At 45.0% G+C, this 57,671-nt stretch carries 56 protein-coding genes and 3 pseudogenes (1 of these 59 running past the window's edge); 32 read left to right on the forward strand and 27 right to left on the reverse strand.

The features are described from left to right. Positions 1-171: 171 nt before the first annotated feature. The 4 genes and pseudogenes from Xbed_RS06395 to Xbed_RS06410 form a co-directional block, all read right to left on the reverse strand. Entirely contained in the window at positions 172-1,509 is a 1,338-nt protein-coding gene (locus tag Xbed_RS06395) for an NCS2 family permease (protein ID WP_086112090.1), read from the reverse strand. 276 nt (positions 1,510-1,785) lie between these two features. Continuing rightward, positions 1,786-1,974 (reverse strand): annotated as a pseudogene (locus tag Xbed_RS20130) (DUF6402 family protein); the annotation flags it as partial. A 284-nt stretch (positions 1,975-2,258) separates the two neighbouring features. Next, positions 2,259-3,008: an FCD domain-containing protein gene (locus tag Xbed_RS06405; RefSeq protein ID WP_086112091.1), complete on the reverse strand. Its 750-nt coding sequence runs from the start codon at positions 3,006-3,008 to the stop codon at positions 2,259-2,261. Between the two features lie 120 nt (positions 3,009-3,128). Continuing rightward, the gene (locus Xbed_RS06410) at positions 3,129-4,112 is read right to left on the reverse strand and encodes a TRAP transporter substrate-binding protein (RefSeq protein ID WP_086112092.1); all 984 of its coding nucleotides are present in this window, start codon (positions 4,110-4,112) and stop codon (positions 3,129-3,131) included. Positions 4,113-4,377: 265 nt separating this feature from the next. Here Xbed_RS06410 and Xbed_RS06415 point away from each other — a divergent pair, with 265 nt between their 5' ends. The 7 genes from Xbed_RS06415 to Xbed_RS06445 all read left to right on the forward strand — a co-directional run bounded on the left by Xbed_RS06415 (position 4,378) and on the right by Xbed_RS06445 (position 12,059). Beyond that, positions 4,378-4,884, forward strand: coding sequence for a TRAP transporter small permease (locus tag Xbed_RS06415; protein WP_086112093.1), 507 nt, complete (start codon positions 4,378-4,380; stop codon positions 4,882-4,884). A gap of 17 nt (positions 4,885-4,901) precedes the next feature. Further along, entirely contained in the window at positions 4,902-6,200 is a 1,299-nt protein-coding gene (locus Xbed_RS06420) for a TRAP transporter large permease (protein WP_086112094.1), read from the forward strand. A 58-nt stretch (positions 6,201-6,258) separates the two neighbouring features. Next, complete coding sequence (gene uxuA, locus Xbed_RS06425) at positions 6,259-7,458, forward strand: mannonate dehydratase (RefSeq protein ID WP_086112095.1); 1,200 nt, start codon at positions 6,259-6,261, stop codon at positions 7,456-7,458. 62 nt (positions 7,459-7,520) lie between these two features. Beyond that, positions 7,521-8,996 (forward strand): fructuronate reductase, encoded by a 1,476-nt coding sequence (locus tag Xbed_RS06430; protein ID WP_086112096.1) that lies wholly within the window; start codon positions 7,521-7,523, stop codon positions 8,994-8,996. A 13-nt stretch (positions 8,997-9,009) separates the two neighbouring features. Continuing rightward, positions 9,010-10,449, forward strand: coding sequence for a glucuronate isomerase (gene uxaC / locus Xbed_RS06435; RefSeq protein ID WP_086112097.1), 1,440 nt, complete (start codon positions 9,010-9,012; stop codon positions 10,447-10,449). A gap of 3 nt (positions 10,450-10,452) precedes the next feature. Next, positions 10,453-11,427, forward strand: a complete 975-nt coding sequence (locus Xbed_RS06440) for a sugar kinase (protein ID WP_208612203.1) — start codon at positions 10,453-10,455, stop codon at positions 11,425-11,427. 2 nt (positions 11,428-11,429) lie between these two features. Beyond that, positions 11,430-12,059, forward strand: coding sequence for a bifunctional 4-hydroxy-2-oxoglutarate aldolase/2-dehydro-3-deoxy-phosphogluconate aldolase (locus Xbed_RS06445; RefSeq protein WP_086112098.1), 630 nt, complete (start codon positions 11,430-11,432; stop codon positions 12,057-12,059). 180 nt (positions 12,060-12,239) lie between these two features. On the opposite strand, the gene Xbed_RS06450 is transcribed toward Xbed_RS06445, so the two are convergent. From Xbed_RS06450 to greB, 16 genes are all read right to left on the reverse strand, one after another. Then, positions 12,240-12,929 carry a hypothetical protein gene (locus Xbed_RS06450; RefSeq protein ID WP_086112099.1) on the reverse strand — a complete coding sequence of 230 codons (690 nt, stop codon included), beginning with the start codon at positions 12,927-12,929 and terminating at the stop codon, positions 12,240-12,242. A gap of 49 nt (positions 12,930-12,978) precedes the next feature. Continuing rightward, positions 12,979-13,989 carry an Ssp4 family T6SS effector gene (gene ssp4 / locus Xbed_RS06455; protein ID WP_086112100.1) on the reverse strand — a complete coding sequence of 337 codons (1,011 nt, stop codon included), beginning with the start codon at positions 13,987-13,989 and terminating at the stop codon, positions 12,979-12,981. A 56-nt stretch (positions 13,990-14,045) separates the two neighbouring features. Next, the gene (locus Xbed_RS06460; RefSeq protein WP_086112101.1) at positions 14,046-14,525 is read right to left on the reverse strand and encodes an Hcp family type VI secretion system effector; all 480 of its coding nucleotides are present in this window, start codon (positions 14,523-14,525) and stop codon (positions 14,046-14,048) included. A gap of 121 nt (positions 14,526-14,646) precedes the next feature. After that, positions 14,647-15,363, reverse strand: coding sequence for a hypothetical protein (locus Xbed_RS06465; protein ID WP_244182419.1), 717 nt, complete (start codon positions 15,361-15,363; stop codon positions 14,647-14,649). Then, complete coding sequence (gene tssD, locus Xbed_RS20490; protein WP_139837463.1) at positions 15,353-15,598, reverse strand: type VI secretion system tube protein TssD; 246 nt, start codon at positions 15,596-15,598, stop codon at positions 15,353-15,355. The genes Xbed_RS06465 and tssD overlap by 11 nt, the downstream gene beginning before the upstream one ends. Positions 15,599-15,771: 173 nt before the next feature. Further along, positions 15,772-16,515: an amino acid ABC transporter permease gene (locus Xbed_RS06475; RefSeq protein WP_086112102.1), complete on the reverse strand. Its 744-nt coding sequence runs from the start codon at positions 16,513-16,515 to the stop codon at positions 15,772-15,774. A 1-nt stretch (position 16,516) separates the two neighbouring features. Then, entirely contained in the window at positions 16,517-17,254 is a 738-nt protein-coding gene (locus Xbed_RS06480) for an amino acid ABC transporter permease (protein ID WP_086112103.1), read from the reverse strand. Between the two features lie 128 nt (positions 17,255-17,382). Then, on the reverse strand, positions 17,383-18,231 hold the full coding sequence (locus tag Xbed_RS06485) for an ABC transporter substrate-binding protein (protein WP_086112104.1): 849 nt from the start codon (positions 18,229-18,231) through the stop codon (positions 17,383-17,385). Positions 18,232-18,402: 171 nt separating this feature from the next. Next, positions 18,403-19,119 (reverse strand): phosphate signaling complex protein PhoU, encoded by a 717-nt coding sequence (gene phoU, locus Xbed_RS06490; protein WP_086112105.1) that lies wholly within the window; start codon positions 19,117-19,119, stop codon positions 18,403-18,405. A gap of 18 nt (positions 19,120-19,137) precedes the next feature. After that, complete coding sequence (gene pstB / locus Xbed_RS06495) at positions 19,138-19,911, reverse strand: phosphate ABC transporter ATP-binding protein PstB (protein WP_086112207.1); 774 nt, start codon at positions 19,909-19,911, stop codon at positions 19,138-19,140. A gap of 109 nt (positions 19,912-20,020) precedes the next feature. Beyond that, positions 20,021-20,929 (reverse strand): phosphate ABC transporter permease PstA, encoded by a 909-nt coding sequence (pstA, locus tag Xbed_RS06500; protein ID WP_422641380.1) that lies wholly within the window; start codon positions 20,927-20,929, stop codon positions 20,021-20,023. Between the two features lies 1 nt (position 20,930). Then, entirely contained in the window at positions 20,931-21,905 is a 975-nt protein-coding gene (gene pstC / locus Xbed_RS06505) for a phosphate ABC transporter permease PstC (protein WP_086112106.1), read from the reverse strand. A gap of 52 nt (positions 21,906-21,957) precedes the next feature. Beyond that, positions 21,958-22,998: a phosphate ABC transporter substrate-binding protein PstS gene (gene pstS / locus Xbed_RS06510; RefSeq protein WP_086112107.1), complete on the reverse strand. Its 1,041-nt coding sequence runs from the start codon at positions 22,996-22,998 to the stop codon at positions 21,958-21,960. 182 nt (positions 22,999-23,180) lie between these two features. Then, positions 23,181-24,218 (reverse strand): ATP-binding protein, encoded by a 1,038-nt coding sequence (locus Xbed_RS06515; RefSeq protein ID WP_086112108.1) that lies wholly within the window; start codon positions 24,216-24,218, stop codon positions 23,181-23,183. Further along, positions 24,215-24,934 (reverse strand): osmolarity response regulator transcription factor OmpR, encoded by a 720-nt coding sequence (ompR, locus tag Xbed_RS06520; protein ID WP_086112109.1) that lies wholly within the window; start codon positions 24,932-24,934, stop codon positions 24,215-24,217. Before ompR ends, Xbed_RS06515 begins: the two co-directional genes overlap by 4 nt. 252 nt (positions 24,935-25,186) lie before the next feature. Further along, positions 25,187-25,669, reverse strand: a complete 483-nt coding sequence (gene greB, locus Xbed_RS06525) for a transcription elongation factor GreB (RefSeq protein ID WP_086112110.1) — start codon at positions 25,667-25,669, stop codon at positions 25,187-25,189. A gap of 250 nt (positions 25,670-25,919) precedes the next feature. Here greB and Xbed_RS06530 point away from each other — a divergent pair, with 250 nt between their 5' ends. From Xbed_RS06530 to Xbed_RS06550, 4 genes are all read left to right on the forward strand, one after another. Beyond that, positions 25,920-28,271: a Tex family protein gene (locus Xbed_RS06530; protein WP_086112111.1), complete on the forward strand. Its 2,352-nt coding sequence runs from the start codon at positions 25,920-25,922 to the stop codon at positions 28,269-28,271. A 483-nt stretch (positions 28,272-28,754) separates the two neighbouring features. Continuing rightward, positions 28,755-28,982, forward strand: coding sequence for a ferrous iron transporter A (feoA, locus tag Xbed_RS06540; protein WP_086112113.1), 228 nt, complete (start codon positions 28,755-28,757; stop codon positions 28,980-28,982). 134 nt (positions 28,983-29,116) lie between these two features. Further along, entirely contained in the window at positions 29,117-31,441 is a 2,325-nt protein-coding gene (gene feoB / locus Xbed_RS06545) for a Fe(2+) transporter permease subunit FeoB (RefSeq protein ID WP_086112209.1), read from the forward strand. A gap of 13 nt (positions 31,442-31,454) precedes the next feature. Next, a complete protein-coding gene (locus Xbed_RS06550; protein ID WP_086112114.1) occupies positions 31,455-31,694 on the forward strand; it encodes a FeoC-like transcriptional regulator in 240 nt (79 codons plus the stop codon). Between the two features lie 89 nt (positions 31,695-31,783). Here the strand turns inward: Xbed_RS06550 and Xbed_RS06555 are convergent, their stop codons facing one another. The 3 genes and pseudogenes from Xbed_RS06555 to Xbed_RS06565 form a co-directional block, all read right to left on the reverse strand. Continuing rightward, positions 31,784-32,962, reverse strand: coding sequence for an MFS transporter (locus tag Xbed_RS06555; protein WP_208612204.1), 1,179 nt, complete (start codon positions 32,960-32,962; stop codon positions 31,784-31,786). Between the two features lie 361 nt (positions 32,963-33,323). After that, positions 33,324-33,830: a hypothetical protein gene (locus tag Xbed_RS06560; protein ID WP_086112115.1), complete on the reverse strand. Its 507-nt coding sequence runs from the start codon at positions 33,828-33,830 to the stop codon at positions 33,324-33,326. 199 nt (positions 33,831-34,029) lie between these two features. Then, positions 34,030-35,017: pseudogene (locus Xbed_RS06565) on the reverse strand (ISAs1 family transposase). A 383-nt stretch (positions 35,018-35,400) separates the two neighbouring features. On the opposite strand from Xbed_RS06565, the gene Xbed_RS06570 reads away from it, so the two are divergent. From Xbed_RS06570 to Xbed_RS06590, 6 genes and pseudogenes are all read left to right on the forward strand, one after another. After that, positions 35,401-35,583 carry a hypothetical protein gene (locus tag Xbed_RS06570; protein WP_086112116.1) on the forward strand — a complete coding sequence of 61 codons (183 nt, stop codon included), beginning with the start codon at positions 35,401-35,403 and terminating at the stop codon, positions 35,581-35,583. Between the two features lie 40 nt (positions 35,584-35,623). Continuing rightward, complete coding sequence (locus Xbed_RS06575; RefSeq protein ID WP_086112117.1) at positions 35,624-36,526, forward strand: hypothetical protein; 903 nt, start codon at positions 35,624-35,626, stop codon at positions 36,524-36,526. Positions 36,527-36,570: 44 nt separating this feature from the next. Beyond that, a complete protein-coding gene (locus Xbed_RS06580; RefSeq protein WP_086112118.1) occupies positions 36,571-36,972 on the forward strand; it encodes a DUF1240 domain-containing protein in 402 nt (133 codons plus the stop codon). A 92-nt stretch (positions 36,973-37,064) separates the two neighbouring features. Beyond that, positions 37,065-37,196 (forward strand): annotated as a pseudogene (locus Xbed_RS20665) (IS1/IS1595 family N-terminal zinc-binding domain-containing protein); the annotation flags it as partial. A 267-nt stretch (positions 37,197-37,463) separates the two neighbouring features. Beyond that, entirely contained in the window at positions 37,464-38,651 is a 1,188-nt protein-coding gene (gene emrA / locus Xbed_RS06585) for a multidrug efflux MFS transporter periplasmic adaptor subunit EmrA (protein ID WP_086112119.1), read from the forward strand. Beyond that, entirely contained in the window at positions 38,641-40,173 is a 1,533-nt protein-coding gene (locus Xbed_RS06590; RefSeq protein ID WP_422641381.1) for a DHA2 family efflux MFS transporter permease subunit, read from the forward strand. The genes emrA and Xbed_RS06590 overlap by 11 nt, the downstream gene beginning before the upstream one ends. Here the strand turns inward: Xbed_RS06590 and Xbed_RS06595 are convergent. Then, on the reverse strand, positions 40,148-41,050 hold the full coding sequence (locus Xbed_RS06595) for a helix-turn-helix transcriptional regulator (protein ID WP_086112120.1): 903 nt from the start codon (positions 41,048-41,050) through the stop codon (positions 40,148-40,150). The two genes, Xbed_RS06590 and Xbed_RS06595, sit on opposite strands and share 26 nt — an antisense overlap. Positions 41,051-41,267: 217 nt before the next feature. On the opposite strand from Xbed_RS06595, the gene Xbed_RS06600 reads away from it, so the two are divergent. Beyond that, entirely contained in the window at positions 41,268-41,711 is a 444-nt protein-coding gene (locus Xbed_RS06600; protein WP_086112121.1) for an OsmC family protein, read from the forward strand. 51 nt (positions 41,712-41,762) lie between these two features. Here Xbed_RS06600 and bioH read toward each other — a convergent pair whose 3' ends face one another. Continuing rightward, entirely contained in the window at positions 41,763-42,539 is a 777-nt protein-coding gene (gene bioH, locus Xbed_RS06605) for a pimeloyl-ACP methyl ester esterase BioH (RefSeq protein ID WP_086112122.1), read from the reverse strand. 38 nt (positions 42,540-42,577) lie between these two features. Here bioH and gntX point away from each other — a divergent pair, with 38 nt between their 5' ends. The 7 genes from gntX (at position 42,578) to Xbed_RS06640 (ending at position 48,864) form a co-directional block, all read left to right on the forward strand. After that, entirely contained in the window at positions 42,578-43,261 is a 684-nt protein-coding gene (gene gntX / locus Xbed_RS06610) for a DNA utilization protein GntX (RefSeq protein ID WP_086112123.1), read from the forward strand. A 59-nt stretch (positions 43,262-43,320) separates the two neighbouring features. Then, on the forward strand, positions 43,321-43,896 hold the full coding sequence (gene nfuA / locus Xbed_RS06615) for a Fe-S biogenesis protein NfuA (protein WP_086112124.1): 576 nt from the start codon (positions 43,321-43,323) through the stop codon (positions 43,894-43,896). Between the two features lie 142 nt (positions 43,897-44,038). Then, positions 44,039-44,362, forward strand: a complete 324-nt coding sequence (gene glpE, locus Xbed_RS06620) for a thiosulfate sulfurtransferase GlpE (protein ID WP_086112125.1) — start codon at positions 44,039-44,041, stop codon at positions 44,360-44,362. A gap of 76 nt (positions 44,363-44,438) precedes the next feature. Continuing rightward, on the forward strand, positions 44,439-45,275 hold the full coding sequence (gene glpG, locus Xbed_RS06625; protein WP_086112126.1) for a rhomboid family intramembrane serine protease GlpG: 837 nt from the start codon (positions 44,439-44,441) through the stop codon (positions 45,273-45,275). A 251-nt stretch (positions 45,276-45,526) separates the two neighbouring features. Next, positions 45,527-46,285, forward strand: coding sequence for a DeoR/GlpR family transcriptional regulator (locus Xbed_RS06630; RefSeq protein ID WP_086112127.1), 759 nt, complete (start codon positions 45,527-45,529; stop codon positions 46,283-46,285). 270 nt (positions 46,286-46,555) lie between these two features. Beyond that, complete coding sequence (glpD, locus tag Xbed_RS06635; RefSeq protein ID WP_086112128.1) at positions 46,556-48,049, forward strand: glycerol-3-phosphate dehydrogenase; 1,494 nt, start codon at positions 46,556-46,558, stop codon at positions 48,047-48,049. 260 nt (positions 48,050-48,309) lie between these two features. Continuing rightward, positions 48,310-48,864, forward strand: coding sequence for a GNAT family N-acetyltransferase (locus Xbed_RS06640; protein ID WP_086112129.1), 555 nt, complete (start codon positions 48,310-48,312; stop codon positions 48,862-48,864). Positions 48,865-48,987: 123 nt separating this feature from the next. Here Xbed_RS06640 and Xbed_RS06645 read toward each other — a convergent pair whose 3' ends face one another. Continuing rightward, on the reverse strand, positions 48,988-50,007 hold the full coding sequence (locus Xbed_RS06645) for a hypothetical protein (protein WP_086112130.1): 1,020 nt from the start codon (positions 50,005-50,007) through the stop codon (positions 48,988-48,990). Positions 50,008-50,125: 118 nt separating this feature from the next. Next, positions 50,126-51,013 carry an alpha/beta fold hydrolase gene (locus Xbed_RS06650; RefSeq protein WP_086112131.1) on the reverse strand — a complete coding sequence of 296 codons (888 nt, stop codon included), beginning with the start codon at positions 51,011-51,013 and terminating at the stop codon, positions 50,126-50,128. Positions 51,014-51,497: 484 nt separating this feature from the next. On the opposite strand from Xbed_RS06650, the gene yhfZ reads away from it, so the two are divergent. The 7 genes from yhfZ to Xbed_RS06685 all read left to right on the forward strand — a co-directional run. Next, a complete protein-coding gene (yhfZ, locus tag Xbed_RS06655) occupies positions 51,498-52,406 on the forward strand; it encodes a GntR family transcriptional regulator YhfZ (protein ID WP_086112132.1) in 909 nt (302 codons plus the stop codon). Between the two features lie 54 nt (positions 52,407-52,460). Next, a complete protein-coding gene (locus Xbed_RS06660) occupies positions 52,461-52,823 on the forward strand; it encodes a PRD domain-containing protein (protein ID WP_086112133.1) in 363 nt (120 codons plus the stop codon). A 107-nt stretch (positions 52,824-52,930) separates the two neighbouring features. After that, the gene (locus tag Xbed_RS06665; protein ID WP_086112134.1) at positions 52,931-54,145 is read left to right on the forward strand and encodes a YhfX family PLP-dependent enzyme; all 1,215 of its coding nucleotides are present in this window, start codon (positions 52,931-52,933) and stop codon (positions 54,143-54,145) included. A 209-nt stretch (positions 54,146-54,354) separates the two neighbouring features. After that, entirely contained in the window at positions 54,355-55,263 is a 909-nt protein-coding gene (locus Xbed_RS06670) for a phosphotriesterase-related protein (RefSeq protein ID WP_422641382.1), read from the forward strand. Between the two features lie 135 nt (positions 55,264-55,398). Next, positions 55,399-55,761 (forward strand): DUF2620 domain-containing protein, encoded by a 363-nt coding sequence (locus tag Xbed_RS06675; RefSeq protein ID WP_086112136.1) that lies wholly within the window; start codon positions 55,399-55,401, stop codon positions 55,759-55,761. A 10-nt stretch (positions 55,762-55,771) separates the two neighbouring features. After that, positions 55,772-57,139, forward strand: a complete 1,368-nt coding sequence (locus Xbed_RS06680) for a YhfT family protein (protein WP_086112137.1) — start codon at positions 55,772-55,774, stop codon at positions 57,137-57,139. 4 nt (positions 57,140-57,143) lie between these two features. Then, positions 57,144-57,671, forward strand: partial view of an aminotransferase class V-fold PLP-dependent enzyme gene (locus Xbed_RS06685; RefSeq protein ID WP_086112138.1) — the 5' portion only. 558 nt of this gene lie beyond the right edge of the window; the window shows 528 of its 1,086 coding nt (coding positions 1-528); its start codon is at positions 57,144-57,146; its stop codon lies off the right edge, out of view.

Here is a 57,671-nt window from a genome sequence, read left to right on the forward strand (position 1 = left end):
TTAAAAGCCAATGAATAATCACGCTGAGTGCGTTTACTTTCTGATTTCATAACACTCTCCTAAAGAGATGAAGGAAAGTGTCAACTTTATTTAGGACGGGACAAAATAAAACAAAAAGCCTGGCACGAATATCGGTCAGGCTTTTTTCCACTTATCCCGTCTCAATCGTGTTTAATGAGCATCCACAAACACCATTTTCAAGACAAACAGTAGCGTCACAACAAAAACGCACGGGCCAATCTCACGCCATTTACCGGTGCCCAGTTTCATCGCACAGTAGGCGATAAAACCCAGCGCAATGCCTTCGGTAATGGAAAAACTAAAGGGCATCATCACGGCGGTGATAAATGCGGGGACGGATTCAGTCAGATCATGCCATTTAACCCGCGTCAGGCTGGAAGTCATCAAAACCCCCACGTAAACCAACGCACCCGCTGTCGCATAGGCTGGCACCATACTCGCCAAGGGAGAGATAAACATCACCAGCAGGAATAAAATGCCGACCACCACCGCCATCAAACCAGTACGGCCACCCACAGAGACACCTGAGGAGCTTTCGATATAGGCCGTCACCGAGGAAGTCCCGATGTAAGAACCGGCGACCGAACTGATGCTGTCTACATATAATGCCTGTTTCATGCGGGGAAACGTCCCGTTACTGTCTGCAATCCCGGCTTTATCCGTCACACCGATCAAGGTGCCGGAAGAGTCAAACAGGCTCACCAACATAAACGAGAAAATCACGCCTGCCAAAGCGATATCCAAAGCCCCTTTCACATCGACATTACCCACCACGCTCATCACGCTGGGAGGCAGGTCAAAAATACCGTGATATTCGACATACCCCATCATAAAGCCGATGCCGGTTGTCGCTACGATAGAAACCAACACCGCAGCATGAAAATGGCGGGCGGCTAAAATGGCAATGATGAAAAAGCCCAGAGCACCCAATAGGACGTTATGAGAAGCAAAGTTGCCAATTGAGACGATCGTGTCAGGATTTGGCACGATAATGCCCGCGTTTTTCAGCCCCATCATCGCGATGAAAAGGCCGATCCCACTAGTAATGCCCACTCGCAGGCTTAACGGGATATTGGCAATCATCCAGTAACGGATGCGAAAGAGCGTTAAAATCAACAATCCTACCGCGCCCCAGAAAATCGCCCCCATGGCAACCTGCCACGAAATGCCCATCGCACCGACGACGACAAAGGCAAAAAACGCATTCAGCCCCATAGCGGGAGCAACAGCGACCGGTAAGTTAGCCACCAACCCCATCATAATGCTGCCCACTGCGGCAATTAAGCAGGTAGTGACAAATACCGCCTTAATATCCATGCCCGCCACCGCCAAAATCTGTGGGTTAACAAAGACGATATAAACCATGGTCAAAAAGGTTGTCAGCCCGGCGATCATTTCAGTTCGAACCGTCGTGCCATGTTCCTCTAATTTAAACACGCGCTGGAGCAAGCCCTGACGGTTCACAGAGCCAGAAGTTATTGTGTTCATGTCATTTGATTTCCTAAAAAGCGAAGTTTTCGATTTATCCTACAGGAAACCCATACAAATCGTTACCCTGAAATACCGAAAAAAGAAAACGTTTGCGGAGCGCTTAATCAAGAGGTTAATCAGCTTGGGTATCACGGGGAATAAGGCAGGAAGCCTTTCGCTTTTTTGCTGGCATAATTCGAGCCGTTTTTTCATGTGTTTTTCAGAATAGTTTTTTTCTTTAAAGCACCACTTAATACTTTGAAAAATAATAAAAAAGACTCTGAAACTTAGAGACTAAACAGAGATAAACATGAAAAAAACATCTTTACTGTTTAATTTATCCACATATCCCTTAACAGCCACTTTCATATTGGAATTGCCCATAGCTCCATACCAATCGTCAACCGTATCCAACTTAGAACCAAATTGCCTAACATTGACTACTGAAAACGTGTCTATTTCCCGTATATCCTTTTCATATCCTAATTCTTTTTTCCCACCTTCTTTTAATACACCTCCTCTTAAACAAAATCAGATAATTACCTATTTTAAATTTCAGGTAATACCCTAAATAAAGGCTTTTATTTACCTGCCAGAAGATATCCTCTGAAAATCTTTTTAGCCACCTCACCCATGCATTCGATACACAATCCACTGAACTCCTTGTCATGACTGAGTTTGTGGCAATTCACACCATGTTTGTGGCAATTCATACCGTATAGTATTAAACAACCACCGACTGAAGTCGGTGGTTGTTTAATTTAAATTCACTTTCCAATACCAACCGGATAAGACTCAAACAAATATCCATCAAAATTAGGGTCATCTATATCTGATAATTCAAGCAAACTCTGCTTCACATTTTCTAAATGTTGCCACATCGTTTGCTTCGCTGCCGTGGGATCTTTTTTGATCATCGCCGCCAAAATGGCCTGATGATCATTCAGCCACTCTTTACGATAATCGGTATTGGTAATTCGACTATGTAACTTTATCCATATGGGATTATTCTCACGCCACTCCCAAGATTGCTTAAGCAATTCAACTAACATGCTGTTATGTGTTGCCTGCGCAATGGCTAAATGAAACTCCCTGTCACCGGATTCACTTTCTCCCGAAATCAGATCATTTTTCTCTTTTTCCAATGCATTGCGCATATTGGCAATATCAACCGGAGTCACCTGGAGCGCGGCAAACTCAGCAATATTACTTTCCAATAATTGGCGCGCTTGTAATAACTCAAAAGGCCCTGCGGCATTAATGATTGTATCGCTTGAACAAGAGCATGGTAGTCGGATGAGATAAATACCCGAGCTTTTGCGTACTTCAATCAGGTTTTCCAGTTCCAGTACAATTAACGCTTCACGGACAAGCGTGCGTGAAACGCCGAACTTTTCTGCAATTTCACGTTCTGTAGGTAGGCGATCACCCGAAGAATAATTCATATCTATAATCATCTGACGTAATGATTGGGCTACTTCATGATAGGGACGCCTGGAGTCTGCAAAGTTCATCATTTAATGCCGCCGTAAGGTAATATACTTAAATGAAACGACTAAAAATGATGTTATTCTAAGGCATCAATGTCAAAAATATAACCACCTATTATTGTTACAATAAGTGGTTTTGAGAGAAAACTATTCTACTTTACGTACTCGCTTTACCATTTCGAATAATTCCGGGTGGGTCTCAGCCATCTTGTCATACATGGGGTTAACCGCGTTTTGAAAAAGGGTTTTATCCACGTGAATAAACTCAACACCTTGTTTTTCTGCTTTAGCCCGCTCTTCTTTTTCTGATTTTTCCCAAAGTTGAATCATATATTTTGAGGAATTCAGCGCCGCTTTTTTCACAATTGCTTGCTGTTCAGTGGTTAATTTATTCAACGAATTGTTCGATATTAACAGGACATCAGGGATCATCGTATGCTCATCCAGAGAAAAGAATTTTGTCACTTCACTATGGCGGCTTAGCGTAAAAGAAGGAATGTTGTTCTCAGCCGCATCCACAACCCCCTGTTGCAATGCAGTATAGAGTTCACCATAAGCTAATGGTGTTGGATTTCCCGCCAATCCTTTTACCAGCGCAATGGCTGAGGGACTGGGTTGTACGCGAATTTTCAGCCCCTTCAAATCTTCAGGCGTTCTGATCGGTTTTTTCGCATAAAAACTGCGTGCGCCTGCATCATAGTAAGTGAGACCAATAAATCCCATATTTTGACTTGAATTGAGGATTTCTTTACCGATATCGCTATTCATGACTTGTTGATAATGCGTTTTATCACGGAATAAATAGGGCAGGTTAAAAATAAAATAAGCGGGAGAGAAGGCTTCTAATTCTGCCGCATTAGATTTGGCAATATCCAGAGCGCCGTTTTGCATCAATTCGATGGATTCACGTTGGTTGCCCAATTGGGAATCAGAATAGATGCGAATACGAACTTCTCCGTTGGTTTTTTCTTTCACTTCGTCAGCGAACTGGGTCATGGCCTGATGGACAGCATGGCTCCGGCTCTGGTTATGGCTGAGTTTCAGCGTTGTCACCGCGCAAGCCTGAGATGCCCCCAGCACCAACATGACCCCCGTCGCCAGGCTTAAAATCTGTCGTTTGCTGTTCTGCATATTTGGTTCTCCAGAGATGAGATGTAGGTTGTTTGTTATTTTATGCGGATAAAGAATAAACAGATCACACTCCTTGGGCAAAGGATAAAAACCCAATTGGTCTACCATGATCGCAAAAATAGATATTATTGGTTGATCTTATGAGTTTGTGATCTATATCACTCTCTTTCAGAGACTTATTTTGATGTTTTAGTACGAGCAGTATAGATTTTAATCTTTATGTGGCTTTTAATTGGTAAACCAAAATGGCAAAAAGGGAATGTAAATGAAAAACCTTGTAGCGATGACCAATAAGAGTTTGGCATTTTTTACCATCTGCCTGCTGGCTTTTCTGGTTTTATGCGTGTCATGGCAGGTCATTTCACGCTATGTCTTCAGTGCACCGAGCACCGAAACCGATGAACTGGCACGCTATCTGTTTATGTGGGTTGCAATGATTGGGGCTGCATATACAACCGGGCAGCATCGCCATCTTGCTATCGATCTGCTGATAATGAAATTAACGGGAGTAAAGAAGAGTATTGTCGGTTTGATTATTCAGGCCGTCATTATTTCATTTTCTGCCATTGTGTTGCTTTATGGCGGCAGCCTTCTTGTTGCATCAACACTGGAAAATGGTCAAATCACACCCGTATTAGGTTGGAAGATGGGATACATCTATTTATGTTTGCCCATCAGTGGAACATTGATGATTTTCTATGCGATCGCCGATGTCATCTCTATCGTGCAGCATTTTTCTGGTCAACCACCTGTTGTCATTGAGAATCATTAACGCGTGGAGATAAGGGTATGGATTGGTATGTCATTGCCGCACTCTTTGGCACATTTGCCATATTACTGGTATTGAGTGTCCCCGTTTCTTTTGCAATCGGATTATCTTCGTTAGTGGCTATTACGATGACATTGCCGCCGGCTGCGGCAATCACAGTTGTAGCACAACGCATGGCGGTGGGAGTAGATAACTTCTCTTTATTAGCCATCCCGTTCTTTATCCTGGCCGGAAATATGATGAACCAAGGTGGAATTGCTGCACGTTTGATTAAGCTGGCTCAAGTGATTGGCGGCCGTTTGCCGGGATCACTAATGCACGTCAATATCATGGCGAACATGCTTTTCGGGGCAATTTCAGGCTCGGCCGTGGCATCTGCCGCTGCGGTCGGGGGAACAATGGCACCGATGCAGAGAAAAGAAGGTTACGATCCTGAATTGTCTGCTGCTGTGAATATCGCTTCTTGTCCTTCGGGTTTACTGATCCCACCCAGCAATACCCTGATTGTGTACTCGTTGGTTTCGGGCGGGACATCGATTGCAGCCTTGTTTTTAGCGGGTTATATCCCGGGCATTATTATGGGCGCTTCACTCATGGTTGTGTCTGCCGTTATTGCCAAGAGGAAGGGCTACCCTGTTGCACCCCGGCCAACATGGCGCGAATTTTTTGATACCGCGTGGAAAGCAATACCGTCATTAATGCTGGTTGTGATCATTATGGGCGGGATTATTGCCGGGATCTTCACTGCGACAGAAGCATCGGCCATTGCCGTTCTCTACAGCTTTATTCTCGCAGTGGTTATTTACCGTGAAGTGGGTTTCAAACAACTGCCCAAAATTATTCTTGATTCCGCCGTCACCACGTCGATTGTTTTACTGTTGATTGGCGTATCAATGGGTATGTCCTGGGCGATGGCCAATGCTGATCTGCCGTATCTGATTGCGGATACGTTGATGGCGCTGTCCGATAACCCACTGACCATTTTGCTGGTCATTAATGTCATCTTGCTGATAGTGGGCGTCTTTATGGATATGACACCTGCCATTTTGATCTTCACGCCGATTTTCTTACCCGTTGCGATGAGCATGGGTATCGATCCTGTCCATTTTGGCATCATCATGACATTTAATCTGGCCATTGGAATTTGTACGCCTCCCGTTGGCAGCGCTTTATTTGTAGGTTGCTCTGTGGGGGACGTCAGTATTAATCAGGTATTGAAGCCCTTGCTGCCGATGTATCTTGCGCTGATCTCAGCGCTGGCACTGGTGACATACCTGCCACAATTGAGTTTGTGGTTACCTGCATTAATTTTGGAATAGTTCACAAAAGAAATAGTTCACTAAAGAAATAGATCATTGAAATAATGATGGGGGAATTATGAAACAAACCTGGCGTTGGTATGGGCCGGAAGATCCTGTTTCATTAGCGGATATCCGTCAGGCAGGAGCGACCGGGATTGTGACGGCCTTGCACCATATTCCTAATGGCGAAATCTGGCCTGTCGGGGAGATAGAACAGCGTAAGGCACTAATTGAAGCTAATCAACTTGAGTGGATAGTGGTAGAAAGCGTTCCCATTCATGAAGATATTAAGACGCATACCGGAGAGTACGATCAATGGATAGAAAACTACCAGCAAACCTTGCGTAACCTCGCCGCCTGCGGGATAAAAACAATATGCTACAACTTTATGCCTGTTCTGGACTGGACACGCACTGATCTGGCCTATGAGTTACCTGATGGCTCAAAAGCGCTGCGTTTTGACCAAATTGAATTTGCTGTTTTTGATATCCATATTTTGCAACGGCGTGGGGCAGAAACAGCGTATCCCGATGATGAAATTGTGCAAGCACAATCACGCTTTGCCGCAATGACAGAAGAAGAAAAACAGCAACTGACAAACACCATCATAGCGGGTCTCCCCGGTGCAGAGGAAGGCTATACCTTAGAACAATTTCGCCAACACCTAAAACGTTATGCAGGAATTAATAAGGCCAAATTACGTGAGCATTTTGCTTATTTCCTGCAAAAGATCATTCCGGTTGCGGAAGAGAGCGGTATCAAAATGGCGGTTCATCCTGATGATCCACCTCGTGAAATCTTCGGCCTGCCACGCATTGTTTCGACGATAGAGGATATGCGCTGGATAGCCGGAACCATAGACAGCAATGCCAATGGCTATACGATGTGCACGGGATCTTATGGCGTGCGCGCAGATAATGATGTGGTGAAGATGTTCAAAGCATTTAGTTCCCGCATCTATTTTCTCCACTTGCGTTCAACCTTACGTGAAGAAAACCCGTCAACATTCCACGAAGCAGCGCATCTTGCGGGTGATGTCGATATGTATGAAGTGATCAAAGCGGTTGCGGAAGAGGAGCATCGCCGGTGGGTGGCGGGTGAAAATCACCTTATTCCGATGCGGCCTGATCATGGCCATCAAATCCTGGATGATTTGCAAAAGAAAACTAACCCGGGTTATTCGGCAATCGGACGACTGAAAGGGCTGGCTGAAATTCGCGGCCTTGAGTTGGGCATTCATCGTGCCTTTTACCAAAAATCATTTCCGGGCCATTAGACCCTGAACCCGGCATGGTCGTGGATGAATGTGACTCACGACCACTTATTTGCGAGTCCATCATGGAAAAAAATCTTGTCAATGCGATAACGTCTGTCCCATGCCCGCCGTGGACAACAGAGCGCCTGACTTCCCGTATTGTCCATTTAGGATGCGGTGCATTTCATCGGGCACATCAGGCGCTTTATACACACCATGTATTAGAACAAACAGACAGTGATTGGGGATTCTGTGAAATTAACCTGATGCTAAACGGCGTTGCACTGATTGAAAATCTTAAAAAACAATCCATGCGTTACACCGTTGCAGAGAAAGGGCAGGAGGGCGTCAGATTAAAAATTATTGGTTCAATGAAAGAAGGGATGCACCCATTAATTGATGGTGTTCAGGCGATTATCGAAAAAATGGCTGCCCCTGATGTCGCCATCATCTCTTTGACAATAACGGAAAAAGGATATTGTATCGATGCCACAACAGGGCGTTTAGACCCCAATAACACATTGATAATTAAAGATATTGCCAATCCCGAATTGCCAAGATCAGCTATCGGGTATATCACGGCGGCATTAAAATTGCGTTTTGAACGCCGGCTAGCTGCTGTGACGATTTTGTCGTGCGATAACGTTCGGGAAAACGGGCATGTTGTCCGTGAAGCCGTCTTGGGTCTGGCGCGTTTGCAGGACGAAAAATTGGCACAATGGATAGAAAACCAAGTGACATTTCCCAACACGATGGTGGATCGTATTGTGCCGGCTGCGACACCAGAAACGCTAACCGAAATTGCCCAACGACTGGGAGTTGAAGATCCTTGCGCCATTGCCTGTGAACCTTTCCGGCAATGGGTGATTGAAGATAAATTCGTGAACGGGCGTCCGGATTGGGATCTTGCCGGTGCGCAATTTGTGGATGATGTGGTGCCATTTGAAATGATGAAATTGCGCATGTTAAATGGCGCTCATTCATTTCTGGCCTATCTGGGCTATTTGGGCGGCTATGCGCATATCTCCGATACGATGACCAATGCCGATTATCGTCGGGCAGTGTATGCACTGATGCGGAATGAGCAAGCGCCAACACTGTCAATGCCTGAAGATATCGACTTAACGGCCTATGCGGATACATTGATCAAACGGTTCACTAACCCGGCGTTAAAACACCAGACAGGGCAAATTGCGATGGATGGCAGTCAGAAATTGCCACAACGCATGATTGATTCCATTGAATGGCATCTCGTGCAGGGCAGCGATTATCGCCATTTAACGCTTGGAGTGGCCGGTTGGATGCGTTATATCAGCGGCTTGGATGAGCAAGGGCAACCTATCAATGTGCGTGATCCCTTAAAAGAAACCTTTGCTGCGATTTTTGCCAGATACGGCAATTCGGCTGCTGTGGCAGAAGATGTGGTGAAAGCGCTACTGGCCATTGAATCGATCTTCGGTCAAAAATTGGTAAACAACCGTGATTTTGTCAATAACGTCACCCAGGCTTACCAGAAATTGCTGAATGTCGGTGCAAGGCAAGCGGTTTCTACCCTTTGAACAGGAAAACATAATGAAAACTTTTATGTGTGAAAATTTCCTGCTAAATAATGACGTTGCCCGCCGCCTTTATCATGATTACGCTGCGTTGATGCCTATTTATGACTATCACTGTCATCTCAATCCAAAAGAGATTGCGCAAAACCGCCGTTTTCACAACCTGGGTCAAATCTGGTTGGAGGGCGATCATTATAAATGGCGTGCGATGCGTGCGGCAGGGATTGAAGAGGCGCTGATTACCGGAGCCAAAAGCAGTGATTACGAAAAATATCTCGCATGGGCGAAAACGGTTCCCCTGACGATCGGTAATCCACTTTATCACTGGACACATCTGGAATTGCGACGCCCATTTGGTATCAGCGGAAAATTATTCGGGCCTGACACCGCAGAAGCTATCTGGCATGAGGCGAACGAAAAGCTCTCTCAAAGCGAATTTTCTGCCCGTGGCATTATGCAGCAAATGCAGGTACGAATGGCGGGAACAACGGATGATCCCATTGATTCTCTCGAATATCATCAACAGATCGCTAAAGACAAAGACTTTACGATCCAAGTATTACCAAGCTGGCGTCCGGATAAAGTGTTCAAAATTGAGTTACCGGGTTTTTGTGGCTATCTCGAAAAATTAGAAAAAGCCGCCGATGTCGTCATCAGGTGTTTTGCTGATTTATTGCAGGCATTGGAACGCCGCCTCAGACACTTTCAGGATCACGGTTGTGTGGCATCGGATCATGGTATTGAGCAGTTGCGTTATGCGCCGATACCTGACGAAAAAGTGTTAGACCTCATTTTGCAAAAGCGCAGGCAAGGGCAATTACTCAGTGAATTAGAAATAACACAATTCACGACAGCGGTACTGGTTTGGTTAGGTAAGCAGTACGCAAAACGCGGTTGGGTAATGCAAATGCATATGGGTGCTTTACGTAATAACAACACGCGTATGTTCAATTTGTTAGGTGCAGACAGCGGTTTTGATTCCATCGGGGATAATCATATCGCTTATCCATTATCCCGTTTGCTGGATGAGATGGATAAAACAGACCAATTACCGAAGACCATCCTCTATTGCTTAAACCCCCGCGATAATGAAGTGATCGCGACGATGGCCGGCAACTTTCAGGGCGGAAGCCTTGCGCAAAGCAGGAAAAATCCCGGGGGTAAAATCCAGTTTGGATCGGGCTGGTGGTTTAACGACCAAAAAGACGGAATGCAGCGCCAATTGGAGCAACTTTCTCAATTAGGTTTATTAAGTCAGTTTGTCGGGATGCTGACAGATTCACGGAGTTTCTTATCCTATACCCGCCATGAATATTTTCGGCGCATCCTCTGCAATATGCTGGGAAATTGGGTCGAAAATGGTGAAATACCCCATGATGAAAAAATGCTGGGGCAGATAGTTCAGGATATCTGCTTCAATAATGCTGAATGTTATTTTCAGGCCGTGAAGGATTAAAAGATGCAGATGCGGAAAATTGCCCTGATTGGCGAATGTATGATTGAGCTGCATGGCATCCCATTTGGTGCTATGACACAAAGTTATGGTGGTGATGTGCTGAATAGCGCGATTTATCTGGCGCGTGCCGCAGGCAATAGGCTTGATATCCACTTTGTCACGGTGATGGGAACTGAACCCTTGAGCGAAGCCATGATCTCACACTGGCGGCAAGAGGGGATTAATACTTCGTTAGTGTTGCGTGATAACAAACATCAGCCCGGTTTATACCTGATCCAAACGGATAAACAAGGGGAGCGCACATTTCTTTACTGGCGCAATAATTCGGCAGCGCGTTATCTGATGCAGCATTCTGATTACCCCCTATTGCGCCAGCAATTACAGAATATGGATGTGATTTATCTCAGCGGGATCAGCCTGGCTATCTTGCCCGAACATGATCGCCAATTGCTGCTCATTGATTTGAAAAAGCTATCTTCTGCGGGGAAAATGATTTTCTTTGACAGTAATTATCGTCCGGCCTTATGGGAAAATGAATCCCAAGCCCGTGAGTGTTATCAGCAAATTTATACCATCACGGATATCGCGTTAGTCACCGATGATGATGAAGCGAGTCTCTGGGGAGATACTTCCATTGAGGAAAGTCTCAACCGCCTGAAAAGAACGGGAGTTAAACGCGCCATTATTAAAGCGGGTGAACGAGGCTGTTTTTATCGTAACTTCAGCGGTTGTCATGCGACACAACATATTAAAACTCAACCTGTTACCTCTGTCGTTGATACCACATCGGCAGGCGATGCATTTAATGCGGGTTTTATCGCGGGGCTGCTAAACGGGAAATCTATTCATGATTCAGCATTAATGGGGCATCAGCTTGCGGGGGTTGTGATACAGCATAAAGGCGCGATTATTCCGCAGACAGCGACACAAGGGGTTATCGCCCATTTTTTTGATTCGAATAAAATCAGGGGAGAATAAAAATGCAAGAGATGACCCTACGTCTGCGTCAGATTAAAATCGTGCCGGTGATAGCCATTGAAGAGGCCAGAGATATCATTCCTCTTGGTCACGCACTCGCAGATAATGGCCTGCCTGTTGCTGAAATCACATTTCGTACCGGGAGTGCCGCCGAAGCGATTAGCCTGTTGAAAGCTGAACGGCCGGATATGCTGGTCGGAGCAGGAACCGTGCTTCATCGTGAACACGTTCGTCAGGCAAAAGCCGCTGGGGCAGAATTTGTCGTCTCACCGGGATTTAACCCGAACACCGTACAGGCATGTCAGAAAATCGGTATCCCCATCATTCCCGGCGTGAATAACGCCAGCACGATCGAACAAGCGCTGGGATCAGGCATTGATTTTGTCAAATTCTTCCCTGCGGAACCCTCCGGAGGAATTGCGATGATTAAAGCACTACTGGCACCGTACCCACAATTACAGGTCATGCCCACAGGCGGGATCAGTGTTAAGAACATCCGCGATTATCTTGCCATCCCACAAATTGTTGCCTGTGGTGGCTCCTGGATGATCAAACCACAGTTGATTCGGGATAAAGAGTGGGAAAAGATTGGTGAATTGGTGCGAGAAGCGGTGGAGTTGGTTCATGCCTGAATCATGTATCCGGGTTAGTTACGTACATTCGTGACTAACGTAGTTCAGTGCTGATTGCGGCAGGGACACTGCTACTGTTAACCACTGCGGTAATTTCTGTATACAGAAAAGGAAAGCGTCATTAATAATCTGGAAAATTAAGGGACAAGCTGACATGCTTGTTCCCTGATTTATTCGTTGTTATTTCTCAACCGACTGCCTTGCTCTTTTTTTGTCCTTTATGCTTTTACGTTTTTTCAACTTCATCATTCTTGAATATTCTCTAAATTGTTTCTTATTAAATCCTTTTATTTTATCTAACTCTCTATTTTCCATAAGAATTGCAATCCGGTAGTGCATACATGCCAATATGAAATCAGTATAATAACGGCCATTTAATGTTTTTTTTACAATCAAACAACATAAAGCGATAAAAATAAAATAAGCGGAGGAAATATTAGATATATTCTCAGAACAAGCAATTAATAAACTAGAGAAAAACACCAGATAATTTAAATAATTCTGTATGACCGAACCATAATAATAGCCTTTTGAGATAAATCCGACCTGCAAAAGTGAAGTTAACCCAATAATAATCAATGTTACAATAAAGAAAATAGCGCTTATTTTATTGGTTGGGTTTTGTATAAGTAATTCAGGTAAAACAGCGGCTGCACTAGAAAAAAAAGCTATATAAATCATAATAATAAAAGATATCACAATCCTTATCTTACACTTACCTGGATAACAAAAATATTTCTTATAGTCTCGACCCCCCAGTATAATATTTTCCAATACAGGATCATTGTTCTTTATCTTCTTTTCCAACTCTTTGCTTTTATAAAAGAGTTTTCTTAAACCAATATCAAAAATAAATTCTTTTATGCTCATAGAGTTTTCTATATATCCACAATTAACATAACCCGTTATAATTTTAAAATCAATAGATTGCTGGTTTTTCGTAAGCGATGGAATAAATAGCACCTATAATATAATTACCTGATTTTAATGTATTTTCTGGAGTGCGAATTGTTCCTGTCATTCCACTGCCCACAAATCCACCACCTGCGATAAGTGAATCTTTAAGGTGATTTCGCAATGTATTTTGTATTCCTTCTGTAGGGTAACGCTTAATATATTTACCTTGCTCCATGGCTTTTTTTATTGCCTTATTAGATATTCCTGGGTTGTTATGTCGCATAATTTCTTCTGTTAACCGTTTTCTTTCATGTCTTGGCATACTTTTCAGCCATTCTGATGCCTTACGGGGAGAAGTAGACTTCATGATCTTATACGTATGATAGGCTTCTTTTAATGCCGCAGATCCAGAAGCCAAAGAGGTTATATCTAATATTGTGGAAGTCATCACATACCAATCTTGTGAATCGAGCCAAGCTATATGCTCTACCCCTTCATCTCCTTTGGCAGTCAGTTGGTAAATTCTGTATGCTCCATTTCCACATTGGGCAACAGTGGCAACCAACCCACTATAAGCTAAAATGACACCAGCTGTACTTCCACCTCCGGTAAATGGCACTAAGACACCTGATACACTCCCTCCCACTATAGATGCCACAGCCCCACCACACGAAAGCGCCGTAGAGCCAATTTCCAACATCAAATTGGGTTCTGAAACGGTTGTTTTCAGTTCTGCCTCTGGATTAGCACCGGCTTCAAGATTAAAGATAATAATATGAGTTAATTCAGAAGAAACCGGGGTTCCGCGTCTCTTTGATGGCCTGACCAAATAACGCTTAAATAAGCCATCCGAATAAATAATGCCGGCACCATAGAAATCACGGTGGCAATCCAATGCATCAGCAATAGCCTGAAAATTTATAGCGGCAGCACCCTGATGTAGGGAACCAAGCATTTTGGCATGCTGAAAATTCGGCAGCTTATTTTCATCAAACTCATTCCTTAGTTGTGATGTCAAACTTTCAAATCGCATTTTGATTACCACCTGTGATTGTTATTTTATCTATTGTTCCAAGGTCACTTAGATGATCAGTAAACCGTCTCGTCCCAGACACAATATCCTGAAGTGCCCGCCACATGATGCTGACAAACAATATCTTTATATCTGACGGCAACAACTTCTTCGGGTTGCTGATCATGGTGGTTGATTGAATGTGGATACTGTACATTTAAATTTAATAATTTCGCATGGCGCAAATTCACTGAATAAAAACGCTCTTGACCACCGACTTGCGATGTCCAATAAAAATCAAACATCAGGTCAAGCTCCTCGTTATTTGAAATTGCCATCATTAATAACGGGGAGGATTTATCTAAAGGCTTTACAAATTTAACCGGTTGATGGGAAACGTTTTGTGCACGGGAAATGCCATGATTAAATTGTAATACAAAAATCTGATCTTCATGCCCCATCTGGAATTTATTACCAATAGAGTACAATGTAGAACAGCCTTGGGAAATCAACCCTTGGTTTTTTCCTTTGATTGTCACGTAAATCGAATTCGCCATATTCTGTTAATCCAAGTTTCATTATTGTTTTCTTACTTTACCCTTTGTTGTTATAGCAGGAGGCTAGAGCAAAAAACACCCGATAAATCTTAAAAAACAGCACCAATCACAGAAATAAATTTTATTTTTTAGATTTTTTTATCTCTCTTATATACCGGCGTTTCTGAGATTTAAGCTCTTTCGCATATGTCTTGGCTTGTTTTTTATTCATACTGATTATTTCTTTCATATCTTCATTTAATAATACATGTGTTATTTTGAAATACTTCATTTTGATTATAGAATCAAAAAAAAGAGGGTTATTCATAATGAATTTTATCAGCAAGGAAATAAATATCATCAATAGATAACATAACATATGCAAGAATGAATCAGTAGGATTAGAAATCAGTAACAAAATACCCATGACCAATGTAATTTGATATAAAGTACGATGTATATAAATCCCTCTTATATCTCCTCGACCTAAAAACAAATAACCCAAAAAAACAGACAAGGATGATATAAAAAACACCAACAATATACATGAAATGACTATTGATTTATTAAACCCATAATTCACAAGATAATAAATAAAAAAAGCCATAAGCATTGAAGATGATAAGACTAAACTAAAAGCTATCACTCCCAGATTAAAGGACATCTTTGTCGTCATAGGGTTAAAATGATATCTAGATTGTTTATAGCCAATATCTTCTTTCAATGATGGATCATCCACCTTTAACTTATGATCTAAATTAATCATTTCAGTTAAAAGTGCATTCAACCGATTATTATATATAAACTCTTTTATTTTCATACCCTTACCAATCGTTTCATTCTTTTCATTAGTTTCCATTTGAAATATAACCTGCAGGTTTTTCGACAGAGAAAGAATAAATTACACCAATGACATAATTTCCTGATTTAGATATGTTTTCAGGATTTCTAATGACTCCGCTCATCCCACTACCTAAAATCTGATCTTCATGCCCCATCTGGAATTTATTACCAATAGAGTCCAATGTAGAACAGCCTTGGGAAATCAACCCTTGGTTTTTTCCTTTGATTGTCACGTAAATCGAGTTAGCCATATTTTATTAATCCTTTATCATTGTTATCTTATTTTATTTCTGATTGTTATAGCAGGAATTTTGATCGGAAAAATATCAGCTAAATCCTAAAACAGGTTGCTTCAATAAAAAAATTCCCCACTTCTCAGCAGGGAATGAATACAACAACAAAAATATCTGCCAGGTTTCAGATATTAACTTTGTGGAAGCCTATTCAAGGTTTTTTTGCGCCAGAATCCGAAAATCGCGCTCTTTTCACGTCTCACCGAGAAACGGCGGGCAAGGTTATTGGCGACTAATTCCAATGATAAACACATCACAAAATAAACCAGCGCAATAAATAAAAAGACTTCCATTGGATAAACCATGCTGCGGTTATTCACTTGGGTTGCCAAAAATGATAATTCCGCCACGCCGACAATATAGGCCAATGAGGTATCTTTAATTAACGCAATCCATTGATTGATAAATGAAGGCACCATCATGCGCAATGCTTGTGGCAAAACGATATACCACAAGACTTCCCAGCGATTAAGCCCCAGTGACAGTCCCGCGCGCCATTGGCCTTCACCAATGGCTAAAATGCCCGCTTTTACGCCGTGCGCCAAATAAGCTGAGGTAATCAACGCCAGCGCACAAACAACAGTGGTAATTTCGGGAATTTCCATCCCCAATATCACCGGAAGAAGAAAGTATGTCCAGAAAATCAACATGATAACTGGAATGGCGCGGAAAAATCCCAACACCGCCGCCAACAGATTGACCCAGGATCCACGCAGCATCGCCAGTGCAATGCCGCCCAAGATGCCCAGTACGATGGAAATTCCCCCTGCCATCATGCTGATTGCCAGCGTTAATGCCGCGCCTTCCAATGGCCCATCGGGGAAGGTTCCCAATAGCAAATAACGCCAGTTTTCTGCAATAACGGTAAAATCCATTTCAGTATCCCCTCGCTAATGTTTTCTGCTGACGCCACTGTCCCCAACCTTCCATCACGGCAATAATGGCAATGTAAAGCACCGTCGCGACACCAAATGCCTCAAAGGTTTGCAGGGTTTGGGTTTCTACCTGGCGGGAAGCATAGGACAGTTCGGCCACGCCAATCGCCATCGTTAATGACGAGTTTTTGACGATATTCATGTATTGCCCCAACAACGGTGGCATGGCGATTTTCAGCGCCTGTGGCAGTACAACATGCCGCATGGCCTGCCAACCCGTCAGCCCTAACGCATGGGCGGCATATTTCTGTCCTCGCCCGACGCCCTGAATGCCCGCCCGCAGCTCTTCTGCAACAAAAGGGGCGGAATAGAGGGTCAGGCCGATAAATCCGGCTAGAAACTCAAAGGATGGCCATGCCAGCGTGATGCCGAACATCGTGGTGTCATGGGGCGTGTTCAGCCACATCATCGCCTCTTGCGGCAAAATCTGACCCGAGGCGAAGTACCAGAAAAACAGTTGTACCAGCAGGGGCGTGTTGCGAAATACGCTCGTATAAATTGTCACCAGCCAGCACAGCGGTTTAATTTGGCTATCCCGCACCGCAGCAATCACGAAGCCCAATAAGGTAGAGGACGCAATGGCACAGGCAGAGAGCCACAAGGTGATCAAAAAACCCTGCCAGAGCCATCGCAGATATTCAGGAGCCAGTAAGTACTCGGTAATAAATTGCTCAAACATACTATTCACCGCATTCGCCGCATAAAAAGTCACTGCATAAAAAGTTACTGCATAAATAAGCAGTAAAGCCCCGCATTACGGGGCTAACGTCAAACTTTATTGCCTCATCCGCTATTTCCTGAACAGCGTTACAGCTTTGCCTGACTCGCTAATGGCGCGAATTTAAAATCACCTCGCGGCTGGGCAGATTTGGTTTCAGGGCCAAACCAGCGGTTGTAGATTTTCTCCGCCTCACCGTCTTTTTCCAGTTTCAGTAAGGTTTGGTTCACCGCTTCAATCAGTCGCCCTTCCCCTTTGGTCACCGCTACCGCCTGATATTCGCGAGTAATGCTGAAGGGTGAAATTTCAAAGTCGGCTTTCTGGGCTTCCGGGACGTTTGCCAGCAAGCCAACCAACTTCGCATCATCCTGCGTAATCGCCTGCACATTGCCATTTCTCAACGCAGCAAATGCCAGCGGTGTATCGTCATAAGAGATGACTTTTGTTGTCGGGTAACGATCACGCAGGGTAATTTCCTGCACGGTGCCTTTGTCTGCACCAATACGCAGTTTGGCAATATCGTCAGGGTGGGTCAGAACCCCTTTGCGGGCAATGAATTTCTGGCCGGTCGCAAAATAAGGAATAGAAAAATCGACTTGCTTGGCGCGTTCATCCGTCACCGTAAAATTAGCGGCGATGAGGTCAATTTTTTTGGAAGAAAGCAGAGGAATGCGGTTTGCCGGGTTTGTCGGGCGCAGTTCCAGTTTCACCCCCAAATCACTGGCGATGGCATGGGCAATATCCACATCATAGCCGGCCAGTTTTTTCGTCTGGGGATCGATAAAACCAAAGGGTGGGTTACTGTCAAAGACGGCAATGCGTACCGTGCCCACTTTTTTAATGTCATCAAGTTTATCTGCCTTTGCCACACCAGAAACCAGTGCCAGACTGGTCAGCAGTGCCGTCACCACTACGCGGGATTGATTGCGCACTTTCATTGAACACCCCTTCATTGAATACCCTGTTGATTATTAATTTTTATATGACCAACAAAAGCTATCAATTTAGGTATAGCACATGAAATAATATAAAATGCTATATTTATATCTATTTGGAATATTAAAAAAGGAAGCGCCAATAGGAAATATCGGCGCGTCAACCCGTTAAAATCATTCTTCTTTGGTAAGCAATTTTTCCAGTTGATCACCACCCACGTGGCGGAAGTCCTGCCCCTTCACATAATAAAAGATAAATTCACAAATATTCTGGCAACGATCGCCAATACGCTCAATGGAGCGGGCACAGAAAAGTGCGGTCATGACATTCGGGATCGTTCTGGGGTCTTCCATCATATAAGTCATTAACTGGCGGACAATACCTTCGTATTCCTGATCGACTTTTTTATCTTCACGGTAGATGCGGATAGCTTCTTCTAAATCCATCCGGGCGAACGCATCCAGTACATCGTGCAACATTTGGATAGCATGACGCCCCAATGATTCCAGACTGACCAATAAAGATTGCTGTTGATGTGAAAATTTCTCAAGCGCGGTTTGGCAGATTTTATCGGCAACATCCCCAATACGTTCCAGCTCTGCAATCGTCTTTGAGATGACCATAATCAGACGCAAGTCACTGGCCGTCGGTTGGCGTTTTGCAATGATGCGGACGCAGGCTTCATCGATCGCCACTTCCATCATGTTGACCTTCTGATCATCCTCAATCACTTGCCGCGCCAGCGTTTCGTCCTGATTGTGCATCGCCAGGATCGCTTTACTGAGCTGTTCTTCCACCAGCCCACCCATGGTCATCAATTCAGTACGGATATGTTCCAGTTCAGCGTTAAACTGACCGGAGATGTGTTTGCTGATATTCAGATTGTCCATCTTGTGCTATCCCCCGTATCAGCCATAACGGCCGGTAATGTAATCTTCGGTCTGCTTCATCTTGGGTGTGGTGAACAGCCTGTCAGTGTCACTGAATTCAATCAGTTCACCAAGGTACATAAATGCGGTGTAATCAGAGCAGCGAGCGGCCTGCTGCATGTTATGCGTGACAATCACGACGGTGTATTCCGATTTCAACTCACTAATCAGCTCTTCAATGCGTCCGGTAGAGATGGGATCGAGTGCGGAACAAGGCTCATCCAGCAATAAAACTTCCGGGCGAATGGCGATACCACGGGCGATGCACAGGCGTTGCTGCTGACCACCGGAAAGACTATACCCACTCTGATGTAATTTATCTTTGGTTTCGTTCCACAATGCCGCTTTTGTCAGTGCCCATTGGACCCGCTCATCCATTTCAGCCCTGGACAGCTTCTCAAACAGGCGCACCCCAAAAGCAATATTGTCGTAAATTGACATCGGGAATGGCGTCGGCTTCTGGAATACCATGCCCACTTTGGCACGCAGCAAGGCGACATCTTGCTTGTCCATCAAGATATTGGTGCCATCCAGAATAATTTCACCTTCGGTCCGCTGCTCACCATACAGTTCATACATTTTGTTGAACGTTCGCAGCAAGGTGGATTTTCCACACCCCGACGGCCCGATGAATGCCGTGACTTTGTTTTGTGCAATATCCAGTGTGATGTTTTTCAGCGCGTGAAAGTTGCCGTAATAGAAGTTCAGATCACGTACCTGAATTTTGCTTTCTGCAATTTTATTTACCGCCATCTTCTTGACTGCCATTCTGTTGACTGCAATGTCATTAGCCTTATTCATCAGTGCTTCTCTTTACCCATATGAAATGTTAGTACGTCTATTCGTACTTTTAGTACTTCTTCTAGTACTTCTTCTTCGCAAACAGCACACGCGCCACAATGTTAATCAGCAGTACGCACAAGGTGATCAGTAATACCCCCGCCCATGCCAATTGTTGCCAGTCAGAGAAGGGACTCATGGCAAATTTGAAGATGGTGACAGGCAGGTTCGCAATCGGCTGGCTGAGATCCGTACTCCAGAACTGATTGGAGAGGGAAGTAAACAGTAGCGGGGCGGTTTCACCGGCAATACGGGCAATCGCCAGCAGTATCCCGGTCATAATGCCCGATACTGACGCTTTCAACGTAATGGCAGAGATCATTTTCCATTTCGGTGTCCCCAGTGCATAAGCCGCTTCACGCAGATTATCCGGCACCAGTTTCAGCATGTTCTCTGTCGTGCGGATCACAATGGGGATTTGTAACAGCGCCAAGGCGATCACTCCGGCCCAGCCTGAGAAATGTTGTACTTTCGCCACCACCACCGTATAGACGAACAAACCAACAACAATGGAAGGTGCCGAGAGCAGGATGTCATTGATAAAGCGGATGATCTCTGCCAGCCATGAGCGACGGCCATATTCCGCCAGATAGACTCCCGCCATAATGCCCAATGGCGTGCCGAACACCGTCGCCCAGAAGATCAGCAATCCACTGCCGACGATGGCATTTGCCAACCCGCCCCCTGCGGTATTGGGCGGGGGCGTCATTTCGGTAAACAACGCCAGCGACATACCATCAATGCCTTTAGTGACGGTAGAGAATAAGATCCAAATCAGCCAGAACAGACCAAACGCCATGGTTGCCATAGATAGCATCAATGCCATGCGGTTCTTTTGGCGACGCCATGACTGCATACGGCGGCGGCTTTTCATATCCGCTTCATTGACAGAGCCACTCCCTTGTGGCGGTGGGTTATTGGTGGTTTTCATCTCAGCGCCCCTCATTTTTTGCCAGACGCATAATCATCAATTTTGACAATGCCAACACAATAAACGTGATCACAAATAAGATCAGTCCCAACTCCATCAAGGCTGCGGTATGCAGGCCAGACTCAGCCTCGGCGAATTCATTTGCCAGCGCAGAAGTGATGCTGTTCCCCGGCAGGTACAAAGACAAACTGTCAAGCTGATAGGTGTTGCCGATGATAAAGGTGACCGCCATCGTTTCCCCCAATGCCCGGCCAAGCCCCAACATGACACCGCCAATCACACCGTTCTTGGTATAAGGCAAGACGATATGCCAAATTACTTCCCAGGTCGTACAGCCTATGCCGTAGGCTGATTCTTTCATCATCACGGGCGTTTGCTCAAACACATCACGCATGACAGACGCAATATAGGGGATCACCATGATGGCAAGAATGACGCCCGCTGCCAGAATGCCAATACCAAAGGCCGGGCCGGAAAACAGTTCGCCCACGATGGGGATGCTTGATAACACATCGCCAACCGGTTGCTGGAAATAGGTGGCAAACAGGGGCGCGAAGACAAACAGCCCCCACATGCCATAAACGATACTGGGGATCGCAGCCAACAGCTCAATCGCCACGCCCAATGGACGTTTCAGCCAATTCGGTGCCAGTTCCGTCAGAAACAGGGCGATACCAAAGCTGACCGGAACCGCAATAATCAGGGCAATCAATGATGTCATCAATGTGCCATAAATCGGCACCAGTGCACCAAACTGCCCTGCGGGAGCATCCCAATCTTTGTTCCACAGAAACGAAAAACCGAATGTTTTTATACTTGGCCAAGAGGCAATGATCAGCGAAATGATGATGCCCCCCAGCAGGAGTAAAGTCAGTATCGCGGCCAATCTCACCAGCGCACTGAAAATGATGTCGCCATTTTTGCTTGGTGCTTTCAATTTACTTGGTATTTTCAATGCCGTTTGACGTTCGGCCATACGCTTGATTCTCATTTTGGGTTATATCCCCCTCGAAAGGGGGAAGTATTTATCAATATAACGGCTTGCCACTGCTGTCTTTGATGTTGCTCTTCCAAGCGGCCCGCACTTGACTGACGACTTCTTTCGGCAGAGCGGCATAATCCAGATCTTTCGCCTGTTTTTTACCTTTGTCATACGCCCAATCGAAGAATTTCAGCACTTCGGCACCATTGGCAGCATTGACCTGTTTTTTATGCACAAGAATGAAAGTCGTGGAGGTAATTGGCCACGCGTTGTCACCTTTCTGGTTTGTCAGATCCTGAGCGAAGCTGCGGCTCCAATCTGCACCTTTTGCTGCCGCACTGAAGTTCTCTGCCGTAGGCGCGACGACCGAGCCGTCCGCTGAAACCAGTTTGGTGTAAGCGAGATTGTTCTGCTTGGCGTAAGCGTATTCAACGTAACCAATCGAACCCGGCAGACGTTGAACAAATGCGGCGATGCCATCGTTGCCTTTGCCCCCCAACCCCGTTGGCCATTTGACGGTTGATCCCACACCCACTTTGTTTTTCCAATCGGGGTTAACTTTAGACAGGTAGCTGGTGAAAACGTAAGACGTCCCTGAACCATCCGCACGCCGCACCACGGCAATGTTCTGATCCGGTAATTTGAGGTCTGGATTCAGCTTTGTAATGGCCGGATCATTCCATTTCTTGATATTGCCCAGATAGATGTCACCGAGGGTTTTGCCATCCAGAATCAACTGACCCGATTTGACGCCGGAAATGTTCACCGCCAGTACAATCCCGCCGATCACGGTTGGAAACTGGAATAAGCCATCTGTCGCCAATTTTTCATCCGACAGTGGCGCATCGGAGGCACCAAAATCAACGGTATTGGCGATAATCTGCTTAACGCCGCCTGAAGAGCCGATGCCTTGGTAATTGATTTTGCCGCCCGTTTCTTTTTGATAAGAATCCGCCCACTGGGTATATATCGGTGCGGGAAATGTTGCACCTGCCCCCGTCAAACTAGCGGCCGCAAATGAAGACACGGATGTCATGGCAAATACGGTTGCCATGATGCTGGCCACGGTGGTACGCATTGATTTCATACTCCCTCCTGCTGGGATACGCATCATTACCAACAATCTGGTTTTTAGGTTAAGAAATGGATCAGGTAGGAAAATAGGTGAATTCAATGACAGGAAAATGTATTAATTATGACATTTTTATGACAGGCCGTTTTCAGAAGATAATTGCTTTTTATTCAAGGGCTTTTTATTCAAGGAGCATTTTATTCAAAGGACTTTTTATTTAACGGAACGTAGGCACGAATGGATAGCCCCTGTTTTTCATTGTTTCCCTCTGTACCTCCCACGTCGATATATCCTCCGTGCAGATCAATGATGCGGTGAATAATAGCCAGCCCCAGACCCACACCGCCATGATTGCGCTGATGACGAACCTGCTCCCCCTGCATGAAAGGCTGAAATAAGGTGGCGGTTTCTTCTTGCGTCATACCTTTACCGTTATCCTCCACCTGAAACCAGCCAAATTTTTCTGTTGAACCACTGCTGATTCGGATCCATCCATCACCATAACGTTGGGCATTCGTCAACATATTGACCAGCACGCGCTGAATGGAAAGTGGATTGGCCTGGATAAAAATCGGCTGGGAAGATAAGTTATTTTCGATATCTGCCGCGCAAGGCGGTTTTTTTTCGATGCCCGTTTTTTCGATAACGGCTGCAAGCAGCGCATTCAATTCACAGCATACCATCGGTACATCTTGTCCCGACCGCTGATAATCAATGAACTGATCAATAATGGCATTGCATTCTTCAATGTCCCGATGGATGGATTTCGTCAGAAAATCCTCTTTCCCCTCCAACATTTCCATCGCCAGCCGAATACGGGTCAGAGGGGCGCGCAAGTCATGACTCACGCCGGCTATCAATACCGCCCGCACACTTTCCTGTGATTTCAGCTCCGTTGATGCCTGATTAAAGGCTTTAATCAGCGAACGTAGGGCGGGCGCTCCCTTTTCCGGCAATGGCGCAACCCTCCTTTTCCCTTTTCCCATCTCCACAGCGGCTTGTTGCATGGCTTTGAGTGATTGTTTCTGGATATGGAGATATCGCCAGAACACCACAAAGACTGACAATGCCGCCGTAAAAACGCCGGTAAGGATATAAGGAAACACCTCGCTGAATGAGAGTTTTTCCAACGTAGCCAGCAACCGGGCGACCAGATAACTGACCAGCAGGCAGCCCAGCGACAAAGACAAAATAGGGGGAAATAAGGCGAGCAGCGAAAGCCAAAACCTTTTCATACCTTGCTTCCATCAGGCACAAAAACGTATCCCAATCCCCAAACCGTCTGGATATAGCGGGGATGAGCCGGCTCTTCTTCAATCAATCGACGCAGACGGGAAATTTGTACATCAATGGAGCGCTCCATTGCGCCATATTCCCGTCCACGCGCCAGACTCATCAGTTTATCCCGTGATAATGGCTCACGAGGATGGGAAACCAGGACTTTCAGTACGGAAAATTCTCCGCTGGTCAAAGGCAACAATTCATCCTGATGGAACATTTCACGTGTTCCGAGATCAAGTTTAAATTTTCCAAACTTAATGATCGCATCATCCGCTGTCGGTGCTCCCGGCAATTCATTGGTCTGGCGGCGCAGGACAGCGCGCATACGTGCCAGCAATTCACGAGGGTTAAAAGGCTTGGCGAGATAGTCATCAGCGCCGATTTCAAGGCCAACAATGCGATCAACCTCTTCCCCTTTTGCGGAAACCATGATGATCGGAATCGGATTATTCTGGCTTCTCAATCTTCGGCAGACAGATAATCCATCTTCGCCCGGTAACATCAAATCCAAAACAATCAACTGAATAGACTCTCTGGTCAACAATCGATCCATCTGTTCTGCATTTGCTGCGCTACGAACTTGAAATCCCTGCTCAGATAAATAACGCTCCAATAACACTCTTAAGCGCATATCATCATCAACAACAAGGATCTTATAACTCTCTTGCATGTTTCAGCTCCCAAGATGCTCCATGCCCGCAATATCCATGACTCTCACAGAAAACCCATAAATAGATATACTCGTCGTCTTTCTAACTGCTGCTTTTTTGGCTGCATTTTGAAGTCCATTGGGTATAGAAACTAATTGCATGTATTTTAAGGCCATTAATGACATTGACAATAATTGCTTATGGTTAGGTTTTCTCTCCCTGTTCTCCTCTTTGCCTCACCGAGTCAGTGCGATTTATGCTAAAAGTGTGATTTACGCCAAAGGCTGGTAGCTGATTTTCAGTATCCAGTATGTCGCAATGCCATTGGGCGTCATGACGGTCACCTCATCATCCGTCTGCTTGCCAAGCAACGCCCTTGCCACTGGAGAGTCAATGGAAATCCACTTCTTGGCCGGGTCAAATTCATCCGACCCCACCAGCCGAAAAATATGTTCTTCTTCATTTTCGTTTTCGACTTTCACCCATGCCCCGAAAAAGACTCTTCCTTCTTGTCGTGGGTCTGGGTCGACAATTTGCAGCACATCCAGACGCTTGGACAAGAACCGCACTCGACGGTCAATTTCCCTTAACCTTTTTTTACCATAAATGTACTCTGCGTTCTCCGAACGATCCCCCAATGCAGCCGCATCTGAAACAGCCTGAGTGACGTTAGGTCGTTCAACTTTCCAGAGATATTTCAGTTCCTGATCAAGCGCGTGCCAACCTTCTCTGGTGATGTAGTTACTCTTGGCCATGAAAAAACTCACTTGAGAAAAGATGATTAATGGCGGAGTACTATATCTCAACCCAGAAGATATTCGATGAATTCTGTCGCAACATGACCTAAATAACGCGCTAAACTGGAAATTATCGCGCTCAGCACGTATAAATGGAGCCATTTGAACCATGCCGATATTGTTTCAGATGAAATTTGATCCGATCCGGCTCTGCCTGATGATATCCAATGATATCTACAGGCGCTAAGAAAGTTGAAGAAAACAGACCATGAATGAATCTTTAAGTCGAATCATTGCCGGTGAGCTACAGGCTCAGCCACAGCAAGTCCTAGCTGCCATTACTCTGCTTGATGAAGGGAATACGGTTCCTTTCATCGCCCGTTACCGTAAGGAGGCCACCGGTGGCCTGGATGATACGCAGCTCCGCCAGCTCGAAAACCGCCTCGGTTATCTGCGCGAACTGTCCAGCCGTCGTCAGACTATTCTGAAATCTATTGAGGAGCAGGGAAAGTTAACCGTTGAGCTTGCTGAAGCCATTAATGCCACGCAGAGCAAAACCGAACTGGAAGACCTGTACCTGCCTTATAAGCCTAAACGCCGTACCCGTGGGCAGATTGCCATTGAAGCCGGATTAGAGCCTCTGGCCGATCTGCTGTGGCAAGATCCGCAGCAAGAGCCTGAATCGGCGGCGGTGGCCTACGTTGATGCCGACAAAGGCGTCGCGGATGCTAAGGCGGCACTGGATGGCGCGCGTTATATCCTGATGGAGCGTTTCGCCGAAGATGCCACCCTGCTGGCGAAAGTGCGTGAATATCTGTGGAAAAATGCCCATCTGGTCGCCAAAGTGACCGAAGGCAAAGAGGAAGAAGGCGCTAAATTCAGTGATTATTTCGATCATCACGAAGCTATCGCCACAGTGCCCTCTCACCGCGCCCTCGCCATGTACCGTGGACGCAATGAAGGTATCCTGCAATTGTCTCTGAATGCCGACCCTCAATTTGAGGAAGCGCCGAAAGAGAGCTATTGCGAGCAAATTATTACCGATCACCTTAATCTGCGCCTGAACAACGCACCGGCAGACCGTTGGCGCAAAGCCGTGGTGAGCTGGACATGGCGCATCAAAGTGTTGCTGCATCTGGAAACTGAACTGATGGGCACGCTGCGCGAGAAAGCCGAAGACGAAGCCATCAACGTCTTCGCCCGTAACCTGCATGACCTGCTGATGGCGGCACCGGCGGGGATGCGCGCAACGATGGGTCTGGACCCGGGCTTGCGTACCGGGGTAAAAGTCGCCGTGGTTGACGCCACCGGTAAACTTATCGCCACCGATACCATTTATCCCCACACCGGGCAGGAAAACAAAGCGGCAGCGGCTGTCGCAGCCCTGTGCACCCGGCATCAGGTCGAACTGGTCGCCATTGGCAATGGGACAGCATCCCGTGAAACAGAGCGTTTCTTTGCCAACGTCCAAAAACAGTATCCTGACGTGACCGCCCAGAAAGTGGTGGTCAGCGAAGCAGGCGCCTCAGTCTATTCTGCCTCTGAACTGGCGGCACAAGAATTCCCTGATTTGGATGTTTCCCTGCGTGGCGCGGTCTCCATCGCCCGTCGTCTGCAAGATCCGCTGGCAGAGCTGGTGAAAATCGAACCCAAATCCATTGGTGTGGGTCAGTACCAACATGATGTCAGCCAGACCCAGCTTGCCAAAAAACTGGACAACGTGGTTGAAGACTGTGTAAACGGCGTCGGCGTTGACCTGAACACCGCTTCCGTCGCTTTGCTGACACGTGTTGCCGGACTGAGCCGTTCCGTGGCCCAAAATATCGTTAACTGGCGCGACGAAAACGGTCGTTTCGGCAACCGTAACCAACTTTTGAAAGTCAGCCGTCTGGGGCCGAAAGCCTTCCTGCAATGTGCGGGCTTCCTGCGCATCAACCAAGGCGACAACCCACTGGATGCGTCAACGGTTCACCCGGAAACCTATCCGGTGGTTGAGAAGATCCTGACCACAACCGGGCAATCCCTGCCTGAACTGATGGGCAACCCTGCCAGCCTGCGCAACTTGAGCGCACAGGATTTCACGACGGAAAAATTTGGTATCCCGACTGTCACCGATATTCTGAAAGAGTTGGAAAAACCGGGCCGCGATCCCCGCCCTGAATTCAAGACAGCCACATTTGCCGATGGCGTTGAAACCATGAATGACCTGCAAACCGGCATGATTCTGGAAGGCACCGTGACCAATGTGACCAATTTCGGTGCATTCGTGGACATCGGTGTCCATCAGGATGGTTTGGTGCATATCTCTTCCCTGTCCGATCGTTTCGTGGAAAATCCCCATACGGTGGTGAAAACCGGCGATATTGTCAAAGTGAAAGTGATGGATGTTGACCTGAACCGCAAACGTATTGCACTGACCATGCGTCTTGATGAACAACCTGGTGAAACACAGGCACGCCGGGGGTCCCAAAGTGGCAACCGTCAGGAGCGCAATGACCAGAGCCGCAATCATCGCAACGGCAATGGCAGAAACCGCCCCGCTTCGCGTTCAGGGTCTGCACCTGTCACCAACAGCGCCATGAGTGATGCCTTGGCCGCTGCATTCGGTAAAAAACGTTAATTAATAAAAACGATAATTGACGTAAAATAATCCCCTGAACTGGCGTAATTGCGCCAGTTCAGGTTCAATGGAAAATAAATTCCCTTGCCGCTTCTCGCTGAAAAGACATTATTTTTTTCGGTAAAAGGATATTATTTCCCGGTAAAAAGATATTTATACGTCACCCCCATTATTGATGAAATGAATAAAGAAATAAAAACCAATCAACCCTGTTTATTGACAGAGCTTATTAATAAAGAAATTTTTCAGAATATTAAACAACCCTGCCAGCCATTTATTTTTCAATAAAATCATCATTAATTTGATTAATATCAAATTGTTCCCGCATTAACCCGTGTAAATAATCCGTATCGCATTTACGTATTATTATCATTCACAATCAAAATTCAGAGAAATTACCGCACTTTTTTCTTGTGAATTCCCCTTTATTGAGGATAATAATTCTTATAATCACTTATTTTTTCACTTCGAATGGAGAGTTATATGGTTCTTATTCCAGAACATAGATATAAAATTCTGGGATTTTCTCCAGAGATTAGCCCCGCTTATCGCCAGAAATTATTGTCCCTCGGTATGTTGCCGGGTTCAACATTTGAGGTCATTCGCTTCGCGCCATTAGGCGATCCAATACAAATCGAAACACGCCGGGTCAACCTGACTCTTCGTAAGCAAGATCTGGCCTTTCTTATATTGCATGAAGATTTGAACTAACAAAACGCTGAGTAGATGTGGTTCAGAACAATCATCACCCCAATATTTTTACCCCAAGCTATTTTTACGAAAGTACAACTATACGAAAGTACAACTAGAGTAAGAAGTCGCCTCCTAATTTGGCAGAAAGTATGATGAAACAATTAACCCTAGGTTTGATCGGTAATCCCAATGCCGGCAAAACGACGCTTTTTAACCAGCTTACCGGTTCCCGACAACGGGTGGGAAACTGGGCTGGCGTCACGGTAGAACGCAAGACGGGCCATTTTACCACCCATGACCATCAGGTCGATCTGGTCGATCTTCCCGGCACGTATTCCCTGACGACCATTTCTGAACAGACCTCCATTGATGAGCAAATTGCTTGCCACTACATCCTCAGTGGTGAAGCCGATATGTTGATCAATGTCGTCGATGCCTCGAATCTGGAGCGTAATCTTTATCTCTCACTGCAATTGATTGAACTGGGTATTCCCTGCATCATTGCGCTGAACATGCTGGATATTGCCCAAAATCAACGTATCAATATTGATATTGCAGCACTGGAACAACGCCTTGGCTGTCCGGTGATCCCGCTGGTTTCTACCCGCGCCACCGGAATCGATGCACTGAAAAAAGCCATCGACCATTACCCTAAAAATTGGCCGAAAAAATCGGAGACGGTGCAAATTGAATACCCTGATGCCCTATTGCAGGAAGTCAGGCACCTTTCCAGCCAGATGACCGGGACATTCAACCCACAACAGCGTCGCTGGCTCACTTTGCAAGTGCTGGAAGGTGATATTTACAGCCGTGATATTTCCGGCCTGACGCAGGGGCAGTTGGCTGAAAGCAAGGCACGCCTGCAACAACAGCAAATTGAAGAACCCGACCTGATCATTGCCGGCGCCCGTTACCAAGCGATTAGTGAACTTTGCCTGACCGTCATTGATACCCGATCAGCCATACCGAACAAACTGACCCAGATACTGGATACCGTTATCCTGAACCGCTGGTTGGGTGTGCCTGTCTTCCTGTTTGTCATGTACCTGATGTTTGTGCTGGCCATCAATATTGGTGGTGCCTTACAACCCATCTTCGAAGGCGCTTCGGCGGCCATTTTCATTGATGGGATGCAGTGGCTGGGTCATACCCTCCACTTTCCAAATTGGTTGACGGTATTCCTTGCCCAAGGCATTGGCGGGGGCATCAACACGGTACTGCCGCTGGTTCCCCAAATTGGCATGATGTACCTGTTCCTTTCCTTCCTTGAAGATTCAGGCTACATGGCGCGAGCCGCATTTGTTATGGATCGGTTGATGCAGTCCATGGGATTGCCGGGTAAATCTTTCGTCCCCTTGATTGTGGGATTTGGCTGTAATGTGCCTGCCGTGATGGGGTCAAGAACACTGGATGCCCCCCGTGAGCGCCTGATCACCATCATGATGGCGCCGTTTATGTCCTGCGGGGCAAGGCTGGCGATCTTTGCGGTCTTTGCGGCGGCTTTCTTTGGCAAAAATGGGGCAAGCATCGTTTTCTCCCTGTATCTCTTGGGGATTGCCATCGCCATCCTCACGGGCCTGCTGCTCAAATACACGATAATGCGGGGTGAAGCCTCGCCCTTTGTGATGGAACTGCCGGTCTACCATGTTCCACACACCAAAACCCTGCTGCTCCAGACCTGGCAACGACTGAAAGGTTTTGTGATCCGTGCGGGGAAAGTCATTGTCGCCGCCAGTATGTTTATCGGTGCCCTGAATAGCTTCTCCTTCTCAGGTAAAGCCGTGGATAACATTAACCAGTCAGCCCTGGCTTCCGTCAGTAAAGTGCTCACGCCTGTATTACAGCCTATCGGAGTGCATGCCGATAACTGGCAGGCCACGGTCGGGCTGATTACCGGAGCAATGGCAAAAGAGGTGGTTGTCGGGACGCTGAATACCCTGTACACCGCAGAAAACATCACCCAAGAGCCATTCAATCCTGATGAATTCAATTTACTGGCTCAATTAAAAGATTCGCTTGGAGAAACTTGGGACAGCCTGAAAGAAACCTTTACCTTGAGTGCACTTTCCAACCCGATAGAGGCCAGCAAAGGTGATGGCAATATGGATCGGGGTTCGATGGGAACCATGAGCGCCAAATTTGGCTCTGCCATTTCCGCTTACAGCTACCTCATCTTCGTGCTGCTATACGTGCCCTGTGTTTCCGTTATGGGAGCCATTGCACGCGAAACCAGCCGTGGCTGGATGCTGTTCTCCATCCTGTGGGGATTGAACGTCGCCTATTCACTGGCCGCACTGTTTTATCAGGCCACCACATTTTCTGCTCACCCGGCAAGCAGCCTGATCACCATTTTGGCCGTGATCCTGTTTAACGTACTGGTCTTTATCGGCTTACGCCGCGCACGCAGCAGAGTGACCGTCACGTTCAATAGTACCGCTGACCGTCACTGCGAATGTTCAAACGACAACTGTCATTAGTAGGAGCCATAAATTGATTAGCCTGCTGAACATCAGAAATACCGTTGCCCTCAAAGGGCGCACTGATGCACAGTCATTAAGCCATCAGTTTTCAGCGCCGCTGCCAATGGTAGAGGCGATGCTCAAGCAGCTTGTCACAATGGGTAAACTGGAGGAAGTGGATACTTCCTCCTGCCTCAGCGGTGGCTGCAAGCAGTGCCCGGAAACCCAGAAATGTGACACTAAGGCGTATCAGCTTGCGGTGAAAAAATAACACCGTGAAAAATAGAGGATTGCCCGCTTTATGCATTTGATTAAACGGGCAGCTTTTCTTTAAACAATTTTCTTTGAACAAATGACGACTCAATCAATTCTATTTTTTACCAAATCAGAGTAAATAGCGCAGGTTAGCCCCCCTACAGCCAGGCAAAGTATTAAGACGACGGTCATCCAGGGGTAGTGACTCGGCAATGTACTGGCAATAGCGCCAATCATAGCCGCCATCACTTGATGAATAAAACCACACAACGCAACCGGATAAGCCCCGCCAACAGGGGATTTCTCAATAGCAACCGACATACTGATAGGGTAGATAATCGCCACTCCGACAAGGGCAATGCAATACGGCAGCCAAAGCAGCCATGCAAGATAAAATATTCCCCCCAATAACATCGCAGAACAGCCGAACAACAATATTCCCAAGCCAATAAAAATGATTAACTGACGACCTTTTTTGACAACATAGCGACCAACTATCAAGGCACCCAAAAAATAGGCAATGGTAATCGGCCATCCCAATAAACCATATTCATAAGCACTCCATTGCAAAGCAGTTTGAAAAATAAATGGCGCATTGGTATTGAATGTAACGACGACACCATATCCCAATCCTCCCGCCAGCGCAGGCAAGAGAAACCGACGACATCGCACGACTTTGACGTAATTGAGTTTAGAAGAAAGGGAAGAAGGTGCTGACTGAACGTTAGGCAACGTGATATAAGAAAAAAATAGAGACAATACCAGCGTAGCAATAGCCAGACTGAAAAAGATAGCCTGCCAGCCCAAAAATTTTGTTACGGCTGCCCCAAGAAATTGCCCGATTCCTACGGAAATAACAAACGAAATCGAAAGCCATGCCAGACTTTTTGTTAACTGATCACCGCTAAAATTATCTTTGATTAATACACGAGACAGAACTGTCATTCCTCCCGCCCCAGCGCCTTGCAGGAAACGGAGGAAAATGAACATTTCCGCGTTACTGACCATTGGTATACAGAAACTGCACAGTGAATAAAAGAGTATGGCAATTAAAATCACCGTTTTTCTACCATACTTTTCACTCAAACTTCCCCAAATCAGCATCAATGCGGCCATACCAATTAAAAATGCCGGGAAAGACAAGGCAATATCCTGTTGCTGGCTAGATAACGTGTCAACAATCAATGGCAGTGCAGGTAAATACATCGAAATACCTAGCTGGGCCAAGAAAACGGTGATGAAGGAAATAAAGATGATATGTTCTTTTTTTACTTGAATTTTCAAATTAAATTCCTTATTAGCAAGTGATTTTTTATTCTATATTGGAGCTTGGCAATAAAAATCATGACGTAATCCAAAGTATCCCACTCAAGATTAAACAAAAAATAGCCACATAAAAAATAATTTTTTCCATTGCAGCCAAACTGCAAAATCAAGGTTTCTTCCTTATTAGCTGAGACAATATTTTTCGATATTAATAGACTGGGGATAGTAACATACCAAAAGAGTTACTTACGGTAATTAAATCGTGACCCCGTAAATAAATTTTCATAATAGTGACACACTGAAATTCCGAGCTTCCTTACTCCCCGCAGTGTGGGGAGTAAGGAAGTGTCCTACAATTTTGAAATTTCATTTACATGAGTTAGTTCCAAATACAGTCTTTTTTTTCTACGTCATAGGCATCCGTATTCTCTTCAAAATCGAATTGTTTTCCTTTTTTATTTATATATGTTAAACCATATACCCTTGCCCCCTGTGAAATAACAGTATAGGCTCCATTTATTTCTCCTTTAACTATCTCATTCCATACCGTCGTATTCACATATGGTCGATCCTCACTTAATATTTCAGATTCATCTTTAACGAGAAAAATCGGTATAGAAACAGGAGACTTCTCATACTTAACATAGCTAAGACTGACATTATCTTTTCCTGAATAAACATTAACCAGCTTTACATTTATTGGTTTTTTATTATCAGAAGTAAAACACCTAAATTCACTAGACCATTCAGAAGCAAAAACATTAAAAGACAATAGAGTTAAAATAAAAAAATAATTTTTATATACATTGTAATTCCCTCTTCTTCTTAGGACACTAATTATTTCGTTTATATAACTGGAAACATCACGGTTTTTTATTCCGTCCATTTTACACTTATTACTTGAACCCAGCCATCATTCACCAATAACAAAAAGGAGTGTTTATCACAATATCTCATTATTGAAAGCATGACTAAAATTAGATTATCAATGATTGAATCAGCCCCAACATCAGAAACCATAAATAAATCATGTTAGTTTCTGATGTTGGGATAACGTCAGGGCGCGAGCATACTTTGGTTAATATCTATCCAAAGAACACTTGTGCACGATAATCATCACTCCAGCCTGCTTTTTTAAGTTTATTTCTTTGGCTGGGAGCACCACAGTCACATTGTTTGACCATATTCAACACGATGCGCCGGAATAACGCCAAATTTTCAATGGCGCCGTCCAGTACAATACGTGGATCATCTTCTTTAAAAACCACATCAAGAATATAATGTTGGCTATTTTCAATCCGCCAATGCTGGCGAATGTAGTGTCCTAATAATTTGTGCCGGGGAGAAAGCGAGCTAATATAGTAGGACGTATCTACCGTGCCTTTACCCTTTTCTGACCGATGCCGTTCAACCGCAATGATACTGCGAATTGTCGGCCATTTTTCTGCCATTTCGGGGGAAAATTGAGGTTTAAGCTGGAAAACATAGCGTTCTTCCTTACGTCCATGCGCTTCTTGCTTAACTTCGGTGACAATCTTTTCTTTACCCGCATCAAACACCGCCTGAAATTGTGACTGGATAGCCGCCCATAGCTTAGGCTGATTTTTCTTTACCTGGACAAACGACACGGATTTCACCCTTTTTGGTGGTCGTGGCTTTCTGGCTCAATACCAATCCCCGTTCGGTATCATAGGCAGTGACCAGCTGGACCGCATTTTTCTTTTCATTCCGGTAAGCCCGTCTCAGGACTTTTCCGTCAAAGGCAATGATCGGTTTTCCGTCCAGCTCACGCTGTTCATTGACCCAGTTCAGCAACGCTTCCAGTAACGGATCCAGCTCGATAGCCCGGAGTATTCTCGCAATCGTATGTCGGCGGGGGATCCCGTGAGGAAAGGCGCGGTATTCTCTCAACCACTTAATTTTAGCCCGGCCATAAGTCTCAATGTCTTGCCACCCCTCGGCTCCTGCCATAATGGCACTGACAACGAGGAAAATAACATCAACCAAATCATACTGGCGATTGATATCAGAGCGGGTTTCTTTCACAACGGATAAATGTTCAATGAGAGTCATAGGTGAGTCATGAAGAGGAAAATAAAGCTGATTAGATCATGTCATTCGCCTTCATTCAAGAGACTTTAAAAAAGTATGCTCGCGCCCTGGTCGCAGCTATGGGCCTAGTATGTAACTGTTTTTTAAAACTTTTTATTAATGGTTAAGTGCGGAGCTGTTTAATCTTATCTGCGCTTAGCTTGTTACTAGTTTTTTAGAGGTTAAGAGTGTTTTATATGATTCATGATTTTTGATTGGAGTAAATAAAATTCTGTTAATTTACATTCATTCTTTATAAATAGGTTATTTTTAATTTTAAGATGTTATTGTCATTTGATTAATTTAAATATTTTTTATATAAAAATGTTCTTTTTTGGTGTTTTTGATATGAATAGGTATTTCGTATGGATAATAAAGATGAATTAATTGAAAGAATAAGTGAATTTCTCGCTAATAATCCCATAAGGTTAGAAGATAAGTTGGCTGTAATGATGAGATTTTGCTTTCAGCTTATGCCATCATCAAAAATCGATGGAGTAAATATGCGTACTTCTGATGGTCGAATTTTAACATTAGAATCAAAATAATTAACACATTAAATTATCTATTTTTTATGGAGATATTGGAATGAGTAGAAGGGATTTTGAAGAAGCGTTTATTGATCAATTTATGGTGGTTGATAATGGAACAATAAAACCACTATCTTATACGAAAGATTATAGAAGGAAAAACTTTTCTGAAATTGAAAGAAAATATTCCAATGCGTTATCTGACGTTGTGAAAAAAATGTGTGATGATGAAGAATATTATGTCGTGTTAACTCATAGTGATTTGGTTGATGCTGTAAAATATTCTTGTGGAAGTAATCCGAATTCATCATGGAAAGATAGTCTATTTTCAGTTGCAGATACTGTAACAACGTATGCAGGTAATGTATTGGATAGTTATGCTTTTATGCGATTAGCAAATGAATTAAGTAGTAATTTTGGCGTAAGAGTAACTGAATATGTCAATCGATATGGAAATAGAATGGTCAAGCTTACGGGACATGCTGGAGTCAGAAGGTTTTTAACCGCTACAAAATATAGGGCAGATCATTGGAAGGTGATAGATATCGGCATAGGAACACAAGCAATGCGAGAGGGAATAGCTACAGTATCTAGAAGAGTTATTATTGTTTCAGCTCTGTATAGATCAGCGGAGCTTTTATTTAGAGATGAGAATGATATTTATGATTTTTTTGGGAATATTACGATGGATGTAGCAAAAACTGCTGTTGGAGCTTTGGTTGGCCTTGGGGTTGTTGTTGGTGCTACTATTGCTTTGGGAGCAGGAGCTTTTGCTTTAGGTGTCGCTGTTGTGGCGTTAGCTGTTGGACTTTTTACGACTTGGGTACTATCTGAGCTTGATGACCGTTATAAAATTAGCAAAAAACTGATAAACTACATGCGTGAAAAGGAACTGGCTGAGGCTGATAAACTGGATTATCGTAAACAACCATTTGGTTATCCTTATCCACGAATAAAATAATATTAATTTATCATAATTGTGTTGGAAATAATAAAGAGGCCGGAATGGATAGTAAAAATAAATTAATTTTAGCAATTAGTATGTTTTTTTTATTTTTAATAATAAATGCGGCGCTCTTTTTTGCTGTTGATGAATTTTTATTGATTTATAATGTTTCGGATGTTATTGTTTTTTCGTGGAGGATGTTTGCAGTATTGGTTTTTTATCCTTTAATATTTTATTTTTGCACTTCTATGTTTTATTATTTGTTTTTTTTAAAGCTACCAAAGAACAATAATTCAATTTTTAAATTTTTTACATTTTTGGGTATTTTAGGTTTTGTAATTAGTTTCCCTTTATATTGGTACGGTGATTTAAAATTAAAAGAAAATGGATATATTACTTGTTATAAAAAATCGATAAGTGCCCCCCAAAAGTATGTAAAAAATGAAAAATTATGTGACTAAGCATATACATCATATGCTTAGTTTTATTTTTATAATGTTCTATCTTCCCAGATGCTTATGGTGTTCTTATTCTTTTTTAAAGGAGTCTCAAAATGACGGTGACGATAGAAGTGGCTTGTCGGTATTGTCACCAAACCGAACCAGTACGCAAACACGGAACAAGTAAAGCCGGATTTCCTCGTTATTATTGCAAGGATTGCCAAAAAACTTTCCAACTCAACTATCTTCAGATGCTTTTTCTGCACGCTTTCTGCTTGTTTTTAGTCACATCCTTTCCTACAACAACAAACCATCACAACATTCTCCGCCATCCAATTCAGCCAGATTATTCAATCCAATCACATCATTAAGTTATAAAGTCAATATATCGAACACCTTTAACACCAGAGAAGAGTGGTAAGCCTGTAATAGGGTAAATACGGCTATCTGACAATGGCAGATCAGAATAATTTTTTGGATGTACTTATTAATTCAATTACTCGGAGTGGAACATGGAAAACAGTCAAACTGAAAAAATGCCTGAAAAACCACACGGAAAAAATAATAAGAAAAAACGTAAGATAATACTTTCTGTTGTTGTATTACTTTTTTTGTTCGTTGGTTTCGCTTATCTATTTTACTGGTACACCGTATTACGCTTCTATCAAGCAACAGATAATGCTTATGTTGTCGGTAATCAGATTCAAGTCATGTCACAAACCCACGGCAGTGTGCAAAATATTTATGTTGATAATACCGATTTTGTTCAACAAGGAGATCTCCTGTTAACCTTGGATAGTGCTGATGCTGAGAATGCCTTCGAAAAAAGTCAGCACGCATTGGCTCAGGCAGTGCGTGAAACACAAGAAATTATCCTCAGTAACCCCAAACTACTCGCCAATGTGGAATTAAAACAACTTACCTTAGACAAGTTAAAAAGTAATCTGGCGCGACGGGAAAAACTAGGTAAGGCCAATGTCATTACGGCTGAAGAGCTGGATCATTCCCGTAAAGCCGTTGAGATTGCCAAGGCAGATTTAAAAGTCGCCATGCAGCAGTATAAAATCAATCAGGCTTTGGTGATGGGCACACCACTCAACAAGCTGCCGAAGATAGAAAAGGAGGCATCCCATTTACGTGAGGCTTGGTTGTCTTTACAACGTACCAAAATTTACGCGCCGGTAAGTGGGTATGTATCACGCCGTAGTGTCCAAGTTGGCGCTCAAATCAATCAATCTACGCCATTGATGATTATCGTCCCCGCTGACCAAATATGGGTTGAAGCGAATTTTAAAGAAGTCCAGTTCACGGATATGCGTCTGGGGCAGTCCGTCAAGTTAATCAGCGATTTTTATGGCGATAGTGTGACTTATCAGGGGCGTATTACCGGGATGGATATGGGAACCGGCAGCGCTTTCTCTATCCTCCCCGCGCAGAATGCGACAGGTAATTGGATTAAAGTGGTGCAGCGTCTCCCGGTACGTATTGAACTGGATCCAAAACAAATTGCCCTCAATCCATTGCGCATCGGTTTATCTATGCACGCAACGGTGGATACCAGAGAAACAACAGGGTCAACTCTCGCTAACAAAAATCCACAACGGATTATTTATCAGACTGATGTTCTTTCATTCGATCATCATGAGATAGATGAAATCATTGCACAAATCATAAAAAGCAACGCAAGTCATGAAAATTGAGGGGCACACCGCTATGGAATCTTTATCAGCCAGTCAACGCGGGTGGCTCATTCTGTCTCTGGCGATTATCGCTTTTCTGCAAATATTGGATTTGACGATTGCTAACGTCGCCTTGTCAACCATTGCCGGTGATCTTGGTTCATCCGTGTCACAAGGCACTTGGGTGATCACGTCATTTGGGGTTGCTAATGCAATCTCTATCCCGTTGACGGGCTGGTTGGCAAAACGGGTGGGTGAAGTCCGGCTGTTTATCATTTCGACCCTGCTTTTTATCGTTGCTTCCTGGCTATGTGGCATATCCAACAGCCTTGAAATGCTGATTATTACCCGGATTATGCAAGGTGCGGTTGCAGGCCCAATCATACCTTTATCGCAAAGTTTACTGTTAGCAAACTTTCCCAAGAACCAACACAGTATGGCTTTGGCCATCTGGTCTATGACCGTCATTATTGCACCGGTTTGTGGCCCGATCCTCGGTGGATGGATTAGTGATAACTATCACTGGGGATGGATTTTCTTGATCAATGTTCCCATCGGTCTGGCGGCTATTTTTATTACTTACTTGCTATTAAATAAACGGGAAACAAAAACTGAGGTTATTCCGGTTGATAAAGTGGGCTTAGTGCTTCTCATTGTCGGTATTGGTTGCCTGCAACTCATGTTAGACAGAGGAAAGGAACTTGATTGGTTTAATTCCAATGAGATCATCACGCTGGCTATTGTTGCAATGGTGGGGATTACCCTGTTTATTATTTGGGAGCTGACTGATGATAACCCGATTGTAGATTTATCGCTGTTTAAATCCCGGAATTTTACGGTGGGTACCCTTTGTATTAGTTTGGCGTTTTTGCTGCATATTGGTACTCTGGTCTTACAGCCTCAGTTGTTACAGATGGTTTTTGGCTATACCGCGACATGGGCTGGGCTAGCATTGGCACCTCTCGGCATTCTCCCTATTTTTCTAGCCCCGGTCATTGGCCGGTTTGGGGCTAAAATTGATATGCGTTATATAGTGACCCTGAGTTTTTTGGTCTTTGCTTTCTGCTTTTTTTGGCGAGCGTATACTTTTGAACCTGGCATGGATTTTTCCAGTGCAGCATGGCCACAGTTTGTACAAGGGATAGCGATTGCCTGTTTTATTATGCCACTCAATGTGATTATTTTATCTGATATTCCCCAAGAGAAAGTGGCCTCAGCCGGAAGTCTGTTTAACTTTTTTAGAACACTGGCGATATCGATAGGAGCATCGTTAACCAATACGTTATGGGTTCGACGCGAAGCAGTTCATCATTCTCAGCTCACTGAGAACATCACACAAAATAACGTTCTTGTCGATTTGGCTTATCAGGATATCAAGCTATTAGGGTTATCTGACTTACAGGCCACTATTTTTCTGGCAAAGAAGATCACTCACCAAAGTTTAATTTTGGCCGCTAACGAAATTTTCTGGCTGTTTGGTTTTATTTTCCTGACACTGATTTTGATCCTGTGGTTGTCTAGGTCAAATTTATCGCCTGCATAATCTGGGGATTGACCTCTTTTTCATGATTATTTTCCCTCTCGACCAGACCATGTATTGTCTGTTGATTGATGTTATGGCAGCACAGGGGCGTATTACATCTGAACGGTAAATTTTGTTGAATAATATGCTTAAGATCGGAGGGACGTATTCCATAAGCCATTTTGCAGGTCCGGCTAAAATGAGCGGTGTCAGAAAAACCACAGTTATTTGCGATCAAAGTTAAGGAATCGGTCATATGAATTTCTTCAATCGCATCACTTAAGCGTAACCATAGCAAATAAGCCCGAAAGTTGATTCCCAGTTGTTCGCGGAAAAGATGTAAAAAACGACTTTCAGAAAGGTAAATTTTATCCGCCACTTGACGGGATGAAATCCGCTTTACTGATAGCGATTCGATAAACGAAACCGCTTTCAAAATACGTTGATCAAATTGACAGTGGCATGGCAGGTGTGGGCTAAGTAGCAAATAAACCGTGAACATGTCGGGTTCTTCACCACCAAGAAACGACTTAACCAGATAATCTGTGACTGCCGCAATCTCATCATGCGCCAGCAAAATGACGGACAGATTCTCTGTGAGATGGCTGAATAAATGGTAGTGTTGATCAATCGGTTCAATAAGCAATGTCATGCTACAGGTATTGGCGGAATCCATCTTGTGCATGACGTTGGAACGGATCAGAAAACCCTGTGTAGAGTGAGTCTCATCCTGTATGGACAGGGCCAACAACTCATGGGCATGTAGAGAGAGGCTGAGTTGAATACAGGGATGCTGGTGCCACTCCGTTGATACATTGTAAAGAAAGTTTAATTCACTGGTAGCATGTTTATATTGCTGGATAAACCTCGTCGGGGCAGACGGAATATTTGATAGCATAACCTCAATCCTTATCAACAAAGCAGTGAGTGAATGTTGCCTATCTTAACTTGCAATGCTCTCGCTGGATGAATACCTTAATCTTTTAGCTGATATAGTCAACCAACCCAGTAACAAGACATAGTTTTATTAGTTTCATGAATATTGAAAAATAAAAAACAGTTCCTTATTATCTCATTTGCATTTCTTTCATTATTAATAACCTAAGGATACTAATATGCCTAAAGCGTTATTTACGGCAACCGTTGAATCGGCTGGCAATCTAAAAATGAAATGTTCATCACGGGGTTTTACTTTTCACGTAGACGAGCCGAAAAATCTGGGTGGAACGGATGAAGCGATGAATCCAGTGGAAGCATTACTGTCCACGTTGGGTGCATGTCAGTGTATTGTCGCAAAAAGTTTTGCCCGCAAGCATAAAATCAATTTGATCGATATTCAGGTTAACGTGGAAGGAGAATTGGATACCGATGGCTTCACTGGCAAAAATAAAAACGCCAAGCTGGGATTTTCCAAAATTACCTCCAAATTTTATGTTAAAGCTGATAATACTGAACAAGAGATCCGGGATTTTATTACGTTTGTCGAAAATCATTGCCCGGTTCTCGATACTATTGTTTATACACCTGAAATTGTGACCGAAGTTTATCCCGTCAAATAATATTTTTTATTACCCATAATTTTTTATGTTATGGGTAACTTTTAGCACTAATTACCATTCCATACCGCAAGCAAAGTCCGTTAATACTTCCACAAATTCATCAGGATGGGAAATAAAGGGGGCATGGGCCGCATGTCGCATAATAATGGAACGGGTATTCGGCCAATCACTGTCAAGCTGCGCAGCAATTTTACGGGGCACTAAACCATCAAGGTAACCATAAAGACGCAGGAACGGTAATGGGAGTTGTGACAGTTCTGCCCTTAAATCATCGGTGCGTAGGATTTCCAAACCCGCATTGAGTACCTCCACCGTTGGCATCGGCTGGTTCAAAATCACCGATTTCAGGACACGGGCGTCCTGACGGGCGCTTTCGGTTCCCAATGTCTGTAAGGCCAGAAAACGTTCGACGGTTTTCTGAAAATCTGCACTTAATTGATGTTCAAATGCACGCAAAACCTCCGGCTTAATCCCCGGCCAATCGCCATCGGTACTGAATTTCGGGGAGGAAGCGACGGTCACCAAACCCGCAACTTGTCCCGGATGATCCAGTGCAATCCGACTGGCAACCAATCCCCCCAGAGACCACCCCAACCACAGGGCATTTTCTGGTGCCTGCTGCCATACCGCCTCCGCCATGTCCGCCAGAGACATAGCAGGATACGGCTGACTGCGGCCATATCCCGGCAAGTCCACCAGATGCACGCGAAAATGCGAAGCCAAGCGCATTTCCACTGAACGCCAGACTTCCGCATTCAACCCCCATCCATGCAGCATCACAATATCGCGAGGTGCATCACCGATGGTCTGCCAAAACAGCTTCTCCATTGTTATTCTCATCTTATTTATCACCAAGGAAGATCACTATGCTAACAATGGTTGGATACTGTTGGCTATGCCATCAAAATTTGTACTTTGCCCATCATGGAATCTGCCATGTTTGCCATCAACAATTAAAACGGCTGCAACAGGTTTGCCCACGCTGCGCGTTGCCTGCCGGATCGCGGGGGGTTCCCTGTGGCCGCTGCCTGAAATCGCCTCCTCCGTGGCAACATTTGATCGCGATTACGGATTACGCCCCACCGTTAAACCAACTTATCCGACGATACAAGTATCATGCGACACCGCAACTCGCGACCGTGCTGGCCCGTTTGTTCCTGCTGCACTGGTTGCAGGGCTATCGTGAAGGCCGCTGGCACAAACCCGATCATATTCTGGGCATTCCTCTGCACCGCACAAAACGCTGGCAACGCGGTTTCGATCACATAGAATTAATGACTCACTCCCTGTCGCGCTGGCTGCAATGCCCGCATCAGCCCGATCTTTTGCAACGCTCACGTGCTACACTCTCGCAGCGGGGCTTATCTGCCGCCCAGAGGAAAACCAACCTTAAGCATGCCTTTCAATTGCGGGGAAATTTTACTGATCGACATGTCGCGATTTTTGATGATGTGATCACGACGGGCACAACGCTACATGAGGCTTCACAGTTGTTGATTCGTGCGGGCGCCCGCTCCGTACAGGCCTGGGCAATATGCCGAACCTTGTAGTTCCTTTATAAATGGGCGTATTATAACCAACTAGAACAGTCAACTATTGAGCAAATGACATGATTAATATTACTGAAGCAGCGCAAGCGCATTTTGCCAAACTACTGGCAAATCAAGAACCGGGCACGCAGATCCGTGTTTTTGTCATTAATCCAGGAACCCCGACGGCTGAATGCGGTGTTTCCTATTGCCCACCGGATGCTGTTGAAGCCACTGATGTCGAACTAAAATTCTCCCAACTTTCTGCCTATATTGATGAAATCAGTGCCCCTTTTCTGGAAGAAGCGGTCATTGATTTTGTCACCGACCAACTGGGTTCCCAACTGACACTGAAAGCACCGAATGCCAAAATGCGCAAAGTGGATGACGATGCCCCGTTGATCGATCGGGTTGAATATGTCCTGCAATCGCAGATAAACCCTCAACTGGCCGGGCATGGTGGCCGTGTCAGTCTGATGGAGATCACCGATGAAGGTTATGCCATTCTGCAATTCGGCGGTGGATGCAACGGCTGTTCCATGGTCGATGTCACCCTGAAAGAAGGGATTGAGAAGCAGTTGTTGCAGATGTTCCCTGAGTTGAAAGGGGTGAGAGATCTGACTGAACACCAGCGCGGTGAACACTCTTATTATTGATTTTTTCTTTTTCTGATATTTTTTGCCTACATTTCCACGCCTTTTCAATGTAAAAATTGGAAAGGCGATCAGGTCATACCAGCCAGACATTAAGAAATGAATATATTGGAAATGAAAATTTGAGAAACAACATTGAGTATTTATGGACCATTTTCAAACGATAGACCCTGAGCAGGCTTACCAGCATTGGCTTAATAAAACCGCAATGATGGTTGATATCCGTGACCCACAGAGTTTCAGTACCGGCCACGTAACAGGCGCGTTCCACTTAACCAATGAAACGCTCAATCACTTCTTGCAAGAAGCGGATTTTGACCAACCTGTCATGGTGATGTGCTATCACGGCCATAGCAGTCAGGGCGCCGCCCAATATCTGATCAACATGGGTTTTGAGACCGTTTACAGCGTCAATGGGGGCTTTGAGGTCTGGAAAAGAGACTATCCTCAAGCCGTCCACACCCTGTAAATCTTTAGCGCGCTAATTTCAAGGCGATGGACTCCTGTGCAATTAATTTCAATTTAAAGCAGAGATAAGACGAGCAATGATCCATGTAACCTCAATATCCAATCCTCGACTGGCTCAGGCCTTTATTGATTATATGGCGGTGCAGGGCATTCATTTGACCATGCAGCCGACCAATGAGCCATTGCTGGTGGAACTGTGGCTGGAGGATGACAGCCAGTTAAATTTAGTTGAACAGGAACTGCGCCAGTTTGCCCGCGATCCCCTCAATGAACGCTATCAAGCGGCCAGTTGGCAGGCCGGCAAATCCAGCGGCTCGTTGAATTATCGCAATAACCTGAACTGGAGTGACATCAAAAACCAGTCCGGTCCGCTGACAATTACCATAACAGCACTCTGTATCCTCGTTTATGTCTGGATGGACATCGCGGGGATGCCCGAGGTCATGAACTGGCTGGCATGGCCTGGCAGTGATCAATATCTGGAGTTATGGCGTTGGGTCAGCCCTGCCCTACTGCATTTCTCGCTGCCCCATATCCTCTTTAATCTCGCGTTGTGGTGGTATTTTGGCAGTCAGGTAGAGCGAAAAATAAGTACCGGAAAACTGTTTGAAATCACCCTAGTTTCCGCAGTATTCAGTGATTGGGCACAATCATTATTCAGCGGTTCTCATTTCGGCGGGTTGTCCGGCGTGGTTTACGCATTGATCGGATATGTTTGGCTGACGGGAGAAATGTCGCCCAAGCGTGGGATCAGTGCGCCCAGAGGGTTAATCGCTTTCTCTGTTATCTGGCTATTGGCTGGCTATTTCAAGCTGTTTTCATTAAATATCGCCAATGCCGCCCATATCGCCGGGCTAATCATCGGGTTATTGATGGGACTATGGGATAATTTGCGCAAACAAAAAAATCAATAATATTCCAAATAATTTGAACCAACTATACCCAAAATAATTCGAGTTGCATCGCGGCGGCAAGGGAGCGACAAATTCGTCAGGAACGAATTTGCCCAGCCAAAGGCTGGCCTCCGGTGAGAGGCAGGAGCCTCTCAGTCATCCCCGGGAGCATAGATAACTATGTAACTGGGGTGAGTGAGCGTAGCCAACAAAGAGGCAGCTTGAAGTATGACGGGTATACAATCCATCCATGCACACATTAGGGGAACTTCGTGAAGCAAACTCAGCGACATGACGCAATAATCGAGCTGGTGCGCCTTCAAGGTTATGTCAGCACTGAAGAGCTGGTTGAACATTTTGATGTCAGCCCGCAAACCATCCGGCGTGATTTAAATGATCTGGCAGATAAAAATAAAATCCAGCGTCATCACGGTGGTGCCGCGTTACCCTCAAGCTCCGTCAATACCGCCTACCATGACCGTAAGATCATGTGGTCAGATGAAAAAGCCCGTATTGCGCAGCAAGTTGCCACCCAAATCCCGAACGGCGCGACCCTGTTCATTGATATCGGAACAACCCCCGAAGCCGTGGCACATGCCCTGCTCAACCACCGCGATTTACGGATTGTCACCAACAACCTCAATGTTGCCACCCTGTTTATGGGCAAAGAAGATTTCCGGCTGATTCTGGCGGGGGGTGAAGTGCGCTCCCGCGATGGCGGCATTATTGGTGAAGCAACGCTGGATTTCATCTCCCAATTCCGCCTTGATTTCGGCATTCTTGGGATCAGCGGCATTGACAGTGATGGCTCCCTGCTGGAATTTGATTACCACGAAGTCCGTACCAAACGCGCCATTATTGAAAATTCCCGTTGTGTCATGCTGGTTGCCGACCATTCTAAATTTGGCCGCAGTGCTATGGTCAACCTCGGCAACATGAATCTCATTGATTTCCTATTCACGGACAAAACTCCCCCTCCCAGCATCCAGAAAGTCATTGAGCAACACAGCGTCAAACTGGAATTGTGCTAACTGGAACTGTGCTAATCGCTAATCACCTCTGTCTCTCGCGACGCTTCCCCACCTGAAATTCTGGTGGGGGCTTCCCCGGTAAAAATCCCCCTCAGATTTGTATCCCGCAAAATCCTTATTAATCTTATGTATATGATAGAAATTTGTTAGCTATATCACGTGAATATGTTTTTTCTGAGTTAATGGTTGGCGCTTGATGAATTTTTGATTACAATCTTTGAGCGAAAACGAACATTAAAGAACTGTTTCGAACATTTCAGAGGGTATGCAATGGAAACCAAAGACTTGATTGTAATCGGCGGCGGAATTAACGGCGCGGGTATTGCGGCAGATGCTGCTGGACGGGGACTCTCTGTCCTGCTGTTGGAAGGTCAAGACTTGGCCAGTGCGACTTCGTCTGCCAGCTCCAAGCTGATCCACGGTGGCTTGCGCTATCTGGAGCATTATGAGTTCCGTCTGGTCAGTGAAGCGCTGGCTGAACGTGAAGTCCTCTTGAAGCTGGCTCCACATATTGCATTCCCAATGCGTTTTCGCCTGCCGCATCAACCCCACCTGCGTCCGGCCTGGATGATCCGTATTGGTCTGTTCCTATACGATAACTTAGGCAAGCGTGTTAGCTTACCCAGCAGCAAGGGGCTGAAATTTGGTGCAAACTCGGTATTGAAACCGTCGATCACCCGTGGTTTTGAATATTCCGACTGTTGGGTTGATGATGCACGTCTGGTTGTTCTGAACGCACAAGAAGTGCAAAAACACGGTGGCGAAGTGCGTACCCGCACTCAAGTGACCCGCGCATGGCGTGAAAAGGGTTACTGGATGGTGGAAGCCAACGATCTTACCACCGGCGAAACCCATACATGGCGTGCGAAAGGTCTGGTCAACGCAACGGGTCCGTGGGTGAAAAACTTCTTCGATCATGGCCTGCAACTGAAATCGCCTTATGGCATCCGCCTGATCAAGGGTAGCCATATCGTGGTTCCCCGCGTTCACGATGAACCGCAGGCTTATATTCTGCAAAACGAAGATAACCGCATCGTGTTTGTGATCCCGTGGAATGACGAATTTTCTATCATCGGCACCACCGATGTTGAATATAAAGGCGACCCGAAAGAGGTCAAAATTGACGAACAAGAAATCAACTACTTGTTGAAAGTCTATAACGACCACTTCAAAAAGCAGCTCGGCCGCGAGGATGTTGTCTGGACTTACTCTGGCGTGCGCCCACTCTGTGACGATGAGTCCGATTCACCCCAAGCGATCACCCGTGATTACACGCTCGACGTGCAGGATGAGCAAGGCCAGACGCCATTGCTGTCCATATTCGGCGGTAAACTGACGACTTATCGTAAACTGGCTGAACACGCGATGGAGAAGCTGGTACCGTATTACCCGGATGCAGGCAAAGCATGGACCAAGAATGGGCAGTTACCGGGCGGTGAGCTGGAAGGCTATGACCGTGATGGTTACACCCGTCTGCTGCGCCAGCGTCACAACTGGTTGCCAGAAGGTGTGGCGCGACGTTATACCCGTACTTACGGCAGTAACAGTCAAATCATTCTGCAAGGTGCCGAAGCACTGAGCGATCTCGGCGAATTCTTCGGTCATGGCCTGTATGAAGCTGAACTGCGTTATTTGGTCAATCACGAGTGGGTAACCCAATTGGATGATGCCATTTGGCGCCGAACTAAACTGGGGATGTGGCTCACCGATGAGCAAAAACAGCGTGTAGCAAACTGGCTGGCACACAACGTCAAAGCCGCTTAATGACAAGGCTGATTTAACACGAATAAAAAAATGGTGGTAAAAATGATGATCGTTTTTATCGCCATTTTTACTTTCCATTCATCCCAATAATGGCGTCTTTTTCCGCTCATATCATTGTCCCTCATATAAGTTTCTTCCCGCTCATCAATCACCTTCCAAAAACAATAAACTTTCGAAATCAACCATCCCTATTTTTCATTGAAATGGTGCTATTTTTCATTTAATAACCTGATCCCCAGTCAATAAACTTGGAGATATTTATGTTATCCATCCGGGAAGCAACCATAGAAGATGCCATGTTATTATCCCAACTCTTTGAGACAAGCTACCGTTTTCACCTTTCTCATTTATGGCAGGACAAAGATGAGCTGGAAGAATATCTTGCGCAAGAGTGCTCAATAGAGCCAATATTAACCTCGCTAACAACGGCCAATCATAAGTGGTTAATTGCTGAGTCTCGTTCAGGCACTGAATATTCCAACACCCATTGCCCCAATATCGTCGGCTTTGGCAAAATCGTCTTTAATCAACCGGTTCCTGATCACGATTTCACTGGCGTCTATCTCCATAAACTCTATCTGATGCCACATCTGACCGGGCAAAAGCAGGGTAACCTATTATTTGATCATCTGGTGAAACTGGGTCGAGAGCGGGGGCAAAAATGGCTTTGGCTGGAAGTCTTGGAACAGAACACCTCTGCCATCAAATTTTATGTCAGGAAAGGGATGAAATGGCAGAAAGATATTATTTTTTCCAGCCCAAAACAGCGAAGTACCGTACATATCATGGTGAAGAACATATCCCAGTCGCTTTAGTCACCCATAAATTAAACTGGCTGGCACGGCAGTAAGAGATAAGACGCCCAGTCACAAACTAAACAATGTGACTGGGATGAATGAAAATAATCAACAAAATTTAATCCTTAATAAAATATAATATTACCTTGTAATATTATGATTTACATTACACAAATAACTAAATACCTCATCGCCAATATCTAAACATGCATCTTTTTTCGTAAGGTGGGTGTGTATTTTATGCTGAGGTTCAATGACCTTTTTTAAATATCTGAATTCTGAGGCTGTAATTGGCCCCACACATCTCCCCTTTGCAAACGAACTTTCCGTGTTCCAAGGACGATGAGACGTATTTTCATCAGTTAACTTATGATGACATTTTTTGACTTGATTATTAGAATCTAATTCATCTATAAAGTAATCTTCAATAAAGTAAAATCCCTTAATCGGTGAGTTGGGGTTCCGAGATTCCTCAGCAACCCATTCCAATCCTAATTTACATAATTTTCTTGAAATAGCGAAACAAAATGCAGATAAAACAATATAATTAGCACAATTTAAAGTGGAGTTTTTATTCTCAAAACCTTCTTCTATTTTTACTAAATCATTAATCCCTTTTTGATCACTTTCATTAAATTCACTAAAAACATGATCAATAATACTCTTCTCAACATTGCCAATTTCAAATTTTTCACTTATGTCATCCAATGTTGTATTCTTATTTATAAATCTAATGTTAAGATCTTCTCTTTTAATATCGTACTTTGATAATTTCCTCTTTATGCTTTCATGAAAGGACAGCTTGTCTTTATTTTTATTTAGAAAAGAAACCCAACTCATATAGATATATTGCAAGGAATCCCTTATTAATCTATCACCTTGTCCTAATACATAGTTATTCAGCCTTCCACATAAGTGGTTGATAGCAAAAGATATAGGCCCAACATCCAATCCCCTGTCAATAAAAGAAGAAAAATTTCTCATTATCCTAAAAGATGAAGTTTCATTTCCACTTTCAAGGTCTTGAACCTTATCTGTTGTAAAATTTAAGTCATCTATTGTCATGTAAAAATGTTCTCTATCTCTTCTTTTTGCAATAAGTTTAATATAATTCATTCTGGCAACATTTTCACCATAAATAAACAAAACATTCTTTTTCATATTGTGCACCCCAATGGCATTATTTTAACAGTCAGTAAGTTAGAAAAACAGAACCTCCATCAGGTTAAAAATATAAATTTATTGAACTATTAAATTTTCATTCCGAATATTCTATGTTTCATTGTGCGTCATGCAAAAACGGAATAATCTTATCAGTCATCGCTTGCATGAATTGAGGCGGGAAACTATGCCCCATTTTTGGGATTGATAAAAATTCAGCACCCGTAATCCGGTTAGCCGTATCCTCTCCACCACTCATAGGAATCAAAGGGTCATCTTCACCATGCACCACCAGTGTTGGACAACGGATTTGTGCCAAAAGCTCGGTCCGGTGGGAGTCTGCCATTATCGCCAGTGTCTGCCGAATTGAACTGTTGGGATGATATCCACTACGACGCAGAGCCATCCGCAAATGTCGGGTTAACGCCTCTTTATCTAATGACTCACAAGGAGAGGCAACAACCTGTATCATTTTAAGTTGATGAGCAATCAGATCATCTTCACGGGTGCTAACCGGCTTGGCCGACAATGCCGCCATAACGTCCGGCCGGGGCCGGGTCAGGGTGCGGGCACCACTTGAACTCATGATACTCACCAAACTTGTGGTGCGTTCAGGATAAGTTGCCGCCAGCCTTTGGGCTATCATACCTCCCATTGAGGCACCCATAATATGGGCATGTGGAATATTTAACCCATCAAGTATCCCCAAGGCATCATCGGCCATATCTTGCATACTGTAAAGAGTACGCACCGGCAATCCCAAACGAAAGCGGAGCTTTTGCCAGAAAAAAGCGCGCTGCCGGAGGTGATCAAATCGCTGGCTTAACCCGGCATCACGGTTGTCATAACGGATCACGCGAAACCCAGCGCTGACCAATAGGTTGACTATTTCATCAGGCCAGTCAATAAGCTGCATCCCCAGACCCATGATAAGCAAAACGACCGGACGTGTTTCCCCGCCGCTATCTTCCACTTCAATAGGGATATGATTGGTCGTTATTTTCATCAGTGGCAACCTTTTGATTGATCTATTTCATCTTTTGAGCAGGTTGAAAGTATAAAATTAAGATATGACCCTGAAATAAACCAGATTTATTATTGAATATAGCAACAGAAAAAACCCGGTTTTGGTGCTGTTAAATAAAATACGCTTAACAGGATATTTTATTGATTCATATAAGAATAACATGCAGAATATAACCTAATTATTCTGTCGCGTGATAAATAGTGTAGCAAAAATCACCATCCAGACAGGAAAATACCGTGAGCAGACAGAGATAATACTTCCCTATATTCTCCCATCGTGTTGATTTTTATATCTTCAATGCAAAATAAAAATATATCTTCAATATCTTGATAATATTAGACTTTATCATTTTTTAAATTTTCATTTTTTTTATAACTGTGATATTAATCCCCTTTCTTTAATTCGCTTGTTGCGATTTATGTTCAAATTTATGAAGATAAACGAGAATGGATAAAAACTTGTAATGATAAGTCAAACATTCATTAAAAAAGAGGGGATTGCACAGGCTTTTCTGGCTCGCTATCTCCTCGCTGAACAATGTGGCAACCGCCTGAAAACGATTGAGTTATTGGCAAAAGAATGTGAGTTGTCCGTGGGGTTGATGCAAGCCGCATTAAAATCTCTCGAACAGTCACAGGCGGTTGGTATTAAGCGTCGTGGTCGTAATGGTAGTTTCCTTGCTCAGGTAAACCACAAATTACTCTTGAAGTACGCCGATATCGGTAATGTGGTCTGTGCAATGCCGCTTCCTTATACCCGCGCCTATGAAGGGCTGGCAAGTGGTTTGAAAGCATTGTGTGCGGGCGTTCCTTTTTACTTTGCACATATGCGTGGCTCGGATATCCGCATTGAATGCTTACTGAATGGGGTTTACGACTTAGCAGTAACATCAAGACTTGCCGCAGAGCAGCACCCAGAAAATAAAGATCTATATATTGCGCTTTCACTAGGGACACAAAGTTACACAGACAGGCATCGGTTAATCTTTCGTCATGGCGAACGGGAATCCATTCGCCGCGTTGGATTAGACAGTACTTCAGCAGACCAAAAGATCATGACCGAGCAATATTTCGCAGGAAAAGAAATTGAATTGGTCGAGATTTCTTATCACGAATGCCTGAATCAAATCATCAAAGGCCACATTGATGCGGCCATCTGGAACGTCGGACAAGGCCACGAACTGGCAGCACAAGGTCTGATGACGCTACTTCCTGATAACAGCGGATGTTTTATCAAGGCTTCTGAAGCCGTTATCCTTGCCCGCAGGGATAATATCCCCATTCAGCAACTCCTGCATACGATGGTTGATCGGGATGCACTGTTAACCCATCAACAAAACGTAGTGGCAGGCATCATCGAACCCGTTTACTGAAACTCAAACAGCCGAAATACCCCGTTGATTAACAGCGATATATAATAAAAAGCAATGGTAGAACAACGCTTAACTATCCTGCTGCAAGGTGGCGTTATTGATCAAGATATCTACAATAACATGCTGGATGTTGTGCATGACCTGGAAGATATCTGGCTCATCCCTGTCCGTCACCCACAAGGCGAAATGGCGCTTACCCACATGGCAAGTGCTTTTATGCGTTCACGTCGTGGTGAAAAAGTTTCTCCGTTGGATAAAAAAATACTGGCAAAAATTGAGCAATCCGCAGACTACCCTCAACTACTGACCATTCATCATTCCTTAATAGAAAAATTTACCGTAACGCTACATCCTAATGAAGAAGGCTACCTGTTAGTCAATTTATATGGTTTAATGCTTTCGAACGAAAGTGATTAGCTTTCGATTCCCCTATAAATATTCAAAAAAATGAAAATTAATATTCAAAGAAAATTGTACTTTTTACACAGTTTTGCTGCTTTGCAGACAGACATGAAGGGCGGCCTATGTTTATTGACGCATTGAAAAAACAGAATCCTAAATTGATTGAAGTTGCAAAAGAACTTTGGCATCAGGGCGTGATTTTGCCGGACACGTATATCATTGATGTCGATCAGGTCTTGAATAATGGCCGACGTTTACTGCAAGCCGCAAAGCAATACGACATTGAACTCTACTTGATGACCAAACAACTTGGCCGCAATCCGTGGCTGACCAAGAAGTTGATTGAACTTGGTTATCGCGGAGTTGTCGCTGTTGATTTCAGGGAAGCCTATAGCCTGAGCCGGCATGGTATACCACTGTGTCACATCGGCCACTTGGTGCAGACGCCGACACATCTCATCGACACCATGCTCAAGCATAATCCCGACATCATTACGGTCTTCTCTCTTGAAAAAGCGCAAGCCATTTCAGATGCAGCGGAAAAATTGGGGCGAATTCAGCCCATCATGCTGAAGGTCTTTGATAAACGGGATATCACTTTTCCCGGTCAGGAGGCGGGTATCACTTTCAGTGAACTCGATTCCACCGTGGACGCCTTAAAACTCATGCCGGGCATCACATTGAGCGGGCTGACTCATTTCCCTTGCCTCTCATGGGATGCGCGATACCAGACAACCTTGCCGACCACGAATTTACTGACCCTGATCCGCGCACGCAACCGGCTTGAGCAACTTGGTATCCGCCTCTCACAAATCAATGCCCCGGCAGCATCAAGCTGTAACACCATCCCATTACTGGCCAAATACGGTGCCACCCATCTGGAACCGGGCCATGCTTTAACCGGAACCATCCCCGCCAATATTAGCGGTCAGGAGCCGGAGCATGTTGCAATGGTCTATGTCACGGAAGTTTCTCATCACCACGACGGCAATAGTTACTGCTATGGTGGCGGTTACTATAAACGTGGACACATGAAACATGCGCTGGTTTTCCCTGAGCGTTCGCTTTCCTCTGAACAAACTGTTTTCTCTCCAGAACGAACAATTTCCCCCAAAAAAGTGCGTATACTGCGGCTGGGTGAACCCTGCATTGACTACAATCTCCCGCTGTCAGGCACTCACCCTATCGGTAGCCCGGTGGTCATGTGCTTCCGCCCTCAAATTTTCGTGACCCGCAGTGATGTGGCCCTTGTTTCAGGGATTCAATCCGATTCCCCAATACTTGAAGGCATTTATGACAGCCAAGGCAATTGGAAAAATGGTGGCTACCTTAAATAATCCCCAATCAGAGGGATTACAGACAATATTATTCCGGTATTAAATAATGTTATTTCCGCTATAGTGGATTTCCCGCATGATCCTGCGCGACGATTCCTCGTCCAGCATTTGATGCAGTTAAAGGCACACTCAAGCCTTAGGGATATCAAGTTGAACGCCGGGGGGACACACTGCAATCTTCATCAGAAAATCAGGCCGTTAATCATCATTTGGCGATAGGGTCAAATAGCCGCATTGACGTTTCTGGCTATACCTATGTACATGAACATCTGCATATCGACCTTTCGGGTGCGAAAGGCAGCCTCGATTGCCGATTGGATCAATACGATCTGATTGTGGAGGAGCTTCATCATCTCTATGCCCTTGGGGTAAGAAACATTGTGGAGGTGACTAACCGTTACATGGGCCGTAATGCGCCTTTTCTGCTGGCTTTAATGCGTGATACCCACATCAATATCATTGCCTCGACAGGCTACTATAAACACCCTTTCTTCCCCAGCCATTTCAGTGCATTGAGTGTGCAGGCGATTGCCGATGAGATGATCTCAGAGATTGAAACCGGCATTGCCGGCACCGAATTAAAGGCCGGCGTGATCGCAGAAATCGGCTCCAGCCTTGGGCAAATCACGGCAGATGAGAAAAAAGTATTTGCCGCAGCCGCATTGGCGCATCAGGCTACAGGCTGCCCCATTTCTACCCATACCACCTTGAGCACAATGGGTCTTGAACAATTGGCTTTGCTAACAGAATTGGGGGTGCCTCCCGAACATGTCGCCATCGGCCATTGTGATTTGAAAGATAACCTCGATACCCTCATTCCACTGCTGGAAGCCGGGGCATGGGTGCAATTCGATACCATCGGCAAAAATAATTACTATCCGGACAGCCAGCGTGTTGTCATGTTGCAGAAACTGGCCCAATTAGGGCTGCTTGAGCGGGTGATGCTTTCTCAGGATATCACTCGCCGATCGCATTTAAAAAGTAATGGCGGCAATGGATTCGACTATCTGTTAACCGTATTCGTTCCCATGCTGCTGGAAGCGGGTTTCTCCCAAACACAAATAGACCGGATGCTACGCGATAATCCTGCTCGATTTTTCCACCAGTCAGTTTTCTAATTACGTTTTTTAAGGCAAGGTTTTTAAGGCAAAATTTTCTAAGGTCCGGTTGGCAAAAAACAGACTTTCAAAAGTAAAGGCTTCAAAAATATCATTTCTAATGATCCGATAAGAGACAAAAAGAGGGAGAACAATATGAAATTTGTCGTGGGTGGGCAAATGGAAAAAGAGACGATAGCCGAGCACATTCGTCAATTGGCCGGAGACAGAGCCACTTCCATTACCGTCATGAATGACATCGAAGCAGCAATGGCAATCAAAAATGGTGAAGCTGATTACTACCTTGGTGCGTGCAACACCGGGGGCGGCGGAGCATTAGCCATCGCCATCGCCCTTATCGGCTTCGAACAATGTGCCACCATAGGTATGCCGGGCAAAATTCTGTCTGACGACGAAATCATTGCCCACGTCAAGGCAGGTAAAAAAGCATTTGGTTTCACAGGCCAGGATATTGATATCGTCCTGCCAGTGATCATCAACACCCTTCTCTCACTATAAGGAGCCTATCATGCCACACCTCCATGATTTCCTGCTGAGATTGATGGAAGTTGATCCTTTCAAGGCCGGATTATTGGCAGCCATTGGTGCCATTGCCTCCATGATGGCAAACCGGGGTATCGCGGTTTTCCATGATGGCCTGCGCCCGCTGCTGCCGGAATACCTTGAAGGACGAATGAGCCGGAAAGCACTCGCCGCCACCAGCTTTGCCCTGAGCATCGGTTTAGTGGTCGGTTTTGGTATTCCCTTTTCACTCACCGCACCCATTGTACTGGTGCACAGTCTGTTACTCGGTACTGACATGATTGGCATCTGGTGTGCCAACAGCCGGAGAGGTTTTATCGCCTCTGGTATCATCGGTGCCCTGTATGCCATCGCTTTGCTGGCGGGTCTGCGTTCGGTGGTCGAACTGTTTGCCATGCTGCCGGTTAATTTCACCGATGACCTTAAGAAAGTCGGTGATCCGATTGTCGCCTGCTTTGCCCTATTTCCCGCCATGGTTGTCGGCTACCAATATGGCTATCGCAAAGGGCTTTGGGTTATGTTCACCGCGCTGGTCGGCTATCTGGCCACCAAAGCCATTGGCCCACTGAGCTTTGGTGGCCTGATCGAAAAACCCGTCAGCATTGACCCTAACGGTGCCGCACTGCTGCTATCCATGATTGCCATGTTCTACTTTGCGATGCGTGAGCGTCCCGCATCCTCATCAGGACAGTCATCATCATCGGGACAGAAAGGTGCCAATGAAATTCTGGTCGGCCTGTTCTCAACCCGTATAGAGCGTATCCAGAAAAACAAGTGGTTGCTGATCCTGTGCGGTGGCCTGACGGCCAGTGCCGCAACCATGTCCTTCAGCCTGCTGGCGGAAGGCCCCGTATCCCTGCAATTAATGGCGCAGGGCGAGCAAACGAACGCTCTGCTGGTCGCATTGGCGCGTGCCATTGGGTTTATTCCATTGGTGGGTACGACGGCAATAGCCACCGGGGTTTACAGTCCGAATGGCATGAAATTCGTCTTTGTGGCGGGATTGGCAACGAATAATCCGTGGATTGCCTTTATCGCGGGCGGTATCACTATGTTCATCGAGATCCAACTGCTGGCGAAAATTGCCATCTGGCTGGATAAATACCCCGGCGTGAAAGCCTGTAGCGGACACATTCGTACCGCGATCACCAAAATGCTCGAAGTTGCCCTGCTGGTGGGTGCGATGATCGCCTCCAACGCCATCCTGCCGGGTATCGGCTTTATGATCGTGGCGGGTATCTACCTGCTCAACCGGACTTCCAAACGTCCTTTAGTGGAAATGGCTATCGGCCCCATCGCAACCATTGCTGTGGGTATTCTTGCGAACCTGCTCTTTCTGCTGGGAATAAAATAAGAAAATGAAAACCTATCCATTACAAAGCATGACGATGGCACAGGCACAACAGCAACAGTTCAGGCTGGTGGACATCATCTGTCGTCACTTTCCGGGGGCTGATTTTCTTTCGCAAGGTGATCTGGGCTTAGTCCCGGATCTCCGTCAGCCACGCATGACCCGACGCATTGAAGCCGTGATTGCCGCGTTTTTTGGTGCTGAAACAGCGGCCTTTGTCAATGGAGCAGGAACCGGCGCATTGCGTGCGGGGCTGGCGGCTTTAGTCGGCCCCAACTCAACATTGCTTGTACATAATGCGCCCATCTATCCCACCACCAAAGCCTCCATTGAGCAAATGGGGCTACATGTCGTCCATGCAGATTTTAACCACACAGAACACATTGTGGCGGCCATCCGGCAACACCAGCCGGTGGCCTGTCTTGTCCAGCATACACGCCAGCAAATATCTGACCATTATTCACTGCAAGAGGTGATCGATACGCTGAATCAATATCGCATTCCTTCATTGGTGGACGATAATTACGCAGCCATG

Source organism: Xenorhabdus beddingii (assembly GCF_002127545.1).
In the GTDB taxonomy this organism is placed as follows: domain Bacteria; phylum Pseudomonadota; class Gammaproteobacteria; order Enterobacterales; family Enterobacteriaceae; genus Xenorhabdus; species Xenorhabdus beddingii.

Bases quoted from the DNA above. Each gene is read 5' to 3' on its own strand.
- Xbed_RS06395 (WP_086112090.1), bottom strand. From the start codon at position 1,509: ATGAACACAATAACTTCTGGCTCTGTGAACCGTCAGGGCTTGCTCCAG.
- Xbed_RS06405 (WP_086112091.1), bottom strand. From the start codon at position 3,008: ATGATGAACTTTGCAGACTCCAGGCGTCCCTATCATGAAGTAGCCCAA.
- Xbed_RS06410 (WP_086112092.1), bottom strand. From the start codon at position 4,112: ATGCAGAACAGCAAACGACAGATTTTAAGCCTGGCGACGGGGGTCATG.
- Xbed_RS06415 (WP_086112093.1), top strand. From the start codon at position 4,378: ATGAAAAACCTTGTAGCGATGACCAATAAGAGTTTGGCATTTTTTACC.
- Xbed_RS06420 (WP_086112094.1), top strand. From the start codon at position 4,902: ATGGATTGGTATGTCATTGCCGCACTCTTTGGCACATTTGCCATATTA.
- uxuA (WP_086112095.1), top strand. From the start codon at position 6,259: ATGAAACAAACCTGGCGTTGGTATGGGCCGGAAGATCCTGTTTCATTA.
- Xbed_RS06430 (WP_086112096.1), top strand. From the start codon at position 7,521: ATGGAAAAAAATCTTGTCAATGCGATAACGTCTGTCCCATGCCCGCCG.
- uxaC (WP_086112097.1), top strand. From the start codon at position 9,010: ATGAAAACTTTTATGTGTGAAAATTTCCTGCTAAATAATGACGTTGCC.
- Xbed_RS06440 (WP_208612203.1), top strand. From the start codon at position 10,453: ATGCAGATGCGGAAAATTGCCCTGATTGGCGAATGTATGATTGAGCTG.
- Xbed_RS06445 (WP_086112098.1), top strand. From the start codon at position 11,430: ATGCAAGAGATGACCCTACGTCTGCGTCAGATTAAAATCGTGCCGGTG.
- Xbed_RS06450 (WP_086112099.1), bottom strand. From the start codon at position 12,929: ATGAGCATAAAAGAATTTATTTTTGATATTGGTTTAAGAAAACTCTTT.
- ssp4 (WP_086112100.1), bottom strand. From the start codon at position 13,989: ATGCGATTTGAAAGTTTGACATCACAACTAAGGAATGAGTTTGATGAA.
- Xbed_RS06460 (WP_086112101.1), bottom strand. From the start codon at position 14,525: ATGGCGAATTCGATTTACGTGACAATCAAAGGAAAAAACCAAGGGTTG.
- Xbed_RS06465 (WP_244182419.1), bottom strand. From the start codon at position 15,363: ATGGAAACTAATGAAAAGAATGAAACGATTGGTAAGGGTATGAAAATA.
- tssD (WP_139837463.1), bottom strand. From the start codon at position 15,598: ATGGCTAACTCGATTTACGTGACAATCAAAGGAAAAAACCAAGGGTTG.
- Xbed_RS06475 (WP_086112102.1), bottom strand. From the start codon at position 16,515: ATGGATTTTACCGTTATTGCAGAAAACTGGCGTTATTTGCTATTGGGA.
- Xbed_RS06480 (WP_086112103.1), bottom strand. From the start codon at position 17,254: ATGTTTGAGCAATTTATTACCGAGTACTTACTGGCTCCTGAATATCTG.
- Xbed_RS06485 (WP_086112104.1), bottom strand. From the start codon at position 18,231: ATGAAAGTGCGCAATCAATCCCGCGTAGTGGTGACGGCACTGCTGACC.
- phoU (WP_086112105.1), bottom strand. From the start codon at position 19,119: ATGGACAATCTGAATATCAGCAAACACATCTCCGGTCAGTTTAACGCT.
- pstB (WP_086112207.1), bottom strand. From the start codon at position 19,911: ATGGCGGTAAATAAAATTGCAGAAAGCAAAATTCAGGTACGTGATCTG.
- pstA (WP_422641380.1), bottom strand. From the start codon at position 20,929: ATGAAAACCACCAATAACCCACCGCCACAAGGGAGTGGCTCTGTCAAT.
- pstC (WP_086112106.1), bottom strand. From the start codon at position 21,905: ATGGCCGAACGTCAAACGGCATTGAAAATACCAAGTAAATTGAAAGCA.
- pstS (WP_086112107.1), bottom strand. From the start codon at position 22,998: ATGAAATCAATGCGTACCACCGTGGCCAGCATCATGGCAACCGTATTT.
- Xbed_RS06515 (WP_086112108.1), bottom strand. From the start codon at position 24,218: ATGAAAAGGTTTTGGCTTTCGCTGCTCGCCTTATTTCCCCCTATTTTG.
- ompR (WP_086112109.1), bottom strand. From the start codon at position 24,934: ATGCAAGAGAGTTATAAGATCCTTGTTGTTGATGATGATATGCGCTTA.
- greB (WP_086112110.1), bottom strand. From the start codon at position 25,669: ATGGCCAAGAGTAACTACATCACCAGAGAAGGTTGGCACGCGCTTGAT.
- Xbed_RS06530 (WP_086112111.1), top strand. From the start codon at position 25,920: ATGAATGAATCTTTAAGTCGAATCATTGCCGGTGAGCTACAGGCTCAG.
- feoA (WP_086112113.1), top strand. From the start codon at position 28,755: ATGGTTCTTATTCCAGAACATAGATATAAAATTCTGGGATTTTCTCCA.
- feoB (WP_086112209.1), top strand. From the start codon at position 29,117: ATGAAACAATTAACCCTAGGTTTGATCGGTAATCCCAATGCCGGCAAA.
- Xbed_RS06560 (WP_086112115.1), bottom strand. From the start codon at position 33,830: ATGGACGGAATAAAAAACCGTGATGTTTCCAGTTATATAAACGAAATA.
- Xbed_RS06570 (WP_086112116.1), top strand. From the start codon at position 35,401: ATGGATAATAAAGATGAATTAATTGAAAGAATAAGTGAATTTCTCGCT.
- Xbed_RS06575 (WP_086112117.1), top strand. From the start codon at position 35,624: ATGAGTAGAAGGGATTTTGAAGAAGCGTTTATTGATCAATTTATGGTG.
- Xbed_RS06580 (WP_086112118.1), top strand. From the start codon at position 36,571: ATGGATAGTAAAAATAAATTAATTTTAGCAATTAGTATGTTTTTTTTA.
- emrA (WP_086112119.1), top strand. From the start codon at position 37,464: ATGGAAAACAGTCAAACTGAAAAAATGCCTGAAAAACCACACGGAAAA.
- Xbed_RS06590 (WP_422641381.1), top strand. From the start codon at position 38,641: ATGAAAATTGAGGGGCACACCGCTATGGAATCTTTATCAGCCAGTCAA.
- Xbed_RS06595 (WP_086112120.1), bottom strand. From the start codon at position 41,050: ATGCTATCAAATATTCCGTCTGCCCCGACGAGGTTTATCCAGCAATAT.
- Xbed_RS06600 (WP_086112121.1), top strand. From the start codon at position 41,268: ATGCCTAAAGCGTTATTTACGGCAACCGTTGAATCGGCTGGCAATCTA.
- bioH (WP_086112122.1), bottom strand. From the start codon at position 42,539: ATGGAGAAGCTGTTTTGGCAGACCATCGGTGATGCACCTCGCGATATT.
- gntX (WP_086112123.1), top strand. From the start codon at position 42,578: ATGCTAACAATGGTTGGATACTGTTGGCTATGCCATCAAAATTTGTAC.
- nfuA (WP_086112124.1), top strand. From the start codon at position 43,321: ATGATTAATATTACTGAAGCAGCGCAAGCGCATTTTGCCAAACTACTG.
- glpE (WP_086112125.1), top strand. From the start codon at position 44,039: ATGGACCATTTTCAAACGATAGACCCTGAGCAGGCTTACCAGCATTGG.
- glpG (WP_086112126.1), top strand. From the start codon at position 44,439: ATGATCCATGTAACCTCAATATCCAATCCTCGACTGGCTCAGGCCTTT.
- glpD (WP_086112128.1), top strand. From the start codon at position 46,556: ATGGAAACCAAAGACTTGATTGTAATCGGCGGCGGAATTAACGGCGCG.
- Xbed_RS06640 (WP_086112129.1), top strand. From the start codon at position 48,310: ATGTTATCCATCCGGGAAGCAACCATAGAAGATGCCATGTTATTATCC.
- Xbed_RS06645 (WP_086112130.1), bottom strand. From the start codon at position 50,007: ATGAAAAAGAATGTTTTGTTTATTTATGGTGAAAATGTTGCCAGAATG.
- Xbed_RS06650 (WP_086112131.1), bottom strand. From the start codon at position 51,013: ATGAAAATAACGACCAATCATATCCCTATTGAAGTGGAAGATAGCGGC.
- yhfZ (WP_086112132.1), top strand. From the start codon at position 51,498: ATGATAAGTCAAACATTCATTAAAAAAGAGGGGATTGCACAGGCTTTT.
- Xbed_RS06660 (WP_086112133.1), top strand. From the start codon at position 52,461: ATGGTAGAACAACGCTTAACTATCCTGCTGCAAGGTGGCGTTATTGAT.
- Xbed_RS06665 (WP_086112134.1), top strand. From the start codon at position 52,931: ATGTTTATTGACGCATTGAAAAAACAGAATCCTAAATTGATTGAAGTT.
- Xbed_RS06675 (WP_086112136.1), top strand. From the start codon at position 55,399: ATGAAATTTGTCGTGGGTGGGCAAATGGAAAAAGAGACGATAGCCGAG.
- Xbed_RS06680 (WP_086112137.1), top strand. From the start codon at position 55,772: ATGCCACACCTCCATGATTTCCTGCTGAGATTGATGGAAGTTGATCCT.